Source organism: Pseudoduganella guangdongensis, from assembly GCF_009857475.1.
In the GTDB taxonomy this organism is placed as follows: domain Bacteria; phylum Pseudomonadota; class Gammaproteobacteria; order Burkholderiales; family Burkholderiaceae_D; genus Rugamonas; species Rugamonas guangdongensis.
Genome location: NZ_WWCJ01000025.1, coordinates 1 through 56221, shown reverse-complemented (window position 1 = coordinate 56221; position 56221 = coordinate 1). Strand labels below are relative to the sequence as shown.

Sequence of the window (56221 nt, the reverse complement as noted above, 5' to 3'; positions counted from 1 at the left end):
GCAGCGCAAGGAGGAGGTGCTGGATTTGCTGCAGCACGACTTGTCGCTGTTCCAGTCCGATATCCGCCTGACCCAGTCCACCGTGTTCGAACGCCAGCACCACGCCACCCTGGCACGCCTGATGCCGCGCATGCGGGTCGGCACCCGCCTGGCGCAGGGCGTGGATACTGCCGCCAATATCACCCTGATGGGCAGCGCCGTGGCCGCCGCCAGTACCGGTACGGCGGCCTACCTGTTCGGGGTGGCCGTGGTGCTGCCGGTGGTGGCGCCGGCAGCGCCCTTTGTCGGCGGCGCCGTGCTGCTGGCGGGCGCCTTCAAGTGGTTTGCCGATGCCGGCCGCCGCAAACGCTCGGAAATCCAGGACCGCCGCCGCGCCTTCGAAGAGGAATTGCGCAAGCGCCTGCAGGAAGTGCAGGCGGCCTTCAGCCGCCAGCTGGACCGGATGGCGGCCAGCTTCCACGAGTCGGCCACGCAGCTGCTGACGCCGCTGATGCTGGAGGCGGAGGCGGCCGGCCGGGTGCAGGCGGTGCGCAAGCGCATTGCCGACAAAGTGATCGCCCAGGCCAACCGCGCCATTGGCGAGCTGCGCACGGCGCTCGGCGCGCACGCCTGAAAAGTGTTGCTTTCAAATAGCTATGTTCGCTGGCGCACGTAGCGGCTGGAACTTGCCTTGATACAATGGCCAGTGCGCAACGCGCTTTTTCAACTACTTATATAATCACAATTATGAAGACCCAGCTCTTAGCCGCCGCCATGCTGGCGCTCAGCACTTCCGCCTTTGCCACCGATGTGGGGGTTTCCGTCACCATCGGCCAGCCAGGCTTCTACGGCCGCATCGACCTGGGCAATATGGCGCCGCCGCCGGTGCTGTATCCGCAGCCGGTGATCATCCAGCGTCCGGCGCGCATCATCGCCGAACCGATGTACCTGCGGGTGCCGCCAGGCCATGCCAAGAAATGGGGTAAGCATTGCCACAAGTACAACGCGTGCTCGCGCAATGTCTACTTCGTGCGCGACGAGTGGTACACCAACGAATATGCGCCGCGCTATCGCGAAGAACATCGCGGCGGCCGCGATTATGACCGCCGCGACGATGAGCGCGGCCATGGCAAGCATAAGGATAAGGACAAGGGCCATGGCCATGGCCATGGCAAGCACAAAGACTGACCGGGGCGGCCGGGATCGCCGCCGACTTTAGGAGAGCTGTTTGCGAAGCAAATATGTGATCGTGGGCGGTGGCGCCGGCGGCCTTGAGCTGGCGTGCAAACTGGGCCGGAAACTGGGCCCGCAACAGGTGATGCTGGTGGATAGCCGGCTTTACCATATCTGGAAGCCTTCGCTGCACGAGGTGGCGGCGGGCACCCTGGACATTCACCAGGAGGGCCTGTCCTACCAGATGCTGGCGCATGACAACGGTTTTACCTATGTGTACGGCGCCATGACGGCGCTCGATGCGGCCGCCCGGCAACTGACCGTGGCGGCGATTGCCAGCGAGGCCGGCGAAGCCGTCCTGCCGGAACGCAGCATCGGCTACGACGCGCTGGTGATGGCGGTCGGCAGCACTTCCAACTATTTCGGCGTGCCGGGCGCGGCCGAACATACCATTTCCCTCAATGCGACGGAAGACGCGGAACGTTTCCGCCTGACCCTGCTCAAGCTGCTGACCAAGGCCGCTTTGCAGAAGGGGCAGGAGGGCGCGGCCGGCGTGGATGTGGTCATCATCGGCGGCGGCGCCACCGGCGTCGAGCTGGCGGCCGAGCTGCGCGAGGCCAGCGGCGTGTACACCGCCTACGGCTTCGGCCACCTGGACCCGGTGCGCGACGTGCGCATCACCCTGCTGGAAGGGGCGCCGCGCATCCTGGCGCCCTTGCCGGAACGGGTGTCGTCCGCCGCGCTCAAGCTGCTGGACCAGCGCGGCATCAATGTGGTGACCGATTGCCGCGTGACGGCGATCGCGGCCGACCATGTCAGCGTGGGCGCGCACAGCTATCCTTCGGACATCGTGGTGTGGGCGGCGGGCATCAAGGCGCCGGCCTTCCTCGCCACGCTGGGCCTGCCGGTGGCCAAGGGCGGCCAGCTGGAGGTGACGGGCGCGCTGCAGGTGAAGGGCGTGCCGGGCGTGTATGCGCTGGGCGATTGCGCGCTGTGCCTGGGCGCGGATGGCAAGCCGGTGCCGCCGCGCGCCCAGGCGGCGCACCAGCAGGCCGATTACCTGCTGGAGACCTTCCTGCGCGAGGCGCGCGGCAAGGCGCCGCAGGACAAGCCCTACGCCTACCGCGACTATGGCTCGCTGGTGTCGTTCGGCCAGTCGACCTCGGTCGGCAGCCTGATGGGCTCGCTGCGCGGCTTCAGCTGGTTCGTCGAGGGCTTCTTGGCGCGCATGATGTATGTCAGCCTGCACTTGCTGCACCACCAGGCGGTGCTGGGCACGATACGCACCGGTGTGCTGGCGCTGGCGCGCTTCCTCGTGAAACGGGCCACGCCGCTGGTCAAGCTGCATTGATGCGCGGCGCTGGACTGGCTGCCGTGCTGGCGGCGGCTTGGCTGCTGGGCGGGTGCTACAACCGCGCCCAGGATGTGGCGCAGCTGGCGCGCCAGCATGCCGTGGCCGCCGGCCGGGTCGCCATGCTGGAGTGCCGCCAGAATGGCCGCTGGTGGTATGAGTTCACGCTGGACGGCAAGCTCAGGCGCGGCATGTCCAACGATCCCGCTGGCTGCCAGGCGCGCCGCGTGGGCGATGCTGTGCCGGTGTATTACAACCCGGCACATCCGGCGCTGCACCGTGCGCTGGCGCCGGCGGCAGCCTATGAGGCCGAGCATGGCTTTTATGTTCCCGAGTGGCTGTGGTTCGGCCTGGGGGCGCTGGCGCTGCCCTTGTCGGCCTTGATGGCGCTGCGGCGCGGCAGCAAAAACTAGCGGTTCAGGGCGCCGGAATCGGCGGCTTGGGCAGGGTCACGGTCAGCACGCTGCCCTGGCTGCCATTGGCGGCCAGCGTCAGGCTGCCGCCGAGGAATAGGGCGCGCTCGCGCACCAGGCGCAGGCCGTGGCAACCCTGCCATGCGGCGTCGGCGGCGCCGCTGCCGGGGCCGGCGCCATCATCCTTCACCATCAGCACGATGCTGTCGTCCATGTCATCCATAATCACATCCACTGTGCTGGCGCGGGCGTGGGCGGTAACGTTGCGCAAGCCTTCTTCCGCCGCGCGCAGCAGCACCACGCGGTGCCCGCGCGGGCAGGCCGGCTCGTCCTCGGGCAGGCTGCAGCTGGCCTTGATGTGCTGCTCCGCAGCAAACTGCGTCACCAGCTCGCCCAGGGCCACCCGCACGCCGAGGAATTCGAGCTTGTCGTTCCACAGCTTGTGCTGCATGGCGCGGTTGGTTTCGATGACGGTGTGCAGCAGGTTCTTCATCTGCGCCGCGCGCTCGAGCAGGGCCGGTTCCTGCGGCAGTTTGGAGGTCAGCAAACCCAGGTGCATGGTGAGCGCCGTCAACGAGGAGCCCAGGCTGTCGTGCATCTGGCGCGACAAGGCGCGCCGCTCGTCGTCCCAGCAATTGTTGATGTAACCCAGCAGCTCCCTGAGCTCAGCAGCGTCCGTGGTGGCAGACATATGTTTGGTAGTCCATGTTTATTGCCCCGATCATACATGAGGATGGTGTGTGGTGGCGCACATACAGTCAGCAGTGCGGCTGCCAAGCTGGCAGCTCACAACGAGGAGACGGAAATGAAAGACGCCATTGCATTGCTTAAACAGGACCACGCCAACGTCAAAGCCATGTTCAAGGAGTTCGAGGAGCTGGGCGAGCGCGCCTTCACCGGCAAGAAGAAGCTGGCCGACAAGATCTGCCTGGAGCTGAGCAAGCACGCCACGGCCGAGGAGGAAATCTTCTACCCGGCCATGCGCGCCGCCAGCAAGGAGGCGGAAGACCTGGTGGACGAGGCCACGGTCGAGCACTCCACCGCCAAGGACCTGATCGCCCAGATCAGCGAAATGGACCCGCACGACGACCTGTTCGACGCCAAGGTCAAGGTGCTGGGCGAATACATCGAGCACCACGTCAAGGAGGAAGAGGGCGAGATGTTCCCCAAAGCGCGCCAGGCCGGCCTGGACTTGCAGGGCATGGCGCGCGAGATCGAGGCGCGCAAGGATGAAATCGAATTCGTGCCGCCGCGCATGGCGGGGCTTACGTCCGGACAGCCGCCGGCGAACTGGCCAGGCACTCGGTGATGGCGCGCAGCAGCTGGTCGACGTCGACCGGTTTCACCAGGTGCATGTCGAAGCCGGCGTCCATCACGCGCCGCTGGTCGTCGGCCAGGCCGTAGCCGGTGAGCGCGATCAGCTTGATGTGGTGGGTGTCGGGGTTGGCGCGCATGCGGCGCGCCACCTCGTAGCCGTCGATGCCGGGCAGGCCGATGTCGACCAGGGCGATATCGGGCCGCGCCGCCGCCGCCGTGGCCAAGCCCTGGAAGCCGTCGGCCGCGTGCTGCACCGGGTAGCCGTAGCAGCTCAGCATCATGGCCATCATTTCGCGGCCATCGTCGTTGTCCTCGACCAGCAGCACGGCGGGTTTGGACTGTTCGCTTGTTTCCATGAGGGGCACCTTCGATTCGTTGACATGCTCAATGCACGGGAGGTGGACGGTAAAGGTACTGCCTTCGCCGGGGCCGGCGCTGTCCGCCAACACCGTGCCGCCGTGCAGTTCCACCAGGCGCCGCACCAGGGCCAGGCCGATCCCCAAGCCGCCTTGCGCACGGTCCAGCGTGCTGGTGCCCTGGACGAACACATCGAACACCTGCGGCAGCAGTTCGGCCGGAATGCCGACGCCGCTGTCGTGGATGCTGAGCGTTAGCTCGTCATCGTCGACGTCGCAGATCACTTCAATGCGCCCGCCGGGCGCCGTGTACTTGAGGGCGTTGTCCAGCAGGTTGCAGAACACCTGCTCCAGGCGCGTCGCGTCGCCGTGCACCCAGCACGGCGCGATGTCGGCCCGCAGGTCGTAATCGGCCAGGCGCCCGGTGGCGTGGAAGGTTTCCAGCGCAGTGTTGAGCAAGGCGGCCAGGTCGAGCGGCGCGCGGTTGAGCAGGATCTTGCCCGACATGGCGCGGCTCAGGTCCAGCAGGTCGTCCACGATGCGGCCCAGGTGGCGGCTCTGGCGCTGGATGATCTTCTTGGCGTGGCCCACGCTGTCGGCCGGCACGCCCGGCAGGCCGATCAGGGAGGCGGCGCTGCTGATGGCCGAGAGGGGGTTGCGCAGCTCGTGCCCCAGCATGGCCAGGAATTCGTCCTTGGCGTGGCTGGCCCGCTCGGCGGTCTTGCGTTCCTCAATCTCGCGCAGCAGGCGCTGGTTGCTGGCGATCAGGTCGGTGGTGCGCTGGCTGAGCTGGCGCGCCTGGCGCCGCAATTCCTCGTTCTTGGTGGCCAGGGCGACGAAGACGCTGATCTTGGCGTACAGCATTTGCGGGATCACCGGGGTGAACAGGAAATCGACCGCGCCGCGCTGGTAGGCTTTCAGCCGGTCCAGCTCGTCGGCCACGAAGGCGGTGATGAAAATGATCGGGATGTCGGCCGAGCGCGGGCGCTGGTGGATGGCTTCCGCCGTTTCAAAGCCGTCCATGCCGGGCATGTTCACGTCCAGCAGGATGACGGCAAAGTCGTGCATCAGCACCTCGCGCAGGGCGTCCTCGCCGGAACGCGCGGCGACCACCTCATAGCCTTCCTGCGCCGCCCACTGCCCGAGCAGGTTGGTCAGCGCAAACAGGCTGTTGGCGTCGTCGTTGACGACGAGGATCTTGGGCTTGTCCACCCGCCGATCATAGCGTTGCCCTTTTACACTGTCAAAAGAACAGCTTCAATCGGACGCGTCGTGTGTACGCCTGCGCACAGTCAGGCGCGCCGGGTGCTGCCATAGTGAAATCTCGTCCAATGAAGGAGCTACCATGAATATCGACACCATCGTTGACAAGCAGTATGTGGGCAAGAGCTTCCGCGATCTGGCCGAGGCGCCCGTCAGCGCCTTGCGCGGCGTGAGCGGCAAGGATGCCAAGGTGCTGCAGGCGGCGTTCGGGGTGCAGAGCGTGCGTGACCTGGCGCAGCTCAAGTTCGTGCGCTGGGCCTGCGCCATTGCCATCCTGGCCGACGAGGAACAGCTGGCGCCGGCGGAAAAAGCCAAGGAGGAGTTGCTGGATGACGCCGTGGAAATGACCTTCCCGGCCAGCGATCCGATTTCGGTGGATGCCGGCATCACCCGCATTGAAGTGGCGCCGGAAAAGGTCGATGCGCAGCAGGATCACCAGCACGCCGGCAAAGTGGAGCAGTCAACGGAAATCGGCCGCGAGGCGGAAACCACCTGAGGCCCGGCGCTTGGGGGCCGGGGCCCCGGCCCAGGCCGGCTCAGATGGCGGCGGCCCGTGCTGCCGCCACCGCTGCGCTGGGCACGGCGCCAGGCGCCGCCGCCGGTACCGGTGCCGCGGACGCTGCCGCCGCGCAGCCCGAGGCCACGCAGTAGCGGTTCTTGCCGGTGCGTTTGGCTTCGTACAAGGCGGCATCGGCTACATGCATCAGGTTGTCGACCGTGGTCGCGTCGTCCGGATAGAGGGCGATGCCGAGGCTGGTCGACAGCTGCAACACCAGGCCGTTCACGTGGTAGGGCTGGGCCACCACCTCGATCAGTTTGGTGGCCGGTTCCTGGGCATCGCGCAGGGCGTCCACATCCCCCATGACAATCACGAACTCATCGCCGCCGATGCGCGCCACCGTGTCTTCCTTGCGCGAGGAGTTGACCAGGCGTTGCGCCACCTGTTTCAGGATTTCATCGCCGTAAGCGTGGCCGTGGGTATCGTTGATGGCCTTGAAGCCGTCCAGGTCCAGGTACATCACGGCCGTGCGGCGCTGCTGGCGCGCGGCGTGCTGCACCGCGGTGGCGATGCGGTCTTCCAGCAGGCGGCGGTTGGGCAGGCCGGTCAGCGGGTCGTGCAGCGCCAGTTCCTGCTGCTGTTTGCTGTAGGACGCCAATTCCTTGTAGAGCAAGCGCACCTCCAGCATATTGTGGATGCGCTTGTGCACCTCCAGTAAATCGAAGGGCTTGCTGATGAAGTCGCGCGCGCCGGCTTCCAGCGCCGCGATCTTGAAGCTGGGCTGGGCGGTCAGGGCCAGCACCGGCAGATAGCCTTCCTGCTCGATTTCCTTCAGGCCCTTCATGACCTGGAAGCCGTTCAGCTCGGGCATTTGCAGGTCGAGCAGGATGAGGTCGTAGCAATGCTGGCGATGCAGGGGGCAAACCTGCTCCGGCAGCATGGTGGCCGTGACATTGGTGTAACCGGCATCGCGCAGGATCTCCAACATCAGGTCAATGTTGTCAGCGCAATCGTCAACTACCAGGATCTTGGCGTTCAGGATCTCATCAGGGTTGGGCATCGCGGTCTCGGGAACTAAGGAACTAGTGTAACTTGGAACAGTTTGCCATGGCGCACGGGTCCGCACTGGTTGTTAACTAGTCTAGCAAAGTTTTCGCAAGTTTCTTGTAGGACATTTTCCCGTGTGGCGGTAGGCCTCAGCTGCTCTGGCTGGCCACGGCCACGCGCGCAATAGTCGCTAGCAATTCGGAAGGTTCCACCGGTTTCGGCACATGGTCGAGGAAGCCGTTCTCCAGCGCGCGCAGCCGGTCTTCCGGGCGGGCGAAGGCGGTCAGGGCGATGGCCGGCATGCAGCCGCCGCGCGCCGGCCCCAGGGCGCGGATACGCGCCAGCAGTTCAAAGCCGTCCACCTCGGGCATGCCGATGTCACTTAGCAACAGTTCGTAGCGCCCGGCGCGCGCCAGGGCCAGGGCTTCGGCCGCGTTGCCGGCGGTCTGCACCGCGCAATTGCAATCGCGCAGGATGCGGCCAATCAGCTCGCGCGCGTCGGCCTCGTCGTCCACCAGCAACACCTTCAGCCCGCCCAGGTCGCGCAAGCCCATATCCGGCAGGGGAATCTGCTCGCTGCGCGGCGGCGCGTGCAGGCGCTGCGGGCGCGGGTCGCCGCTGGCCAGCGGCAGGCGCACGCTGAAGCTGGCGCCGGCGCCTTCGCCCTCGCTGGCGGCTGCCACCGTGCCGCCATGCTGCTCGACCAGGTGCTTGACGATGGACAGGCCCAGCCCCAGGCCGCCATGGCGGCGCGTGGTGGACGAGTCGCCCTGGCGGAAGCGCTCGAACACGTGCGGCAGGAATTCGGGGCGGATGCCGATGCCGCTGTCGCTCACCGTGATCACGGCATGCCCTTCCTGGGCGCGGATGGTGGTGCGCACGGTGCCGCCGCGCGGGGTGAACTTGAGCGCGTTGCTCAGCAGGTTCCACACCACTTGCTGCAAGCGGTTGGCGTCGGCCGCCACGTGGCCGGTGGCGGCAAAGTCGCGCTCCAGGCGGATGCCCTTGGCCTCCGCCGCCGGGCGCACCGCGTCCAGCGCGGCATCGACCACCACGACCGGCTGCAGCAGTTTCATGTCGAGCAATACCTTGCCCGAAGTGATGCGGCCCATGTCCAGCAAGTCTTCGATCAGCTGGGCCTGGGCGCGCGCATTGCGTTCGATGGTCTCCAGCCCGCGCAGCTGTTCCTCCGGGCTGCGGTTGCCGCGCCGCAGCACCTGCGACCAGCCCAGGATCGCCGTCAGCGGCGTGCGCAGCTCGTGCGACAGGGTGGCCAGGAATTCGTCCTTCATCTGGCTGCTGCGCTCGGCCTCGGTGCGCGCCAAGCGTTCGCGGTCGAGCAGCACCTCGCGTTCCTCGGCGGCGCGCTGGGCGGCGGCGACCATGCGCGCATTGTCGATCGCAATGCCGGCCTGGGCCGCGATGCCGCCCACGATGCGTTCGGTGCGCTCGTTGAACATGTGCGCTTCGGGGTGGCCGAAAAAGAGCGTGCCCACCACCTCGCCAGCGCGCGCCAGCACCGGCACGGCCAGGCCGCTGCGTACTTGCGGGTGCGGCAGGCGCTCGAAATCGGCGGGCGGCGTGCCGGACAGGGTGTGCATGGCCTGGCGCCGGCCGTCGGCCAGCGCGCCATGGTAGAAGAAGGCGCCGAAACGGGCGCCGGAAATGCGGGTGGCGGCGTCGGTCACTTCCTGCAGCAGGGCCGGCAGCTCGCGCTGCTGCACCAAGCTGCTGCCGGTGCTGTTCAACAGTTCCAGGATGGTGGTTTCGTCGCGCAACTGCTCCTGCACGCGCTTGACCTGGTCGACGTCGGTGGCAGTGCCGAACCAGCGCAGCAGGTTGCCGCGCGCGTCGCGCATGGGGTTGGCGCGCGTCAGGAACCAGCGGAAATGGCCGTCGCGCGCGCGGATCGGGTATTCCATTTCAAAGGGCCGGCCGCTGAGCACCGATTCCTGCCAGCGCGCCAGCACGGCCGGCAGCACATCGGGCGGGATCAGTTCGTCCCAGCGCCCGGCCAGCATGTCCTCGCTGCTCATGCCGGTGTACGCCTGCCAGCGCTCGTTGTACCACATCATGGCGCCGTCGGCGTGGGCGATCCAGGCCAGTTGCGGGATGCTGTTGGCCAGCGTGCGCAGTTCCTCCTCGCTGTTGCGCAGCGCGTCCTCGGCGCTCTTGCGCGCGCTGATGTCCTGCACCATGCCGATAATGCCGCGCAGCTGGCCGTCGCCGCTGAAATCGCCATGGCCAACGATGGACAGCCAGCAGCGGCGCCCGTCGCGCTGCACGATGCGGCATTCGGTGTGGAAGTCGCGCCGCGCGGCGCTGGCGTCGACAAAGGCCGCTTCCACCGTGGCCAGGTCGTCGGCGGCGATACGTTCGCGCAGCACCGGCCAGGTGATCGGGATTTCGGCCGGCAGCTCAAAGATTTCGGCGGCGCGCCGCCCCAGGCGCACCTGGCCGCTGCGCGCATCCCATTCCCAGTCGCCCAGGCGGCCGGCCGACAGCGCCACTTGCAGGCGGTTGGTGCTTTCACGCATGCCGCGCTCGTGCAGCTTGCGCTGGTGGATGTCGAGCAGCAGGCAGGTCATGCCGAGGGGCGAGGGCCAGGCCCGCACTTCGATCCAGCGCTGGCTGCGCAGGTAGAAAATTTCGCAGGTGGCCGGCAAGCCTTGCTCCAGCGTGCGCCGCAGCGGGGCTTCCACGGCGTCGCCGGCCAGGGCCGGGAAGGCGGACCATAAGGACAGGCCGCGCGGATCGGCGGGGGAGGGCAGCAGCAGTTCGGCGGCGCGCGGGTTGAGGTACTGGACGGTCCAATCCCTGGCGATGACGGCGAAGCCGTCACCCATACTATCCAGTACGTTATGCGTGCGGGGATCGGGACTCATAACTCATAATTGTAGCCAAGCCTCCCGTGCAGCGACGCACCGTTGCTATCCCAGGTTGTGCAGCACCTGCTGCAGCTGCTCGATATCGTAGGGCTTTTGCATCGAGACCGCCGGGAAGTCCAGGTGGCTGGTCAGCGATGCGCTGTAGCCGGAGGCAAACACGATGCGCAGGCGCGGCTGGCGCTGCAGCGCCACGCGCGCCAGTTCCACGCCGCTCATGCCGGGCAGGCTGACATCGCTGAACAGGACGTCGAAGGGCGCGCCCGCCAGCAGTTCCAGCGCCGCCTCGCCGTTGGCGACGGCGCTCACCTCATGGCCGAAGGCGCGCAGCATTTCACAGACCAGGTATTGGGCGTCCTGGTTATCCTCCACCACCAGGATACGCAGCCGCCCCGCGCTGGCGGCGGGCACGGCCGGCGCGCTGGCCGGCGCCAGCGCGCACAGGATGCCGGCCACCGCGCCGCCGGCATCGCGCACCGGCGTGTAATGCAGGTCGAAATTGGTTTCGAGTACCCGGCCGTCGCGCCACAGCTTGAGCGCCTGGCGCGGGAACACCAGGCTTTGCCCGGCCCAGCATTGTTCAATCGCCTGCGGGTTCCAGCTCCAGGGGGCGGGCGGCACCACCGGGATGGCGCCGCCCGGCGGGCTGGCGCTGGCCGAACCGGCGCTGATGGCGTAGGCCTGGTTGTAGAGCATGACTTGCTGGCGCCCCCACATCAGGAGCATGGGCAGCGGCGTGTTGAGCATGATGTCAAGCGTGAGGCGCAGGGCGGGCGGCCAGTCCTCTGGCGGACCGAGTTCGCTGCGCGACCAGTCTTGGGTTGCCATGCTTTCGCCTGCGGTATGCGCCATATCGATGCCAATGCCTGTTTGCCAATTGGGGCAATCGTACACAGAAAATTGGAAAATGGGGTACGTCCCCATTTTTTGGGCAAAAAAAAGGCCCGCGATTGGCGGGCCCGAATTCTATTTCCTTGGAGGAGAATAGAGGAGACAGGAGTAATGATGCTGCTTTGCGGCATCAAAATCCAATTTTCATTCATGATGAGAGAAATGCGTTTCATGAATGAAGTAATAATGTCGAGAAAGCAATGAATGAAAACTGTTTCGCGGGACTGGACAAGCGCAAAACACGCCCTTATAATTCTGCCTCCTTTGCACGGTGAACTGTGTGAATGGGAGCAGTAAAGAGTGGGAAACGCCGGTTTCGGCACGGAAAGTTAAGCAGTAAGTAAGCTTTCCAAAACGAAATTCATGCGATATAATCCTGCTTCGCTGTTTAAGCGGCTGTAGCTCAGCTGGATAGAGTACTTGGCTACGAACCAAGGGGTCGTGGGTTCGATTCCTGCCAGCCGCACCAGAATTTAGTAAGTGTTGTGCCCCACGCTGTCGAGCGAGGGGTTAAGCAGGAAGTTGTGGGTTTTCATAACTGACTGTTATAATGAAGTTTTTGCGGCTGTAGCTCAGCTGGATAGAGTACTTGGCTACGAACCAAGGGGTCGTGGGTTCGATTCCTGCCAGCCGCACCAGAATTTCAGTAGGTCCCCATCGCCGTCGGGCGGTGGTTGAAGTAAGTTTTGCGGCTGTAGCTCAGCTGGATAGAGTACTTGGCTACGAACCAAGGGGTCGTGGGTTCGATTCCTGCCAGCCGCACCAAATTAAAAGGGTCCATACCGGAAGGTCTGGACCCTTTTTCCTTTGGCGGCGCTATACTTTAGCCATGCTGACCTTGATCCTTGCCACCGCCGCCACCGTGACTTTTGCCGATCCCGGCAAGATGACCGATGTACCGCACAATTTCCGCGACCGCGAGAACATGGAGTACCAGTTCCGCGAGCATTTGGACCAGTTGGCCGCCAAACTGCCGGCCGGGCAGGCGCTGAAGGTCGATTTCCTCGATATCGACCTGGCGGGCGACGAATTCCCGCGCGTGGCGGTGCGCGATATCCGCGTGCTGAAAGGCCAGGCCGACTGGCCGCGCCTGCACCTGCGCTACAGCATCGAGCAGGATGGCCGCGTGCTCGGCAGCGGCGAACGCCACCTGTCCAATCCCAGCTACCTGATGACTGTGAACCGCTACGGCAGCGACATGTACAGCCACGAGAAGCAGATGCTGGACGACTGGTTCTACAAGGACATCCAGCCCCGCCGCTGACCTGTCTCAAGTTCGCCCAGCTTCGTCATGAAATGGCCAGCAAAGCCGACATCGCGCAGCGCTAGGCATCATCACCGTTCAAACCATGGTCAACGCAACCCATATCGCTGCCGTGGTGCAATTCCTGCGTTAATATGCAGGAATGACACTCATCACTTGCATCGAAGACCTGCGCCTGCTGGCCAAGCGCCGCGTACCGCGCATGTTCTATGACTACGCCGACTCCGGCTCCTGGACCGAATCCACCTACCGCGCCAACGAGGAAGACTTCGGCAAGCTGAAATTCCGCCAGCGCGTGGCGGTGGATATGAACAACCGCTCCTTGCGCAGCACCATGGCGGGGCAGGAAGTGTCGATGCCGGTGGCGATCGCGCCCACCGGCCTGACCGGCATGCAGCACGCCGACGGCGAAATCCTGGCGGCCCGCGCGGCGGAGAAATTCGGCATCCCCTTTACGCTCTCGACCATGAGTATCTGCTCGATCGAGGATGTGGCGGCGCACACCAGCAAACCCTTCTGGTTCCAGCTCTACGTGATGAAAGACCGCGATTTCATCGAGCGCCTGATCGAACGCGCCAGGGCGGCGCGCTGCTCGGCGCTGGTGCTGACGCTGGATTTGCAGGTGCTGGGCCAGCGCCACAAGGATTTGCGCAACGGCCTGTCGGCGCCGCCGCGCCTGACCCTGGCCAATCTGCTCAACATGGCTAGCAAGCCGCGCTGGTGCCTGGGCATGCTGGGCACGCGGCGCCGCAGCTTTGGCAATATCGTCGGGCATGCGAAATCGGTGTCCGACATGTCTTCGCTGTCTTCCTGGACCAGCCAGCAGTTCGATCCCGGCCTGTCGTGGAACGATGTGGAGTGGATCAAGCAGCGCTGGGGCGGCAAGTTGATTATCAAGGGCATCATGGATGCCGAGGATGCACGCCTGGCCGCGAACTCGGGCGCCGACGCGCTGATCGTGTCCAACCACGGCGGCCGGCAACTGGATGGCGCGCCATCTTCCATCGCCGCGCTGCCCGGCATTGTGGAGGCGGCCGGCAAAGACATCGAAATCCATATGGACGGCGGCGTGCGCTCCGGCCAGGATGTGCTGCGCGCCGTGGCGCTGGGCGCGCGCGGCGTGTATATCGGGCGCCCCTTCCTGTACGGACTGGGGGCGCTGGGCGAGGCGGGCGTGACGCGCTGCCTCGAGATTATCCGCAACGAACTGGATATCACGATGGCCTTTTGCGGCAAGCGCGATATCCAGCACGTCAGCCGGGAGATCCTCCTGCCCTGAATACCAGGCCGGCCAGAAGCTTGCACAGTTCTTCTACAAAGTTATCCATTTGCGTTTCCTTTCTGCCAAAGGTTGAAGTAGACGCATTGTGAGCTGATTCATTCCTGGGATAAATGCTTATAATTGGATTGAGTATCCCAAAAATGGAGCAATGAATGGATGTACTGCACCATATGCGCCTGTTCGTCGAGGTGGCCAAGCGCAAGAGCTTCCGCGCCGCCGCCGAGGCGCTGGACATGTCGAATTCGACGCTGTCGCGCAATATCGCCGAACTGGAAAAGGCCATCGGCCTGCGCCTGCTGCACCGTTCCACCCGCAAGGTCGAGCTGACCGAAGCGGGCGAAGCGTATTTCAAGCGCTGCCAGGGCATTGTGGAGGAGGCGCTGAGCGCCCACGAAGCTTTGCTCGACTGGTCGGAAAAGCCGGCCGGCATCCTGCGCGTGTCCATGACTTCGAGTTTCGGCATGGGCTACCTGGCGCCGGTACTGGGCGAATTCGCCGACATGTACCCCGACATCAAGATGGAGTTCGACATTTCCTCGCGCACCGTGGACTTGCAGTCGGAGCCGTTCGACCTGGCGATCCGCATGGGACAGGCGCCCACCGCGCCGTCCACGCTGGTGGTGCGGCGCATCGTCAATATGCCGCGCTTCCTCTATGCCTCGCCCGAGTACCTGCGACGGATGCCGCCCTTGGAGCATGCTTGCGACCTGGTGCGGCATACCTTGTGCGGGCGCTCCTTCGCCAGCCGCCTGCCCGACCTGTGGCGCACGCTATACCGTGACGGGGAGGCGGTGGAAGTCGCGGCTCACGCGCGCTACGCCACCAATAGCGCGGCGCTCAGCATGTCGTTTGCGGCCAATGGCCTGTGCGTCTCGGCACTGGACCCGCTCCTGGCTAGCCAGGAAGTGCAGGCCGGGCGTTTGCAGCGCGTCCTGCCGGACTGGCAAATGGAGCCAATCCTGGTGCACGCACTGACGGAAACACGCCATTTGCCGGCGCGTACCCGGCTGTTTATCGACTTTCTGCGCCAACGCCTGGGAGCAGGCTGAGCGCGCGCGGCCTGCATTACAATGGTTGCATCAACCAACAGGAGAATGCGCCATGGCCACCCTGATCCGGCATCGGAAGACCCGCATCGTCACCCTGGAGGCGGGCGACGACTTGCAAGAACACTGCAAACCGCGCGACATTGCCCTGGTGCCCGACCCGGCGGGATGGTGGACTTGTTTCATCGGCGAGGACGGCTCGATTGAGCGCTACGATATTCCGTTTGCGACCTATAATGAGGCGCTGTGGTCGGCCAAGGCCGCCGCTGAATTTGACGCGCAATAGACCTGAGACATATGACCGATACCTCGATCCTGATTATTGAAGACGACGAACATATTGGCCAAATCCTGACTTTTATCCTGCAACGGCAAGGCTATCAAACCACGCTTGCCGGCGACGGGCTGGCCGCGCGCCAGGCTGTCGAGGGCAGCAGCACCCCGCCGTCGCTGGTGCTGCTGGATGTAATGCTCCCATACCTTGACGGCTTCGAGGTGGTTCGCATCATCCGCGCCCGCGACGGTTGGCAGGACGTGCCGATTGTCATGCTGACCGCCAAACACACCGAAAAAGACATCGTGCGCGCGCTCGACGCGGGCGCCAACGATTACGTGGTCAAGCCATTCCAGCCCAATGAGCTGCTGGCGCGCGTGCGCCGCCACCTGAAGGAGCAGGCATGAAGTGCGCCAATCCCGGCGTTGTGGCGGGGCCTGCCGCGCTGTCCGCCTTGGCCGCATTGGCACTTTTGGCCGGCGCCGCGCCGGCGCGCGCCGCCGAGACCACGGTCGGCATCAGCCACGGCATCGACAAGCTGACCGGCCCGCGCGCCGACTGGCACGAAACCGCGCTGACCCTGCGCCACCAACTGGCGCCGCGCTCCGGCTTCGGCCTGGGCGCCACGCGCATCGAGCGCTTCGGCATCCACGAAACCCAGTTCAGCGCCAACGCCGATTTGCCGCTGTCGGAGCGGCTGACCGCCTCCATCGACGGCACGGCCAGCGGCGACCACCAGATCCTGGCACGGCACGCGCTGGGCGCCACCTTGCAATACGAATTCGCCAAGGGCTGGCTGGTGCACGGCGGCGGCCGCAGCAGCAGCTACAACGACGCCCACGTCAACCAGAGCCTGCTGATGCTGGAACGCTATGTCGGCAACTACAGTTTTGCCGGCGCCTGGCGCGCCGCACGCGCCCTTGGCGCCACCGCGCACAGCGGCGAACTGCGCGCCAACTATTATTACGGCGAGCGCAGTGCGGTCGGCCTGTCGCTGGCAGCCGGTAAGGAAGCGGCCAATATCGGCGGCGTGACGCGCCTGGGCAGCGTGCGTTCGGCCGCATTGACCGGGCGCCACTGGCTGGACCAGCGCTGGGCCGTCACTTATGCACTGGGCCATACCCGCCAGGGCGATTTCTACACGCGCAACGGGATCAACCTTGGATTACAGGCCACCTACTGACATCTACCTGCTGCTGGCTTTCTGGACCGGGGTCGGCGCCTTTGGGCTGACCCTCGTGGTCGGCCTGCAGATCATCTGGCTGCGCCTCTCCATGCGCCGGCAGCAGCGGCGCGAGCAGCTGCTGACGTTGAAATGGCGCCCCTTGCTGAATGCCTCCATTGCCGGCGAAACGATCGGCAACCTGCCGGACCTGGCGCCGCGCGACAATCTCCTGTTCATCAAACTGTGGCTGCACTTGCAGCAGGCCGTGCGCGGCGAGGCCAGTGAAGGACTGAATGCCATCGCCCGCCGCCTGGGCTGCGACCGCATGGTGCGCACGCTGCTCGTGCGCGGCAACCGCGCCGAACGCCTGCTGGCGATCCTGGCCCTGGGCCACATGCGCGACAAGGAATCGTGGGCCGCGCTGGCGCGCGCCGCGCATGCCGAAGACAGCGCCTTGTCGGTGCACGCCCTGTGGGCACTGGTGCAAACCGACGCCGCGCGCGCGGCGCAGGAGCTGGCGCCACTGTTGCTGCGGCGCGAAGACTGGCCGCTGTCGCAACTGGCCAATATCCTGCAGAACGCGCGCGCCGAATGGCAGCCGGTGCTGGCCGACGCGCTGGTGCGGCTGGCGCAGGACGAACTGCCGCAAGCACTGCGCCTGATGGCGGCGCTGCGCATGGACCTGCCGCTGCTGCAGCTGCGCGGCTACCTGGGCAGCGGCGAAGCGGAAGTGGTGCTGGCCGCGCTGCGCCTGGCGCGCGCGCCCGGCGTGCTGGAAGATGTGCGCGGCCACGCGGGCAGCGAAGACTGGCGCATCCGCGTGCAGGCCGTGCGCGCGCTGGGCGAGCTGGGCAACCGCGACGATGTGGCGCGCCTGCGCGCCATGCTGTCCGACCCGCAGTGGTGGGTGCGCTACCGCGCCGCCCAGGCCCTGCTGGCGCTGCCATTCTTGTCGGAGGATGAATTGAATGAACTACGCAATGCCGGCGACCGCTACGCCGCCGACATGATCGCCCAGGCCGAAGCGGAGGTTGCATGACGCCCGATCCACAGCTGGTGCAGGTCGTCACGATCTGCGTGCTGGTGTATTTCGTGCTGCTGAACGGCGGCTACCTGATGCTGAACTTCCTCGCCATGTTCGCCTTGCGCCGCCGCTCGCAGGAGGCGGTGCTGGACGACCTGCCGCAGGTGTATTCGGCGCTGGAACCGCCGATCAGCATCCTGGTGCCGGCCTTCAACGAAGAAGCGACCATCGCCACCTCGGTGCGCTCCATGCTGCAACTCTCGTACTCCGAGATGGAAGTCATCGTCATCAACGACGGCTCCAGCGACCGCACCCTGCAAGTGCTGATCGATGAATTCGCACTGGTGCCTTTCCCCGAGGCTTACCGCATCCAGCTTGAGACCAAGCCGGTGCGCGCCATTTACCGCTCCACGCGCTTCCCTAATCTGCGCGTGGTGGACAAGGTCAACGGCGGCAAGGCCGACTCCACCAATGCCGGCGTCAACGCCGCCCGCTATCCGCTGTTCTGCTGCGTCGATGCCGATTCGATCCTGCAGCGCGACAGCCTGCAGCGCCTGGTGCGGCCCTTCCTGCGCGACCCGCTGATGGTGGCCAGCGGCGGCACGGTGCGCATTGCCAACGGCTGCGAGGTGCGCGGCGGCTTCCTGACGCGGGTCGGCATGCCGCGCAACCCGTGGGCGCTGTTCCAGGTGGTGGAATACCTGCGCGCTTTCATGTTCGGGCGCCTTGGCTGGTCGGTCATCAACGGCATGCTGATCATCTCCGGCGCCTTCGGCCTGTTCCGCAAGGATACCGTGGTGGCGGTGGGCGGCTACAACCCGAAGGCGATCGGCGAAGACATGGAACTGGTGGTGCGCATGCACCGCAAGCTGCGCTCGCGCGGCATCCCCTACAAGATCGAATTCGTGCCCGACCCGGTGTGCTGGACCGAGGCGCCGGAAGACCGCAAGGTGCTGCGCAACCAGCGCATCCGCTGGCAGCGCGGCCTGTCCGAGACCATCGCCGCCAACTGGGGGCTGGTATTCAGTCGCCACGGCGGCGTGGTGGGCTGGGTGGCTTTGCCGTTCTTCATCCTGTTCGAGTGGCTGGGGCCGGTGGTGGAGCTGTTCGGCTACGCCTTTATGACCGTGGCCTGGTGGCAGGGCTGGGTATCGTGGGAATCGTTCGCCATCTTCCTGTTTGTGGCGATTGGCCTGGGCATCCTGCTGTCGGCCTTCGGCTTGCTGCTGGAGGAGATTTCCTTCCACCTCTACCCGCGCGCCAGCCAGTTGCTGACGCTGGCGGCGGTGGTGGTAGTCGAGAATTTCGGCTACCGCCAGTTGAACAGCTGGTGGCGCCTGATCGGCCTGTACAAATGGGCGCGCGGCGGTGAAGCCAAATGGGGCGTAATGACGCGCAAGGCGACCTGGCAGCGCGATCTTTAAGCGCACACTCTGAGATTACTTTCCAGCGGGGCGGCCGCTTCCGCCCCGTTGCTGCCCCTCACAGTAATCCTAGTTCTTTAAGGCAGAACTTATCTGACCATGTCCAAACGTTGTATCGGTTTGATCGCCCGCTCTCTTTAACCGAAAACTGTCGATTCGAGTATTTGAATTTCCCTCGAACGGCAATTCCTGAAAAACCTGTTCCGGGTGCAATTCCTTGGTATATAGATTCGAGTTCGAAACTAAAGCAGTCCTGGTCATATGCCTCCCGAATCACAATTCGAACTTCCCCCTTTGCAGTCGGTGGCAAGGGACTAACGTTCGATTGAACTTCTCTCCTTGCCACACCCTCAGCGCACATAAGCACAACGTCTGCTTGAATTCGCTGGGATGTTTCTTTGTCAAAGACACAAAGTATCGGTAGTACGAAATTTATAGCGATTGCGTCCGCCAATTCCGGAGTCAAAGTCATATGGATTTAGTTGTTATTCAAGCGACGGATCGTCAATTGTCCTCATATGGGCGTTAGCGCCACTGATCTGGGGGTACAGGCGGCGGTGCCGTCAAGCATCCGCCAATGGGCGGGCAAAGACAGATTCTGCAATCTTCCTCAGCTGAAATACCTCACGAGCAAAGAAATACGTAGCTGCGTGACCGTTTCATAAAACCTGCTGCAAGAGGAACGACGCCATTCGGGGTCACGATAAATTCAAATTTTCCTGTGCAGATTCGGGCAGCTTCCCGTTGGGCATGGATGAGTATTCGCTGCTCGATTGACCCCTCAGTTTCAGCCAAAGCCGGGGATGCTGTAACTACTAGCATATGCTTACCATTCCCGAGAGCTTCATGCTCAGCTACTACACTCCCTGTGACTCCTACTGATCCTGCATCACCTGTAAGCGTCGCATGGGAGCAACCGCCTATCAAAGATACAAGGGTAAGCGTTAGGAATGCATTTCTCATCAATTTCATATACACCTACTTAGTTTGGAAACTCAGTTCCTGCTAGAGACTGCTTATGGCCGGGACCGGTAGCTTTCCTATTCTAGAATAGAAATCGCTTCGTTCCCCTTTCCTGACGAGACAACTTCAAACGACTTGATCTGCATGCCATACCGTGTGAACACACCATGCGCCCTGATTGTTCCACCTCGACTGAGCTGCCCTGTTTCGCGGTCAGATATGTGGCAAAGCCTAGACGCCCAGATAGCATCGCCGCCCAGTTGAAGGACCGCGTGATTTCGGCAACGCCGATGACTGTATGGGCTCGCAGCGGTAACCGCAATAGTTCTTACTGCGTCTGTCTCAGCAATGCTCATGTGTGACAGATAACTCAAAGGACCGGAAAAGAACTCAAGTGCAAGGAACCAGACGAAAGCGCCAGCAACCGCAAAACTTAAAATCGTGCTTGCAATCGTCTTGCCGTTCCTCTTCTCTAAACCGTCCTTAAGTTTTTCAAGAGGTTTGCGCGCGAAGGAATGAGCAAGGCCGAACATCACTAAAAGAGAAGTGGCCACCATTGGCCATTCAAGCTCGGATGTAGGAATAAAGTCGGGACGATTCGCTGCGTAAGTAAGGACGCCTATAGCCATCCCGGCCAAGCAGAAAATTGCGGCCGCAGTTGTGATCTTCAAACCGAGCGTGTTCCTCTTCTTGTAACCAATTGCTTTACACTGATATTAATTTCGCAGATTGAGAATAAAATTTTGCGTGTCCGGTATTGGCCGGACTGGGACGAATACTATTCTTCACGTTTTTGAAATCGATCGCCGTCCGGATCCAGATCCCGATGTTCACGCACGACGGGTAATTGGAGCTTAAACCAGAGGTCTCCCATAACTTCACCAAGTCCGCGCATATGCTCAGCTCGCTCAGTCTCTGGAAGGTTGTGAACTAGATTGCATGCATCATTCAACGCGACACCGACACGTCCATAAATGGCCATCAGCTCTTCAGCACTATTACGATCCACTTCATTTCCCTATATTAGCAGGCAGCAATTGGCCGAAAGCGTCGGCGAGGCGTGAAGGATAGCATTTCGCCCGTGCCCAAGATCCGCGAATTCTCACTTCGAACGGAATCGCGCCTGCCGTCAATCAATGCTATTTGTTGAAGGTTACGCTCCAATCTGGCCCATCATTGTCAGGACTAATGGACGCGATCGTATATCCCACCGACAGCGAAATTTCCACTTCATTGCCGCCCTCTGATAACGATGCGGATTCAATCGACGCGCCAACAATTTTGGTGGTCAAGGCATCCAGCTTATCTTGCTGAGGGTGCAGGTCCTTGCGCGAGAATTCAAAGTCGGATCCTTTGATGAACCAATCGTATCCCATGAACACGGTCGCCTCACCACGCGGATTCCCGACAGTCCCGTTCTTTCGCATGCGCCCTGGAGCCAGCGCTCCGAGTTCGAGGTAACAAATCGAATGGTCTGAGAACCAGACGTGCGATACCCGCATATTAATGAGTTGCTTGAGAGGTAGCGTTGTGTTCAAAGCGGTTTCTGTAGATCAATGAAGTGTCGGGTTTTGGCCGAAGGCGTTCACACATGAGGATTAGGGCCTCGCCCTTTGGATAATGACTCCACACTTTCCGCCCGACGCATCATAGATATCAAGAATCCCGTTTTCCGGACGAGTCCATGTCCCGCCGTGATGAAAGAACGAAAGCAGCGGCTCGTATGGATTTGCGTGCCCCTGAGTGGAATCGTGGCGGCTCCATGCCAGGTAGGCTCGCGCAACCTCAAGCCTTCGCTCTAACGGTCCAGTAGCAAGAATTGCCTTGGCATCTTCCGGCATTTCGAATTCGCTCGCAATTCGTATCCAGCCCAAAACGGTCGACCAGTTGGGATGCCTGGCACCCTTATATTGCTCCCAGCGCGACAATGATTCCTCGAAAAATCCATGCAGTGCCTCAACCGGCAGTATGGCTCCGGTTGATGTCATGATCCTCAACCATTTTTCTTCGCTCGTGGTGAGCATAGCGTTGCTTTCTAGTGAAGCCACCGATCGGTGACAACCACTTGGTTTTATTGTCTGTTCGTCTGGTCTTCGCCGCTCACAGGCGGTGCCTATGTTGACTACAGCCACTAGCGGCAAGCATCAGGCGGATTTCCATACTGCCAAGGGCATAACGTGCCATCGCTAGCTAGCTTGAAAATGTCAAACTCGCCATATTTTTCTGAAACTGCGATTGCAAGTCTCCCCTTGCCATAGAAATATCCGTGGACGGTGACTACATCCTCACAGGCTCCATATTCATTCGGAATCTCAGACTTCCTACACTTATGCTCTGACACCGATTGATGGACCGTAAAGGCGCCTCCCTTCTTGACTGCGTATTGGGCGAAGTAATCTCCAATCTCAACATCTACTGCCTGCACACGCACGTTTTGGTGACGGACGAGCTTATTGCGATATGCGATCACATCAAGAGGTAACCACCCCTGAAGAGGCCGACGATCAATACCTATCCAGTATCCTCGAACGAATACCCATTTTTCTCCATTGACCGTTGCAACTGATAGCACGCACGTCCGATCTCCAAATGAGACCGACGTCGTCTTAGAACTACGGTCTGCGGCGGTCGCAAGCAATTCTGGCGAGTCCACCGCTATGAAAGCAGCGCCATCGCTCCTGGCTCGAAAGCAATCCACGTCAGCTGCCCAAGCTTGGCTAGCAAACCCAAGCGCAATCCAAAGAGTGAATACTTTCATTCGGCGATTCATTTCGTCGGTGTCTTTTTATGGCCGGCCCAGGTCAGCGGCTGCAATCTCGTATCTCAAAGCCAGCCCCTAGGCATTCCTGAAGTGACCGGAGCAAGCCGGCAGCATCAGCCAGAAAATGCTCACGTTTCACACCTGACCATAGTGAAGGCCCTGCCGGGGCACTCCAATCCAGGGACGTATCAAATCGTGCTATCAGTTCTTCCGCCCGCTGCTTCACAGACGGCGTAACTTCGAGGCTGTCCAACTCAACAGGATATCCGAACCTATCTCTGGCCAGTTCATTTTCGGACCAAAGGCAAACGCCAGAACCTGGATCGAAAGAAAATCGCAGCTTATATATTTCCATGTGGCTCACAAGTTCGTATGTCGGCTGTTGGCCGAAAGCTAGGCTAGCCTTGGCTGCGTGATAATGCAAGCAAGATGCCTTGCCCGACTTCGGCCGCCGATGCAAGCCTACTCACTTGAACCGATTCTAACTGCTTCGAACCACTCCATCCCTCAATCTCATCATGTATCGTGGGTCGAATAGAGATCAAATCGCTTTCGCATACAACTGAGCAGTGCTTCATTTTTTCGAACAACTTTATTCTGTCACCGCTTCCGACATGCTGCAAAAGTCGAGTGACCCAATTTTCATACCGTTGTTTCATACTGCTCGACTCGAAAAACTGGCGTGCCTCATCGAGGTTCAAGACACGGCTAGCAGCTAAGGCTTGAAGTAAGCCTTGTCCAAGCATTTCAGGCGACTCATTGGTATCATATATGAGCTGTAAACCAGCTGGATCGGACGCTGAGACGCGAAGGCCTGAATGGGTTTGCATGCAGATCAGCCTTTCGTTCGAGTAGACCGATGCCCATCGCTTATTCGTAACCGTGTTCATCAGTTCACTTAAAGGTCTTTGTGTCCGTGCTGTCTTTGAGAATCCAGGTCCTGCTATTTATGTGACGACCGCAATTGGCCGGCGACGGCCGTCTAGAAGCAATCATCTATGCACTTGATACCTTTAGCTTTTTCGCGACAAGCACAGATTGATTTGCGAGTGAAAATTTCTGAGCGTATTGCGGATTCGTGAACGCGAGCTCAAGGCCTGTGACATCAGCGGGCCACCTATGTCCAGTCTTCTTGAGTTTGACCGGCTGGTAAAAACTGGTTTGCCCTTTCGATCGTTTCCGAAGCGCGTAGGAACCCAGCACCAACGAAAAACTCAACGCAATCAGGATAGGCACCACCATGTAGATGATCTGCTCTTCGGGTAATTGTGGGCCAAAGAAAATCCAGAACATCCCAAATATAAGTGACAACAGCGACGACACCGCGATCACTCCCAGAACAGATGGCCTCCGACGGTTTGCTGTGATGGCGCAGATCTCACAATATGGAAATGGCAGAACAACCTTAATCTCCACGCCAGCTAATCCCATAAGGGGCATACGACGGAGGTCGGTATCTTTGGACTGTATGCTAGAAGTGGAGCCACAATTACAGCAAGAGTCAGCTGGCGCAACTATTGGGACCTCACTTTTGATGGGAAGATTGAAGAACATCATATTTCTGTGAATTTTAACGTATCAGTATTTGCAAATTGGCAATGTATCATGCAGGTTCGCGAATTGGCATATGGTAGCCGTCTGGTTTGAACGGCCGCATTTGGCCGGCTATGGTCCTTTAGAGTAGTTTATGCCTAAACTCGCTCATCCCAACAGAGAGTATCATCTTGCCTGCCAGAAAGGCTCGCACATTGTCACGCCATGCGCGAAGCTGCAAGGCAAGAACTCGGGCGTGGTAGCAGTCTTTCCGGTGTTACGGAGTTCAAACGAGATCGATTAAGCTCCGCCATTACCACGTATCTTATTTGGACCTCCGGGTTTTCCTTGTTATGATGCCCCGGCTGATGCAAAATGACATCATTTCCGATTCGCAGAAGGCTGTCATGAGAACCACCGTAACCATAGATGACGAGCTGTATAACAAGGCGCTTGAAGTTGCCGACCCGGCTATGGATAAGGCGGATCTGTTCCGCGAGGCCATTAAGACCTTCGTACGCGTGCGTGCCGCACAGCGACTGGCAGCCTTGGGCGGCGCGTCGCCGGGAATGCCTGATATTCCACGCGGCGTGCCAGAGGCAACTTAGTGAGTGCAGTGCTTGTCGATACGTCCGTGTGGGTTGGCCACTTCCGGAACAGCAATCCTGAACTGATTTCCTTGCTCACCCAGGATCGAGTAATTACGCACCCGATGATTGTGGGCGAAATTGCCTGTGGCACGCCTCCGTCGCCACGAGACCGTACACTTAGCGACTTGAGTTTATTGGCCACGTCGCAACTCGCGGGGCTGCGTGAGACAAGGGAGCTTATTGAACGTGAGTCTCTTTACGGGAAGGGATGTGGACTAATTGATATGGTCCTGCTGGCTTCAACGCTTATGACGACAGGTGCGAAGCTTTGGACCATGGATAGACGTCTTGTTAATCTGGCGTCACGTTTCAATATAGCCTACTTGCCGGCCGCGCATTGAAGGAATACCGCCTGGCGCCATCAAGAATCGACAAGTGGCAGGCTCATGAACCCTATCCATCAGCCAGCGCCGGCAGCGTGACGTGGAAGGTGGTGCCGACGCCTTCCTCAGTTTCGAAGCCGATTTTGCCGCCATGCTGTTCAACGATGGCGCGGCAGATGGCGAGGCCCAAGCCGGTGCCGCCCTTCAGGCGTGTGTCCGAGCTGTCGGCCTGGGCGAATTTCGCGAACACGCGGGAGTGGAAAGCTTCCGGGATGCCGCTGCCGTTGTCGCTGACCGACAGGCGCACGCCTTCCGGGGTGCCTTCGCAGGCCAGCGTCACGCAGTTGTACTGCGGCGAGTATTTGATGGCGTTGGACAGCAGGTTGACCAGCACCTGCACCAGGCGGTCGTGGTCGCCGCGCACTTTCAAACCAGCCGCTTCGCCTTCGCGCGCCAGCTCCACCGGGCGCTGGGCGGCGCTGCCGCGCACGGCGTCCAGCGCGTCGTCCAGCAGCGGCCCGACCGGCAGTTCGTCGTTGCGGAATTCCATTTTGCCGGCTTCGATCTTTTCGATATCGAGCACGTCGTTCACCAGCCGCACCAGGCGCTCGCTGCTCTGGTAGGCGATGTTCACCAATAGCTGCACGTCCTGCGGGAGCTCGCCGGCGCCGCCGTCGGCCAGCATGGAGAGCGAGGCCCGGATCGAGGTCATCGGCGTGCGCAGCTCGTGCGAGACGGTGGCGATGAACTCGTTCTTCATTTCCTCCACCTGGCGGCGCTCGGAAATATCGTGCAGGAAGGCACTGAACATGGCGTTGGCGGGGCGGCTGATGGTCGCTTCGACGACCAGTTCTTCGCCGTCGCGCCGGATCAGGGTGCGCTGAAGGCGGTGGCCGAAGGCGGCGCTGTCGCTGCCGCGCGCGGCGGCCAGCGCGTCGAGCTGCTGCGACTGGAAGCGCTGCGGCACCAGCAGTTCGATATAGCTCTTGCCAATGGCTTCCTCGCGGCTCCAGCCGAACATGCGTGCGGCGGCGGGGTTCCAGTCGGTGATTTGGCCGTCGGGGTCGATGGCGATGAAGGCGTCCTGTGCGCTGTCGATGATGGCGGCAATGCGCTGCATGGCGTCGCGCAGCTGCGTGGTGCGGGCGGAGACGCGGCCTTCCAGGTTGGCGACCAGGGCGTTCAGGGTGCGGCTCAGGGCCTGGATCTCACCGTAAGGCGCCAGGTGGGGCAGGGTGGCTGCCTCGCCGTGGCGGATGCGGTCTGCGGCGGCGGCCAGTTCGCGCAGGGGGCGGGCGATGCGGCGCGCCAGCGGGTAGGCGCAGAGGGAGAACAGCACGGCCATCAGCAGGCCCAGGCCCCAGGCGCGGTGCTGCATGGCGCGCACGGGCGCCCAGGCGGTGTCCACGCTCTGGCGCACCAGCACGGTCCAGCCCAGGCCCGGATAGGCGCCGTGGCCGCGTGTGCTGGCGTAACCGGTCAGGTAGTCGCCGCCATCCGGCCAGCGTTCGACCACGTAGCCCGCGAGCCCAGTGCCGCCGGCTGCGTCGCCAGCGACGCTCGCCGGCGTGGAGGCCGGCTTGGCGGCGGCAGGCGGCAGGTTTTTGCCGAGCAGGCCGGCTGGTCCGAGCAGGACTTTGCCCTGGCGGTCGATGATGATCGCTTCTACCTGCCGGCGCGCGCTGGCAGGCGCCAGGACGGAACGCTCAAGCTCGCGCGCCCATTGCCACGACAGGTGCGCGCCCAGCACGCCGCTGCCGTCGGCCAGCGGGAAGGCGAGGTCGACGAAACGTAGCGGCTCTGGCCCCTGCGCCGGCAGCAGCTTGGCCAGCAGCACGGCCTCGTGGACGTCGCCCACATTCACGCCGGTCAGCGCATTGCGGTGCCAGGGCCGCGCGCCGACGTTGGCGCCTTCCAGCATGCCCTGGGTGGCGGCGACCACTTTGCCATCGCGCTCGGTCAGACCGATCCAGGCGTAGTGCGGATAGCTGCGCTGGTGCTGTTCCAGCGTGGCGCGGCGCGCGGCCGCACTGGCGGCGGAGCCCATATCGGGCCGCTGCGCCAGTAGCTGCACCTCGCGGTAGCGCTCAAACATATCGCGGTCCAGCTTATCGGACGTTTGCTGCGCCAGCTCCGCCAGCGCGCTGCCGATATCCTCTTTGACCTGACTGCTGGCGGTGCGCGCGATCACTTCCGCCAGCGCGGCGGCCATGATGATCGCCAGCGCGCAGAAGGCGATGGCGAGATGGGCGCCCAGGCCCGCCTTGTAGCGCAGTCGCTTCATGCGACGCGATGCGCTGGATGGCCAGCGGCAAAGGCTTCGATATTGTCGATCAACTGGTCGGCCAGGCCCTGCATGGCCTGGCCGCTGGCCCAGGCCGAATGTGGCGTCAGCAGGAAATTGGGCAAGCGCAGGCGTAATAAGGGATTGTCCGGCGTCGGCGGTTCCTTCGACAGCACGTCGAAGCCCGCGCCGGCGATGACGCCGCGCTGCAAAGCATTGGCCAGCGCCGCCTCGTCCACCAGCCCGCCGCGCGCCGTGTTGATCAGGATGCTGCTCGGCTTCATGCGCGCCAGCTCCGCCGCGCCGACGATGTTGCGCGTGGCGTCGGTCAGCGGGGCATGCAGGCTAAGTACGTCCGATGTCTCCAGCAGCTCGTCCCAGCCCACATTGCGCACGCCCGCATCGTCGGTCGGTGTGCGTGTGTGCACCGCGACTTCCATGCCGAAGGCGCGGCCCAGGTGCGCCACCTGGCGCCCCAGTTCACCATAGCCCAGCAAGCCAAGGCGGCTGCCGTGCAGGTCGCGGATCGGGTGGTGGAACAGGCAGAAGCGCGGCGACTGTTCCCACAGCCCCGCCTCGATATCGGCGCGGTAGGCCAGCAACTGGCGGCGCAGGGCCAGGATCAGGGCGAAGGTATGCTCCGGCACGGCGGCGTGCGCGTAGCCGCGGATATTGGCGACCACAATGCCGCGCTCGCGCGCCGCCGCCAGGTCCACATTGTCGGTGCCGGTGGCGGCCACCGCGATCATTTTCAAGTCCGGCAGCGCGGCCAGCGCTTCGGCGCGCAGCGGCACCTTGTTGCTGATGGCGATGGTAGCGCCCTGCAGCCGCTCGATGGCCTGCGCCGCCGTGGAAGCAGGGTACTCGGCCCACTCGTGCGCAAAGCGCGGGCGCCGGATATCGGCGATGATGCTGTCGCGGTCCAGGAAAACAATACGCTCGCTCATACAGTCAGCTCCTGTGGGGCGGGCGCGGCCATGGGCCGCAGCCGCAAGTGGGGATGGGCCGCCATCAGGTCTGCCACCCATTCAACAAAAACGCGCACCTTGGCCGACAGGTGGCGGTTCTGCGGGTACACCACATGGATCGGCGCCGGCTCGGTCGTCCAATCCTGTAGCACCCGCACCAGTTTGCCCTCGCCGCCACGGTTGGCCAATTGCACATCGGTCAGCATGATAATGCCCAGGCCCGCCAGGCCGGCCTGGAAATAGGCGTTCGAATCGTTCAGGGCGATGCGGCCCGGCAGCGTCAATTCGATCCGTTCGCCGTCGCGCGTGTAGTCCCAAGGGTAGACCCGGCCCGATTTGGACGAAAAATAGTTGATGACCCGGTGCCGCTCCAGGTCGTGCGGGTGGCTCGGCGTGCCGTAGCGTTCAAGATAGGAGGGCGCCGCGCAGGTGACGAAATTCAGCATGCCGACGCGCCGCGCGATCAGGCTGGAATCGCCCAATTGGCCACCCCGCACTGCACAATCGACGCCTTCTTCGATCAAATCGATGATGCGGTCGCTGCAACCGAGTTCCAGCTGGATATCCGGGTACCGTTCAAAGAAGGAGGGCAGGGCCGGCACCAGCAATTCCGCCGAGAGCCCGGTCGGCGCATCCACCCGCAGGCGGCCGCTCGGGTTCAGGCGGCTGCGCGACAGCGACTCCTCGGCGTCCTTGACGTCGGACAGGATGCGCAGGCAGCGCTCATAGTAGGCCGCGCCGTCCGCCGTGACGGAAACCTGGCGCGTGGTCCGGTGCAGCAGCTTGACCGAGAGCGTCGCTTCCAGGCCGGCCACCAGGGTCGAGACGGTGGCTTTGGGCAGCTGCAGGTTTTCCGCCGCGCGCGTAAAGCCGCCGGCGTCGACCACCTGCACAAAGACTTCCATTGCTTGGAGCTTATTCATGAGTTATGCCTCATTGTTCGGGATTCTGAACAATCAATTCAACATTAGTGTATTTTTCTTATTCTAGAGGAAGTTTATTATTACCGTATTGCAGCATAAAAAAGACACTTGACCCTCCCGCGATGGGAATGTTTACAGTGGCTTTAGTTTTTAAGGAAAGGAAGCAATCATGAGTAACCGAGATGGATTCTTTGCAATGGTTTCGTTGGCGCTGGGCGCCATCGCCCTGGCAGGCGTCCTGCATACCGACGAATTCGCACACGGCGCCAAGGTCGGCTTCGGCGCCGCCACCGCACCGGCAACTGCTATGTTGGCATCTGCCAGCGCGGAGGCGGGCGAATGACCGCACAGGCACCGGCGGAACTGAAAATCCGCGAACTGGAAGTGCGTGGCGCCCAAGGCCCGCTCGCTGCGCGCCTCTACCTGGCCGGGAATTCGTCCGCTAAGCGCGACGCCCTGATCGTTTTCTTCCATGGCGGCGGCTTTGTGGCCGGCGACCTGGAGGAGGCGGACGAATTCCTGCGCCACCTGGTAGCGTGCAACCCCGGCCACGTCATCCTGGCCACCAATTACACCCTGGCGCCGGTCAGCCCGTTCCCGGCGGCAGTGGAAGACGCGCACGCCGTGCTGGCCTGGGCCAAGAAGAACAAGGCCAAGCTGGCCTGGAGCGGCAAGCAGCTGCTGACCGCCGGCATTGAAGCGGGCGCCAACCTGGCGGCTGTCTCCGCGCTGATGGCGCGCGACCGCGGCGGCCCGGCCCTGGCCGGCCAGATTCTGATCATGCCGATGCTCGACCCGGGCTTGACCACTTGTTCCATGCGCGATGTGCCGAACTGTCCAGACCAGATGAAACTGGCCGACACCTGCGCCCAGGCTTATCGCGGCTACCTGCCGAATGCCGCTGACCGCGCCCACCCATATGCCTCGCCGCTGCAGTCAAGCCGCCTGAAGAATTTGCCGCCGGCCCTGATCTTGTCGGCCGAGGATGATCCCTTACGGGATGAAGCAGAACAATACGGGGCGAAACTGATCGCCTGCGGAGTCAAAACTACAGTCAGACGCATGCCACCGGCCCCACTGCAGGAGCCGGGAGCCAGGAATGAATGCGCGTGCAGGGGTTTTGCGCTAAAAGAGATGGCTAGTTTTATCAGTGCTATTGACGGGTCGGAAACCCCCGCAGCGTAACGCCGTTTCCATATAACAGAAGCATCAGAAAAAAAGTGCCTGCGAGGCACAGGGGCTCCTTTTTGCCAAAATTTTCCAACGAATTATCACCCCCAAGAGGTTAAGAAATGAAAAAGATGAATCGAATGACCACTCTTGTGCGACCGCTGGTTGCCGCGTTGGCTGTGGGCGGGCTGGCGGCTGCCATCCTGTCCGGCTGCGATGCCAACAGCAAGGCGACTGAAAGCCAGGCGCCTGCAGCCGGCGGCCCGCCGGTATCGGCAGCGGTCGTGGTGCAGAAATCCGTCGCTGAAACCCAGGAGTTCTCCGGCCGTATCGAAGCCATTGAACACGTCGAAATCCGCCCGCGCGTCAGCGGTTTTATCACCGCGGTGAATTTCAAGCCTGGCAGCGAAGTGAAAAAAGGCGATGTGCTGTTCGTGATCGACGCCCGTCCATTCCAGGCTGAAGCCAGCCGTGCCGAGGCCGCCGCCAATTCGGCGCGCGCCAAGGCCGACCTGGCCAAGCTGGAACTGGCCCGTGCCGAACGCCTGCTGGCCGATAAAGCGATCGCGCAGCGCGAGTTCGACGAACGCGCCTCGGCCTTGAAGGAGCTGGACGCCAGCGCCCGCGCCGCCGCCGCCGCCGCGGAAGCCGCGCGCCTGAACCTGTCCTACACCCAGGTGGTATCGCCGATCAACGGCCGCGTGTCCAAAGCCGAAATCACCCTTGGCAACCTGGTCGACCCGGCCGCGGTGCTGACCAGCGTGGTCTCGCTCGACAAGATTTACGCCAGCTTCGACGGCGACGAAAGCACCTTCCTGCGCGTTGGCGGCCAGGCCCACAAAGGCCAGCCGGTCACCGTGAAGGTCGGTTTGGCCAACGAAACCGGCTTCCCGCATGAGGGCAAGCTGGAATTCGTCGACAACCAGCTCGACGTGCGCACCGGCTCGGTCCGCATGCGCGCCACCTTCGACAATAAGGACCGCGCCCTGGTGCCCGGCCTGTTCGCCCGCGTCCAGCTGGACGGCGGCACCGCCACCCAGCAAACCCTGCTGATCAACGACCGCGCCGTGGGCACCGACCAGGACCGCAAATTCGTGTTCGTGGTGGGCGCCGGCAACAAGGCCGAATACCGCCCGGTGGTGCTGGGCCCCAACGTGGATGGCCTGCGCGTGGTGCGCAACGGCCTGAAAGCAGGCGAGAAGATCGTCGTCAACGGCCTGCAACGCGTGCGCCCTGGCGCGCCGATCACGCCGGAAATGGTTGATATGACGTTTGACCCGATGGCAGCCGCGCAGAAAGTCGCCGCCACCGAAGCCAAAACCTCCAAGGAATAATGTATGAATTTCTCTCGCTTCTTTGTCGATAAACCGATCTTCGCGGCGGTTCTATCGATCATTGTCTTCGTAGCGGGCTTGATCTCGATCTTCAAGCTGCCCGTCTCCGAATACCCGGAAGTGGTGCCGCCATCCGTTGTGGTGCGTGCCGTGTATCCGGGTGCGAACCCGAAAGTAATTGCGGAAACTGTCGCCGCGCCGCTCGAAGAGCAGATCAACGGTGTTGAGAACATGCTGTATATGTCCTCGCAAAACACCTCCGATGGCGCGCTGATGCTGACCGTGACCTTCAAGATCGGCACCGACGTCGACAAGGCTGAAACCGCGGTGCAGAACCGCGTGCAGCGCGCCTTGCCACGCCTGCCGGAAGAGGTGCGCCAGATCGGTGTGACCACCGTGAAGTCGTCGCCAAACCTGACGATGGTGGTGCACTTGCTGTCGCCGAACGGCCGTTACGACGACCTGTACCTGCGCAACTACGGCGTGCTGAACGTGAAAGACCAGCTGGCGCGTATTCCAGGCATGGGCGACGTGCAGATCTTCGGCGCCGGCGATTACGCCATGCGTATCTGGCTCGACCCGCAGAAGGTCGCCGGCCGCAATATGACCGCGTCCGACGTGGTCGATGCGATCCGCGAGCAGAACGTGCAGGTGGCGGCTGGTGTGATCGGCGCTGCGCCGTCCAAGGCGGCTGACTTCCAGCTGACCGTAAACACCCAGGGCCGTTTGAGCAGCGCCGAGGAATTTGGCGATATCATCGTCAAGACCAATGAAGACGGCGCGCTGACCCGCCTGAAGGATGTGGCCCGTATCGAAATGGGCTCCAACAGCTACTCGTTGCGCTCCCTGCTGAATAATAAATCGGCAGTCGGCCTGGGTATCTTCGAAGCGCCTAACAGCAATGCGCTGGAGCTGTCGGCCAATGTGCGCGCCAAGATGGAAGAACTGAAGAAGGACTTCCCGGAAGGCGTAGCCTACGACATCGTGTATGACCCGACCCAGTTCGTGCGCGAGTCGATCAAATCCGTGATCCACACCCTGCTGGAAGCGGTGGCCCTGGTGGTGCTGGTGGTGATTATCTTCCTGCAAACCTGGCGCGCATCGATCATCCCGCTGTTGGCGGTGCCGGTATCGATCGTTGGTACTTTTGCGGTGATGATCGCCTTTGGCTTCTCGATCAATACGCTGTCGCTGTTCGGCCTGGTGCTGGCCATCGGTATCGTGGTGGACGATGCGATTGTGGTGGTGGAGAACGTGGAACGGAATATCGCCAACGGCCTGTCGGCCCGCGACGCCACCATCCAGGCCATGAAAGAGGTGTCCGGCCCGATTATCGCGATTGCGCTGGTGCTGTGCGCCGTGTTCGTACCGATCGCCTTCGTGTCCGGCCTGACCGGCCAGTTCTACCGCCAGTTCGCGCTGACCATCGCTATTTCGACCGTCATTTCGGCACTGTGCTCGCTGACCCTGGCCCCGGCCCTGTCGGCATCGCTGCTGCGCCCGCATGATGCACCGAAAGATGCGCTGACTCGCGTGATGGACAAGATCTTCGGCCGCTTCTTCGCTTGGTTCAACCGTTTCTTTAACCGCGCTTCGCACAGCTATGAAACCGGCGTGCAAGCGGTACTGAAGCGCAAGACCGCATCGGTCGCTGTCTACCTGGTGCTGGCTGCTGCGGCAGGCGTGATGTTCAAAGTGGTGCCGAACGGCTTCGTGCCGGCGCAGGATAAACAATACCTGGTGGGCTTCGCCCAGCTGCCGGATGCCGCCTCGCTGGAACGCACTGACCAGGTGATCCGCAAGATGTCCGACATCGCCAAGGAAATCCCTGGCGTGGATGCGTCGGTTGCCTTCCCAGGCCTGTCGATCAACGGCTTCACCAATGCGCCGAACGCCGGTATCGTGTTCACCACGCTGAAGCCATTCCACGAGCGTACCGACCCGTCCCAATCGGGCGAGGCGATTGCCGCGGAAATCAACAAGCGCATGGGCGCCGTGCAGGACGCGTTCGTGATGGTCTTCCCACCACCGCCAGTCAATGGCCTGGGCACCACCGGCGGCTTCAAGATGATGATCGAAGACCGCAACAACGCTGGCTACGATGAGTTGTACAAAACCATCCAGGCGATCCAGATGAAAGCCTGGCAGGACAAGCGCCTGGCCGGTGTCTTCTCCAGCTTCCAGATCAACGTGCCGCAGCTGTTCGCGGACGTGGACCGCGCCAAAGCCAAGCAACTGGGCGTGCCGCTGCAAAGCATCTACCAGACCTTGCAGATCAACCTTGGTTCGCTGTACGTGAATGACTTCAACCAGTTCGGCCGTACCTACCAGGTGCGCGTGCAGGCTGATGCCCCGTTCCGTTCGCAGGCCGAGCAGATCGCCCAGCTGAAAGTACGTAACGCCAAAGGCGAGATGATCCCGCTGTCGTCGCTGATGCGCGTCAAAGACAGCTATGGCCCGGACCGCGTGGAGCGCTACAACGCCTACGTATCGGCCGAGATCAACGGTGCCCCGGCGCCAGGCTTCTCGTCCGGCCAGGCCCAGGCAGCGCTGGAAGAAATCGTCAAAGAAAACCTGCCGAAGGGCATGGGCTACGAATGGACCGAGCTGACCTACCAGGAAATCCTGGCCGGTAACACCATGATCTACGTGTTCCCGCTGTGCGTGCTGCTGGTGTTCCTGGTGCTGGCCGCCCAGTACGAAAGCTGGACCCTGCCGCTGGCGGTGATCCTGATCGTGCCGATGTCGATCCTGTGCGCGCTGATTGGCGTCAAGCTGACCGGTGGCGACAACAACGTCTTTACGCAGATTGCGCTCTTTGTGCTAGTCGGGTTGGCGTCCAAAAACGCGATCCTGATCGTGGAATTTGCGCGCGAATTGGAAGACCATGGCCGCACCATCCTGGAAGCAGCACTGGAAGCTTGCCGCTTGCGTCTGCGCCCGATCCTGATGACGTCGATCGCCTTCATCATGGGTGTGGTGCCGCTGGTGTTCTCGGTTGGTGCGGGTGCGGAGATGCGCCATGCCATGGGTGTGGCGGTGTTTGCCGGCATGCTGGGCGTGACCTTCTTCGGCCTGTTCCTGACGCCGGTGTTCTACGTCCTGCTGCGCACGTTGGCCAAGCGCCTTGAGAAGAAATCCCCGGCGGCGGACAACGCCCCGCAACTGGAAGGGACCCACTAATGAAAAAGATGATTGCACGCGGCGTGGCGCCGCTGCTGGCAGCCTTGCTGCTGTCCGCCTGCGCCGCCCCTGAATTCAAACAGCCGCAGATCGAGACCCCGGTCGCCTTCAAGGAAGGGCAGGTGGTGACCGCCCCCGACGGCACCCGCTGGAAGCAAGCCCAGAACGCCGAGCGCCAGCCGCGCGGCGAATGGTGGCTGGCCTTTGGCGACTCGGCCCTGAATGAGCTGGTCAACGAAGCCACCCGCAACAATGCCAACCTGGCTGTGGCGGCCGCCCGCGTCAAGCAGGCGCGCGCCATCGCCGGCGTGGCCGAAGCCGACCGCATCCCGCAGATCGGCGTCGGCGTCGGCGGCCAGCGTTCGCGCGCCGGCATCGACCAGCCGATCCAGACCGCCTACAACGCCACGCTGAGCGCGAGCTACGAGGTGGACCTGTTCGGCCGCGTATCGAGCAATGTCTCGGCGGCGCGCGGTGACGCGGCGCAGGTGGAAGCGAACTACCGCTCCATCCTGCTGTCGCTGCAAGCCGACGTCGCCCAGACCTATTTCCGCCTGCGCGCCACGGACGCCGAATTGGCGACTGTGGAGCAGACGGTCCGTTTGCGCGAGGAGAGTGTCAAGGTTACCCAGCGTCGCTTCGACCTGGGCGACATTGGCGAATTCGACCTCTCGCGCGCCAAGACCGAGCTGGCAACCACCCGCGCCGAGGCCATCGGCCTGCAGCGCCGCCGCGCCACCACCGAGCACGCGCTGGCCGTCCTGCTGGGCAAGCCGGCCGCCGCCTACACGGCGGGCAACAGCCCGCTGCTGGACTCGGCCCTGCTGCCGGCGATCCCGGCCGGCCTGCCGTCCTCGCTGCTGGAGCGCCGTCCCGACATCGCCGCCGCCCAGAAAGCGATGGAAGCATCCAACGCCCGCATCGGCGTGGCCCGTTCCGCCATGTTCCCGGCGCTGAACATCACCGCCAGCGGCGGCGGCGCCGCCGGCCACTTCAGCGACGTGTTCAAGTGGAGCAGCCGCTCCTGGGTGCTGGGCGCTTTGATGTCCATGCCCCTGATCGACGGCGGCCGCAATAGCGCCAACATCACCCGCAGCGAAGCCGCACTGGAAGAATCGGTGGCCGGCTACCGCCAGACGGTGCTGAGCGCCTTCGCCGAGGTGGAAGACAACCTGGCCGGCCTGCGCATCCTGGGCGGCCAGACCGCCCAGATCGACGACGCGCTGGTGTCCGCCCGCCGCTCGGCCGACCTGGCGCAAAAGCTGTACGATGCCGGCCGCTCCAGCTATCTCGACCTGCTGGACGCCCAGCGCAACCTGGCAGCGGTCGAGCGCAATGCCGTGCAACTGCGCGGCGATCGCGCCGTGACCACGGTAGCGCTGATCCGCTCCCTCGGCGGCGACTGGAACTAACCGCTTCCCGGTAAGCCCTTAACGGCGCGCTGCACTTGCAGCCGCCGTTTTTTTTCGCTATGCTTGCGACAAATGTCACAAAGAAGATAACATGGTCACATCGCAACTACTGAACAGCATTCCCGGCCTGCGCCATGCGTTCGGCAACGCCGCCGAGCTGATCCCGGCGGCATTGGCCCCGGTCTGGGCGCAGCGCCCCGCCAAGCGCCAGGTGCACGGCACCCGAGTCGAGCATGTCACCTGCGCCCGGCAAGAAATCGGCGACGCCGACGGCTTTTTCACCAGCGCGCCCGGCATCCCCGTCAGCATCATCACTGCCGACTGCGTGCCATTGCTGCTGGCGCGCCGCGACGGCAGCCAGGTCGGCGCCATCCACGCCGGCTGGCGCGGCCTGCAGGACAACATCATCCCCGCCGCCATCGCCGCCATGGCCGCCGCTGCTTCCGCCCCGGCCCTGGTGGCGGCGGTGGGGCCGACGATTTGCGTGGATTGCTATGAGGTGAGCGAGGAGTTGGCGGATGCCTTCGCCAGCCGCTTCGGGGCGGCGGCAGTGCCGCGCTTCCGGCACCTGGACCTGCGCGCCGTCGCTGAACTGCAATTGCAGGCGGCGGGCGTGCGCGAGATTGAACATGTCGGCGGCTGCACCTGTTGCAGGCGCGATGCTGCCGGCGCTCCGTTTTACCGCAGCTACCGGCGCGGCGACCGTGGGTCGCAAATGCATTCCGGCCTGTACATCACCCCCAAAGGAGAAAAATGAAGCTGATCGCATCCCTTATCCTGGCCGCTTTTGCGTCCGTCGCCTCCGTCGCACATGCGCAGGACCGCGATTGGAGCTCGCCGCAGCAGCCCTTCACCATCTACGGCAACACGCACTACGTCGGCACCGGCGGCATCAGCGCGGTGCTGGTGACTTCGCCGAAGGGCCATATTCTGGTGGACGGCACCACTAGCAAGGGCGCGGAGGTGGTGGCGGCGAATATCCGTTCCATGGGCTTCAAACTGAAGGACGTGAAGTACATCCTCAGCACCCATTCCCATGAGGACCACGCGGGCGGCATTTCGGCCTTGCAGAAGCTGACCGGCGCGACGGTGCTGGGCGGCGCGGCGAATGTGGAGACCCTGCGCAGCGGCGTTTCACCCAAGAGCGATCCGCAATTCGGCTCGCTATCCAACTTCCCCGGCGCGGCCAAGGTGCGCGCGGTGGCTGATGGCGAGGTGGTGAAGCTTGGCCCGCTGGCCGTGAAGGCGCACAGCACGCCCGGCCATACCGAGGGCGGCGTCACCTGGTCGTGGCAGTCGTGCGAGGCGGGCAAGTGCAGGGATGTGGTCTTCGTGGATAGCCTGACCGCCGTATCGGCCGACAGCTACCGGTTCAGCGAGCATCCGGAAGTGGTGGCGTCGCTGCAAAGCAGCTTCGAAGCGGTTGAAAAGCTGACCTGCGATATCGCCATCGCCGCGCATCCGGAAGTGAACGACATGTGGGGCCGCCAGCAGCGCGCGGCGAAAGAGGGTAACGCGGCCTACGTCGATAACGGTGCTTGCCGCGCCATCGCTGCGGCCGGCCGCAAACGGTTGGAAACCCGCCTGGCCAGCGAGAAACGCTGATCCAGTACGGGTTGGGGAAGGGTGCCGGCAACGCTCGCCGCTTGCCGTTTTGGAGGCGGGACGGCGGCGCTGCGCTGCCGGCTGGGAAGCTTATTTGGTGGCTTTCTTCACGTCGTAGCCGGCATCCTTGGCCGGCGCGGCTGTCGCGGCGGCTGGAGTGGCCGGCGCTGGGGTTGCCGCCGATGCCGCAGCCGATGCGGCGCTGGAGGCGCTGGAAGCTGCCGCGGCGGCCGTCGGTTTGGCCACTGCGGCAGTGGCCGGGGCGGCGGCTGGTGCCGGAGTTTGTGCGAAGGCAGCGCTGGCGAACAGGCCGGCGATCAGGGTGGCGATGGTCTTCTTCATGGTCAGGCTCCTTGGCGTAAATGGTATAAATCGTTTCGCGTATCGTGCGCTATTGCCGTGTCACTGAGCAGAAAACGGCGCCGCTGCCGGGCTAGTTGACCGGCATTACAACTCCTTACATCTGCACAAACTGCTTACAAGGTGCGGCGTTTAACCGTCGCCGCCCCGTGCGCCCCGTACAGTGGGGCCATGAAGGATGCACTCAAGACTTACAAGGCGAAGCGCAACTTCAGCGCGACGCCGGAGCCCGCGGAGGGCGGCCAGCCGGGCCAGGACCGGTTGGGCTTCGTCATCCAGAAGCACTGGGCGACGCGGCTGCACTACGACTTCCGCCTGGAGCTCGACGGCACCATGAAGAGCTGGGCCGTCCCCAAGGGCCCCAGCTACGACACGCGCGACAAGCGCATGGCGGTGCAGGTCGAGGACCATCCCATCGCCTATAACGAGTTCGAAGGCACGATCCCGGAAAAGCAGTACGGCGCGGGCAAGGTGATCATCTGGGATCGCGGCACATGGGAGCCGCTGGAGGACCCGCGCAAGGGCTACCGCGCCGGCAAGCTGGTGTTCCTGCTGCACGGCCACAAAATGCACGGTCGCTGGGCGCTGGTGCGAATGCGCGGCAAGGGAGAGGACAAGGAGCCCTGGCTGCTGATCAAGGAAAAGGACCAGTACGTGCGGCCCGCGGACGAGTTCAGCGTGGTCGATGAAATGCCCGACAGCGTGAAGCACCTCGGTCCCGCCGCCGTCGCCGCGACCGCGCCGGCCGCCGCAGCCGCGCCGCTCCCGGAGTCGCTTGCGCCGGAGCTGGCCACCCTGGCCGATTCCCCGCCCGCAGCGCCCGAGGACTGGCTGTTCGAAGTCAAATACGACGGCTACCGCCTGCTGGCCCGTATCGAGGGCGGTGACATCCGCCTGCTCACCCGCAACGGCAACGACTGGACGCATAAGCTGGAACCGCTGCAGGCCGCACTGGCCGGCGCCGGTCTGCCGGACGGCTGGTACGACGGCGAGATCGTCGTTCACAACGCGCAGGGACGCCCCGACTTCGGCCTGCTGCAGCAAGCTTTCGACGGCAGGCGCACAAAGGAGATCGTCTACTTCATGTTCGACGCGCCGTATCTCGCCGGCGAAGACCTGCGCGCGCTGCCGCTGGAGCAGCGCCGCGCCAGGCTGCAAGCGGCGCTGGAGCACGTCGATGGCGACACAATCCGCCTCAGCACCGTGCTGCAGGCGCCGCCGGAGCAGTTGCTTGCCGCTGCCTGCGAGATGGGCCTGGAGGGCGTCATCGGCAAACGCCGCGATTCGGCCTATACTGAACGCCGTTCGCGCGACTGGATCAAGCTGAAATGCGCCCAGCGCCAGGAGTTTGTCATTGGCGGCTACACTGACCCGCAAGGCAGCCGCACTGGCATTGGCTCTCTGCTGCTCGGCGTGTATGGCGCGGACGGTGCCTTGCACTATGCCGGCAATGTCGGCACGGGTTTCAACGACAAGACCTTGCGCGACCTGGCGCTGAAACTCAAGCGCCTGGCGGCCGACGCCAGCCCGTTCGCCCCCGGCAAAGCCATTGCCCGCAGGGCGCATTGGGTGAAACCACAGCTGGTGGCGGAAGTCAGTTTCGGCGAGTGGACGCATGGCGGCTCGGTGCGGCATGCCGTATTCCAGGGGCTGCGCAAGGACAAGCGTGCCGCCGAAATACGCCGCGAGGAGCCCGCACCGATAGAGGAGAATACTGTGCACAGCAAGCTGCCCGCCTCACTGAAGGTGACCAATCCCGACCGGCTGGTCGACCAGGCCAGCGGCCTGAAAAAAATCGACCTGCTGCGCTATTACGCCCTGATGGCGGACCTGCTGCTGGAGCACACGCGCGGCCGCCCGGTCTCGCTGGTGCGTGCGCCGGACGGCGTGGGCGGGGAGCTGTTCTTCCAGAAGCATGCGGATGTCAGCAAGCTGAAAGGCTTGAAAGAGTTCCCGCGCGAGCTGGACCCGGAGCATCCGCCGATGCTGGAGGTGGGCACGACGGAGGCGCTGCTCTCTGCCGCGCAGTTCAACGTGATCGAGCTGCATACGCAGAACGCCCTGGGCCGCACCTACGAGAAGCCGAACCGCATCGTGTTCGACCTGGACCCCGGTAGCGGCGTCGAATGGACGCAGGTGCAGGAGGCGGCCCAGCTGATGCACGGCTTCCTGGATGAACTGGGGCTGCCATGCTTTCTCAAGACCAGCGGCGGTAAAGGCTTGCATGTGGTGGTCCCGATCAAGCCTTACTATGACTGGGATACCGTGAAGGCGTTCAGCAAGCAGGTGGTGGAGCATATGGCGGCCATCCTGCCCGAGCGCTTTGCCGCGAAGAGTGGTCCGCGCAACAGGGTCGGCAAGATCTTTATCGACTACCTGCGCAATGGCCGCGGCGCCACCACGGTCTCGGCTTGGTCGGCGCGCGCCCGGCCAGGACTGGGGATTTCGGTGCCGGTCGGCTGGGACGAGCTGGCCAGTCTGCGCGGCGGCGACCATTGGACGGTGGCCACCGCGCATACGCGGCTGGACGCGGGCAACACCCCGTGGGCGGACTACGCGAAAGCCGCCGTCGGCCTGGCGCCTGCCATGAAGGCGGTCGGCCAGGCCACGGCCGCCGCCTGAGGCGCAATCAGGCGGCTTTGCGGCGGCTGGTGCTGGTTTTGGCGCCGCTGGCGGCAGGTTTTGCGGCGGGCTTGGCAGCGGGTTTGGCAGCCTTGGCAGAGCTGGCGCGCTTGGTGGTGCTGGTCTCCGTGGCCGTGCTGCGCGTTGCCGGACTGCGCGATTTGCTTGCGCCTGCGGCGGCGCGGCGTGGACGCGGCGCGCGCGGCGCCGCTTCCTCCTCTTCCGCCTCCCGCGCTTCTTCGTCGCCCGCGGCGCCGGCGCGCCCGCGCGAACCCAGGCTTTGCTTGAGCAGGGCCACCAGGTCCACCACATTGCTGGCTTTTGGCGCCGGCGCTTCATCCGAGGGCTCGGTAATCGTGTGCGTCTGGCCGGCCTTCACTTTCTTCTCCACCAGCTTGAGCACATCCTCGCGGTACGTGTCGTGGTAGGCCAGCGGATTCCACTCCTCGCTCATGTCCTCCACCAGCGACAGGGCCATCTTCAGCTCCTTGTCGGTGATGCCCGCATCACCCGGCAGCTTGAGTTCTTCCGGGTTGCGGATCTCGCTGGCATAGCGCAGCGTGTTCATCACGATGCCGTCGCCCACCGCCACCAGCGCGCACAGGTGCTGGCGCGTGCGGATCACCACCGTGGCGACGGCGATGCGGCCAGCCTTGCGCAGGGTCTCGCGCAGCAGGGCGTAGACTTTGTCGCCGCCGCGCCCGGGCGCCAGGTAGTAGGGCGTTTCGTAGAAGGTCAGCGGGACCGACTCGGCGTCCACAAATGCCAGGATGTCGATGGTTTGCGTCGCCTTGGGATTGGCCAGGCGCAGGTCTTCGTCGCTCAGCACCACGTACTCGCCGTCCGTATGCTCGTAGCCTTTGACGATATGGTCCCAGGTGACTTCCTTGCCGCTCGCCTTGTTGTAACGCTTGAAACCGATGGGCGAGAAGTCGCGTTTATCCAGCATGGTCAAATCCAGGTCATGCGATTCGACGGCCTTGTGCAGCTCCACCGGAATATGCACGAGGCCGAAGCTGATAGCGCCTTTCCATAATGCGCGTGCCATCTCAATCTCCCACACTGCCGGTTACCGGCAGGACGATACCGCTGATATAGCTGGAGCAGCAGGGCGCCGCCAGGAAGACGAAGGCGGGGGATATTTCCTCCGGTTGCGCCGGCCGGTGCATATCCGCCTGGGAGCCGAAATCCTTGATCTGGTCCGGCGTCTGGTCAGCCGGGTTGAGCGGGGTCCACACCGGCCCCGGCGCCACCGCGTTGACGCGGATGCCGCGCTCCAGCAGGTTGGCGGCGAGCGACATGGTGAACGCGTGGATGGCGCCCTTGGTGGTCGAATAGTCCAGCAGCTCTTTCGAGCCGCGCAGGCCCACCACGGAGCCGGTATTGATGATCGCGTTGCCGCGCTTCAGGTGCGGCAGCACGGCTTTGGCCATGTGGAAGTAGCCGTAGATATTGGTTTTCATGGTCAGGTCGAAGCGCTCCTCCGACAGCTCCTCCAGCGCCCCGGCATGCTCCTGGAAGGCCGCGTTGTTGACCAGGATGTCGAGCCGGCCGAACGCCCGCAGCACTTGCTCCACGGCCTGGCGGCAAAACGCCGGGTCGCGCACGTCGCCCGGCAGCAGCAGGCAGCGCTGCCCCTCGGCCTCGACGTACTCGCGCGTTGCGTCGGCATCCTGCTGCTCTTCCGGCAGGTAGACCAGGGCCACGTCGGCGCCTTCGCGCGCATACAGCACGGCCACGGCGCGGCCGATGCCGGAATCGCCGCCGGTAATAATCGCTGCCATGCCGGCAAGCTTGCCGCTTCCGCAATAGTCGGGCGCCATGAATTGCGGCTTCAGGGCCATCTGGTGTTCCAGCCCGGGTTTTTCCAGGTGCTGCTGCGGCAGCGGCGGCGCGGGGTAGGGCTGGTGCCCCGCTTGCACCGGCGCCTGTTCCGCCGCGTGCTGTGGCCGGTGCCTATCGCGCTGGTCCTGTTCCTGCTGGATTGCGCGCTGCGCGTTGCCGGCGCTGCTTTTCTGCTGTGAATCGCGGGTGCTGGACATGGCGGCCTCCTGTGCTCGGAAGGCCAGTATTTGCCGCGCCACCGTTGCGAACCGTGCGCTCCCACACACAAAAGAGATGTTGTCTGGATTGAACTTGTGGCACACTAAGCCGCATGGCTAATGCTGCTGGCCGTCGTCAACGTACCGGCCTTTTCCTCCATCCCGATGCCGCCAGGCGCCAGGAATTTTTGGCTGCCTGCGCCGAGTCCTTCGACCGTTTGCTGACTGCGGACAGTATCGCCAGCGCGCGCCATGCGCTGGCGCAGAACAAGATTTCCTTGCTGGTGATTGACCTGAACGGCGCCGCCATGCCGGCCGGTACCGAGCTGGCCGCGCTGGTGCGCAGCCGCGCCGGTGCGCCGGTGCTGGTGCTCTGCCCGTATACCCGTTCCGCCACCATGGCCGAGCTGATGGCGCAAGGCCCGCTGGCCTACCGCATTACCCCGCTCGACTTGCCGCAGCTGCGCGACGCCGTGGCGGGGCTGATGGCGCCCGTGGCGGACACCCTGGCTTCCGCCCAGCAGCACTTGCTGGACCGCGAAGCGGAGCTGAACGATTTGCTGGCGATCCAGCGCAGCCTGCAGCGCGCCCTGTACGGATCGGAAGAACTGGAGCGCATGGGCGCGCGCGTCTGCAACGCCCTGTGCGGCTATCCCGGCATCTGCCATGCGGCGCTGTTGCGCACGGATGCCGATGGCAACTTGCAACTGGTGGCGCAGGACGCCCGCATCGACCTCGACATGCACGATGTGCTGGCCGGCCGCCGCGAGCTGCTCGATGCCCCGGCGCTGCGCGGGGAATTGCTGCTGCTCGACGCGCCGGACAAGGCGGGCGACGCGCAACTGGCGGCGCTGCTGGAAGGGCAGGGCGTGCATATGCTGCTGGCCATGCCGCTGCGCGGCGAGCCGGGCGGGCCCTTGCTGGGTGCCGTCAGCATGCTGTTCGACCGTCCGCTGGTCCTCAGCCGTGAGCACTTTGCCTGTTTCGGCTCGGCCGCGCAGTTGATCAGCTTTGGCATGGTGATGAGCGACCTGCGCCTGCAGAACGACGCCCTGGGCCTGCAATTGACCGAGGTCACGCCGTTCGACGGCCTGACCGGCGTGGCCAATCGGCGCCAGGGCGAGCAGGTGCTGGATGGCGAAATCCGCCGCGCGCGCCGCTACGGTTTGCCGCTGGCGGTGCTGGCCTTCGATATCGACAGCTTCCGCACCGTCAATGAGCTGTACGGCTACACCACGGGCGACCGCGCGCTGGCGCAGATCGCCGGCATGGTGCAGAGCCGCCTGCGCAATTCCGACACGCTGGCGCGCATGCGCGGCGAGCAGTTCCTGGTGGTGGCCACGCACACCGTGGCGATCGATGCCTTTAAACTGGCGGAGGAACTGCGCCAGGCCATCGCCGCCACCGAACTGGCCGGCGCCGATGCCGTCACCGCCAGTTTCAGCGTGGCCCAGCTGGCGCCGGACGAGGGCGCGACGGAACTGGTGGCGCGGCTGGAAGCGGCCTTGCACCGCGCCAAACGGGCCGGCCGCAATTGCGTCGAACTGGCCATGGCGCGCTGACCGGACTTTGCATGACGACGGTCATTCACGTATGATATATTACATCCATAATAAAAATAACCGGGGAGAAGATCATGCGTGTAAGCAGGGAGCAAGCGGCGCAGAACCGCGAGCGCATTGTTGAAACAGCATCCCGCCTGTTCCGCGAAAAAGGCTACGACGGCATCGGCGTGGCCGACCTGATGAAATGCGCCGGCCTGACGCACGGCGGCTTCTACGGCCATTTCGCCTCCAAGGAAGACCTGCTGGCCGAAGCCTTCGGCAAGGCCATGCAAGGCTCGGCGGAAAAGTGGCGCACGCTGCTGGCCGCAGCGCCCGCCAATCCGCGCGCGGCGCTGGCCCATATGTACCTGACCGCCAAACACCGCGACAACCCGGGCGGCGGCTGCGCCCTGGCCGCGCTCGGCCCGGACGTGTCGCGCGTCGGGCCCGAGGTGCGGCAAGCCATGGCCGACAGTTTCCAGTCGCAGATCGCGGCGCTGGCGCAGGCGCTGCCCGGCGCGCCGGCGCAGCAGCGGCGCGCCGCCATCACCACCTATGCCGCCATGGTGGGCGCCCTGGTGCTGGCGCGCGCGGTGGCCGACCGCAAACAGTCGGACGAAATCCTGGCCGCCGTGCTGGCCACGTTGGAGCAGGGCAGCTGATGCTGGCCTGGCTGCGAAGTTACCGGCGCGCCTTGCTGCCGGGCGATGTCAGCGCGGGCATCGTGGTGGCCATGATGATGATCCCGCAAGGCATGGCCTATGCGCTGGTGGCCGGCCTGCCGCCGGTGACCGGCATTTACGCCAGCATCCTGCCGCCTCTTGTGTACGCCCTGTTCGGCACCAGCATGACGCAATCGGTGGGGCCGATGGCCATCGTCTCGCTCATGACCGCCGCCATCGTGGGCCAGATGGCGCCGGCCGGTTCCGCCCTGTACTCGGTGCTGGCGGCGCAACTGGCGCTGGTGGCGGGCGCCATGCTGCTGTTGTGCGGCGTGCTGCGCCTGGGCTTCCTGGCCAACTTCTTTTCGCGCCCGGTGATGAGCGGCTTCACGGTCGGTTCGGCGCTGGTGATCGCCTTCGGCCAGCTCAAGCCCTTGCTGGGCGCCGACCTGCCGCACTGGCACGGCCCGAGCGCCGCGCTGGGGCTGGGCGCCTTGCTCCTGCTGGTGCTGTCGCGCAGCCATTTGGCGCCGCTGCTGCGCGCCTGCGGCATGCGCCAGGGCGCGGCCGATATTGCGGCGCGCCTGGCGCCCATGCTGGTGGTGTTGCTTGGCCTGCTGCTGGTGCAGGTGCTGGGGCTGGAGGCGCTGGGGGTGAAGACCACCGGCCAGGTGCCGACCGGCCTGCCGCAACTGAACCTGGCCACCTCGCCCGGTCATTGGCAGCAACTGCTGCAGCCGGGCATGCTGGTCGGCTTCGTGGTCTTCCTGATCAGCATGTCGGCGGCGCAGTCGCTGGCCTTGAAACGCAATGAAAAACTGGCCAGCAACCGCGAGCTGGTCGGGCTGGGCGCGGCCAATGTCGCCAGCATGGTGTCGGGCGCCTTCCCGGTCACGGGCAGCATGTCGCGTTCCGCCGTCAATTTCGCGGCTGGCGCGCAAACGCCGCTGGCCAGCGTCATCACCGCCGGTTTGCTGGCGGTGGCGCTGGTGGCGCCGACCGGCTGGCTGGCTTTGCTGCCCATGCCGGTGCTGGCCGCCACCATCATCGTCGCCGTGCTGGGCATGCTGGAGCTGGACACCTTGCGCACCGCCTGGCGCTACGACCGGGGCGACGCGCTGGCCTGGCTGGTGACCGGCGCCGGGGTGGTGGTGCTGGGCGTGGAGGCGGGCGTGCTGGTGGGCGTGGCGCTGTCGATGGGCACCCTGATCTGGCGCGCCAGCCGGCCGCATATCGCGGTGCTGGGCCGCATTGCCGGCAGCGAGCATTTCCGCAACATCGAGCGCTACCCGGCCGAAACCCGGCCCGAGCTGCTGGTGCTGCGCATCGACGCCAACCTGTTCTTCGGCAATGTGGAGGCGGTGCAGCAGCGCATCGAAGACGAATTGCGCACGCACCCGACGGCGCGCAACCTGGTGCTGGCCATGTCCTCCGTCAGTTCCATCGATACCACGGCGCTGTTCGGCCTGGGCGAGCTGAATGCCAGCCTGGCGCGGCGCAACATCGGCTTGCACCTGGCCGAAGTCAAGGGCCCGGTCATGGACCGCCTGCGCGATTCCGATTTGCCGCAACGCCTGAACGGCCAGATTTTCCTCAGCACCGCCATCGCCTGCGACACCCTGGCCGGCTGACAAAAAGTTGCAGGGCGCTACGGATTGGGTATGATCGTTCCAGGCTCTCTACGCGTGGAACATGGTCGGCACATTTATCAGGCAGCTCTGGGCAAGCATGGTACTGGCGGCATGGGCGGCGTCGGTGCTGGCTGCCGCCAGTCCTGCCAGCGTTCCCGCTGCGGCCACGCCGGCGGCGCCGGCACGGCTGGCGCAAGCCCATGTGCTGTTGCTTAATTCATACGGCCCGGGCCGGCCCGGTTTCGACAGCATCACCGACGCCTTTATCCGCCGTCTGCGCGATGGCGGCATACCGCTCGAGCATATCCACGTCGAGTACCTGCACCTGAACCAGCCCAATGCCGAACGGGCCACGCCGGCGCGGCGCGACATGGTGCTGGCCCAGTACGGCGGCCAGCGCATGGACCTGGTGATCGCGCTGCAGCAGCCGGCCCTGAATTTCGCCCTGCATGAACTGGCGGCGCTGGCGCCCAAAGCGCCGCTGCTGGCCGATGCCATGCCCTCCACGGTGCAGCTGGCGGCCAGCCCGCGCCCCATTTTCCAGTATGCGATCGTGCCCGATGTCGGCGCCACCATGCGCCAGGCCATGCAGCTGCTGCCGCGCACGCGGCGCGTGGTGCTGACCGGCGGCATGGCGGAGGCCGACCGTGCCTTCCAACGCCAGGCGGAGGTTGAGCTGGCGCCCTGGCTGCGCAAGGTGCAGGTCGAGTTCCTGCAGAATATGAGCTGGCCCGAGCAGCTACGCTATATCAACAACCTGACGCCGGACACGGTGGTGCTGGCCGGCATGTTCAACCGCGACCGCGACGGCTTTGCCCTGCCCACCATCGACGCCCACCGCGACGTGATGCGCGAGGCGAATGTGCCGGTCTTCGTGCTGTTCGACCTGGCGGTGGGCGAGGGCGCGGTGGGCGGCGCGGTGCGCGGCTTGCGGCAATCGGGCACGGAACTGGGCCAGCATGCGCTGGATATCCTGCAGGGCCGGCCGGGCAAGGCCGGCGAACTGACGCGCATCGCGGCCGGGCCGGTCATTTCCCTGTACGACTGGCGCGCCTTGCAGCGCTGGCGGATCGATCCGGCGCCGCTGGCCGGCGCCACCATCCTGAACCAGCCGCCCACCTTGTGGCAGGCCTACCGCACGCCGGTGCTGGCCGCCGCCGTCACCATTGTGCTGCTGGCGGCCATGCTGGGGGTGATGCTGCTGCAGCGGCGCCGCCTGGCGCAGGCCGAACTGGCCAGCCGCGAAAGCGAGGAGCGCTTCCGCGCGCTGGTGGAGTACGCGCCGGAGGCGATCCTGGTGCTCGATATCGACCAGGGCTGCTTTGTCGACGCCAATGGCAAGGCCGAGCAGCTGTTCGGCTTCTCGCGCGCGCTGTTGCTGGGCATGCACCCGAGCGCGCTGTACTCGCCCGGCCAGTTCGGCGACGACGACCCGGCGCAGGCGGTGCGCGCCAATTGCGAGCGGGCCTGGGCGGGCGAGGCGATGACGTTCGAGCGCACCGTGCGGCGGCCGGACGGCAGCACCTTCCCGGCCGAGGTCAAGCTGCGCCGCCTGCCGGCCAGCGGCAAACGCTGGCTGCGCTGCAGCTACGAGGACATCAGCGGCCGCAAGCTGGCCGAGGCCGAACTGCTGGCGCACCGCAGCCGGCTGGAGGAGCTGGTGCAGCAGCGCACCGCCGCGCTGTCCGAGGCCGTGGCCGAGGCCAAGGCCGCCAATCAGGCCAAGAGCGTGTTCCTGGCCAATATGAGCCACGAGCTGCGCACGCCGCTAAATGCGGTGATCGGGTTTTCCGGCATGCTGGCCGAATCGGCCAGCATGTTCGAGAGCGAACGGCGCCACCTGGCCATCATCAAGCGCTCCGGCCAGCACCTGCTTGGCCTGATCAACGACATCCTCGAGTTGTCGCGCATAGAAGCCGGGCGCGCCCAGGTGGCCCTGGAGCCGCTGGCCCTGGAACCGCTGCTGCAGGAAGTGATCGAGATGGTGCGCCTGCGCATGGAGCGCAAGGGCGTGCAGCTGTCCCTGGCCTGCGGCCGTTTGCCGCCGCCGGTGCTGGCGGACGGGCCGCGCCTGCGCCAGGTGCTGCTGAATCTTTTATCCAACGCCGCCAAGTTCGTGCAGCAGGGCGGCGTGGGCCTGCACGTGGATGCCCAGCCGCTCGCGGCGCGCCGCTGGCGCCTGGCGTTTGCGGTGCGCGATACCGGCATCGGCATCGCGCCGGCCGACCAGGTGCGCATATTCGAACCCTTCGAGCAGGCGGCCCAGGGCGGCACGCGCGGCGGCACCGGGCTGGGGCTGGGCATCAGCCGCGAATTTGTGCGCCTGATGGGCGGCGAGCTGCGCCTGCGTTCGGAGCTGGGCGCGGGGGCGGAGTTCAGTTTCGCCATCGAGGTGGCGGAGAGCGAGCAGGCGCCGGCGGTGCCGTTTGTCGCCCAGGTGGCGGGCTTGCCGCCGGACGAACGCGGGCGCCGCATCCTGGTGGTGGACGACGACGCCGACAGCCGCGAGCTGCTGCGCAGCATGCTGGCGCCGCTCGGCTTCCACGTGCTGGAGGCGCAGGACGGCAATAGCGCCATGGCTTTGCTGGCCGGCGGTGCGGTGGAGCTGGTGCTGATGGACTGGCATATGCCCGGCCAGGACGGGCTGGCTGTCACGCGCTGGCTGCGCGCGCAAACGGCGCTGGTGCAGCCGCGCGTGCTGGTGCTGACCGCCTCCGCCTTCGAGGAGGAAAAGCAGGAGGCGCTGGCCGCGGGCGCCGACGCCTTCCTGCGCAAGCCGGTGCAGAGCGAGCAGCTGTTGGCGGTGCTGGCGCAGCTGCTGCAGCTGCATTTCCTGCGGCGCGACGAGGCGGCGCCCGCCGCGCCCGAGGCGCCGACCGTGCCCAGCGCGGCCGGCCTGGCAGGCCTGCCGCCCGCCTTGCTGCAGGAGCTGGCCGGTGCCGTGCGCGGGCTGGACATGCAGCAGGTGGAGGGGCTGCTGCGGCGCATTGAAGCGCTCGACGCGGCGCAAGGGGGCTGCCTGCGCGCCATGCTGGACCGCCACCAGTACCAGCAAGTGTGGGAGTTGCTGCGAGGCGCGGCAAGCCTGAAAGGCGCCGCGGCATGAGCGGCCTGGGCGAGATCCTGGTGGTGGAGGACACGCCGGCCTCGCTCAAGCTGCTGAGCGACCTGCTGGGCAATGCCGGCTACCTGGTGCGCCAGGCGCCGGACGGCGAGTTGGCATTGTGGAGCGCCAGCGCGCGCCCGCCGGAGCTGGTGCTGCTGGACGTGAACATGCCCGGCATCGACGGCTTCGAGGTGTGCCGCCGCCTGAAAGCCGACCCGGCACTGTGCGATATTCCCGTGATCTTCCTTTCGGCCCAGTACGAAATGGACGACAAGGTGCGCGGCTTCCAGTGCGGCGCGGTGGACTTTATCGCCAAGCCTTACCAGGCGGAGGAAGTGCTGGCGCGGGCCCAGGCGCATATCCGCCTGGCGCGCACCCAGAAAGCGTTGAAGGAGACGCTGGAGGAGCTGCGCAGCGCCCGCGCCGAGGTGGCGCGCAATGAGCGCATGGCGGCGCTGGGCGCCCTGGTGGCCGGGGTGGCGCACGAACTCAATACGCCGCTCGGCAACAGCGTGCTGATTGCCAGTACGCTGGAGGACCGCGCGCGCGCCTTCAGCGACCAGATCGGGGCGGGCGTGCGGCGTTCCGACCTCGAGCACTTTGCCGCCGATACCGCCAAAGCCGCCGGCCTGCTGCTGCGCAGCCTGCACAAATCCTCGGCCCTGGTGGAGAGCTTCAAGCAGGTGGCGGTGGACCAGTCGAGCGAACGGCGTTCGCAGTTCGATCTGGCCGACCTGGTGGCGCAGGCCCTGCAGCCGCTGAAGGCCGGCCTGGCCGCCGATGGCCTGCTGCTCGACATCGCGGTGCCGCGCGGCCTGCGGATGGACAGCTACAGCCGCCCGGTGGCGCACATCCTGCAGCAGCTGGTGCGCAACGCGCAGCTGCACGCCTTCGGCGCCATGGGCAGCGCGGACGGCTGCATCCGGGTGCAGGCCGCGGCGCAGGAAGAGGGCGAGCCATGTGGCCTGCTGCGCCTGGAAGTGCTGGACAACGGCTGCGGCATCACGCCCGGCACGCTGGAGCGCATCTTCGACCCCTTTTTCACCACGCGCATGGGCACCGGCACCGGCGGCCTGGGCCTGCACGTGGTGCATAACCTGCTGTGCCACGTGCTGGGCGGCCAGGTTTCGGTTGAATCCGCGCCGGGCGCTACATGTTTCCGCATAACGCTGCCATTGACGGCGCCGGCGCTTTCGCCTTAAGGTACACTCCCGCAACCGTTACCAACCAGAGCTCCGGGAGCCCCATGAAACAGTTAGTCGCAGCACTCGCCATTGCAGCCGCCTTCAGTTCTCCATCGTTCGCGGCGGCCAAACCCGGGAGCGCCGATGCCCGCTTTGCCGCGATCCACCAGTCGGAATGGAAATGGCGCCTGGAACAGCGCCTGGAGGCTGACGAGGACGATGTGCGTGGCGTGGAGCACCAGCTGCCGCGCGTCGACGCGGCGCTGCAGATGGAGCGCCAGAAGCGCTGGGAGCACACGCTGCGCCAACTCGAAAGCATCAAGCCCGCGCAGCTTTCGCCGAAAGAGCGCATCAACTTCCAGGTGTACCGCGCGCAGATCGTGTCGCTGCTGGATAACCAGCGTTTCCGCGAATACGAAAAGCCGCTCAACGCCGACTCTTCGTTCTGGTCCAACCTGGCGGGCGAGTCGCGCAAGACCTTCCGCACGGCGGCCGACTACCGCAACTATGTCGCGCAGCTGAACGATGTGCCGCGCTACTTCAGCGAGGAGATCGCCAATATGCGCGCCGGCCTGGCGCGCGGCTTCACCCCGCCCAAAGTCACGCTGGAAGGGCGCGAGCAATCGATCACCGCCGTCAGCGACGCCAAGCCGGAAGACGTGGTCTTCTTCAAGCCCTTCAAGCAGATGCCGGCCACCATTCCGGCGGCGGAGCAGGAAGCCCTGCGCGCCGGGGCGCTGGCGGCGATCCGCGACAAGGTGATTCCGGCGCACGCCGCGCTGCTCAAGTTCATGCGCGAGGAGTACGTGCCCAAGGCCAAGGTGGACCTGGCGGCGGAAAGCTACCCGGACGGCAAAGCCTATTACCAGTCCAAGATCCTGGAGTTCACCACCACCAGTTTGAGCGCCGAGCAGATCCACCAGATCGGCCTGCAGGAAATGGCCAAGATCCGCGCCGAGATGCACGAGGTGATGCGGCAGGTGAAGTTCCAGGGCGACCTGCCGGCCTTCCTGCAATTCCTGCGCACCGACCCGCAGTTCTACGCCAAGACCCCGGAAGAGCTGCTGATGCGCGCGGCCTGGATTTCCAAGAAGTTCGACGGCAAGGTGGCGGAGTACTTCGGCCGCCTGCCGCGCAGCCGCTTTGCCATCATCCCGGTGGCGCCCGAGATCGCGCCGTACTACACGTCCGGACGCGGCGGCCCCGGCGGCTACTGGGTCAACACCTACAACCTGCCGGCCCGTCCGCTGTATTCGCTGCCGGCGCTGACCCTGCACGAATCGGCGCCGGGCCACGCGTTCCAGATGCCGATCGCGCTGGAACAGAAGGGCCGTCCGCCGTTCCGCAACGCCTACATCTCGGCCTACGGCGAGGGCTGGGCCCTGTACGCGGAACGCCTGGGCACGGAAATGGGCATCTACGAAACCCCGTATGAAATTTTCGGCATGCTCAGCTACCAGGCCTGGCGCGCCTCGCGCCTGGTGGTCGATACCGGCATCCACGCCAAGGGCTGGACGCGCGAACAGGCGCAGCGCTACCTGATGGAGAACACCGCCCTGTCCGCGCACGAGGTGATGACCGAAGTGGACCGCTACATCTCCTGGCCAGGCCAGGCGCTGTCCTACTACCTGGGCGAAATGGCGATCTTCGAGGCGCGCGGCAAGGCGGAGCGGGCGCTGGGCAGCAAGTTCGACATCCGCGCCTTCCACGACACGGTGCTGGAACTGGGCTCGGTGCCGCTGCCGGTGCTGCACGCGCGCATCGATGAATTCATCGCCAGCGGCGGCAAGAGTCCCTATCCGAAAGAATAAGCTGCACCGCGCTGGTGCAATGCCTTATGCTGGTGCAGGAAAAGTGAGAGAATCACTTGAAAACTCTGGCATGAGTCTTGCAGATAGCGTCATATGACCGATCGCACCACGCTTACCGTAACAAACCAGGGGAACCGTCCTATCCAGGTCGGCTCCCATTACCATTTCTTCGAAGTCGATTCGGCGCTGCAGTTCGAGCGCTGGAAGGCGTACGGCATGCGCCTCGATATCGCGCCGGGGACGGCGCTGCGCTTCGAGCCGGGCAAGGCGCACACCATCACGCTGGTGCGCCTGGAGGGCGATGCGGAGGTCGCTGGCTTCAGCGTTGGCGCAGGACGATAGGCGCCATCAGTTCCGGATGCTTGCCGAGGTGGCCTTCGAACACGGCGCGGATGGCCGCCATGTCCTGCTCCTCGTCGCCGCTCAGCCACAGGTGGTCGACCAGGCTCAGCAACTTGCGCGGGTAATCCATGTAGACCAGCACCAGCGGCACCTTGGCCGTCATGGCCAGCTGGTAGAAGCCGCTTTTCCAGTACGGCTTGTAGCTGCGCGTGCCTTCCGGCGTGATGCCGACCCAGTACCAGTCTTCCTTCAGCATGGCATCGGCCTGGGCCTGGATCAGGCCTTGCGGCGCGCTGCGGTCGACCGGGGCGCCGCCCAGGTAATAGAACCAGCGGCCCAGCAGGGGGATCTTGAACAGGCTGTCCTTGGCCAGCCAGCGGAACTTCAGGTCGAGCGCCCATTTGCCCAGGACGCCGATCGGGAAATCCCAGTTCGAGGTGTGCGGATAAACCACACAGATGCCGCGTGGGCCGGGCAGGGGGCGGAACTGGATTTTCCAGCCGAAGGCCTGCAGGACGCGCAAAGCGAGGCGCTGCTTGAGTGTTGGCAGATTCCTCGCCTGTAGCTTATATTGATCCATGCTTCCCCCATTGTGTTATTGGCACCATTAACAATTGCTTATCGTAGGCAATGAAAGTTGGTGCTGAAAAATTGTGCGGCAGTATTCTATCGCGCCGCTCCACGCCGTCGCAAGGTGAAATTATGTCAAGGCAAGTCTTGTGTATCACAGGGCCACCCCATGCATTGCCCGGCCCCCTGCACGACGCCATCGCCGGTTTTGACGTCTGCCACGTGGCGGGCCTGGCGGCGGCCGACACCGCATTGCAGGGCCAGCACTTCCCGGTGGGCTTGCTGGTGCTTGACGACTGGCAGGAGCCCCTGGTTGAACTCGACCATTTCCTGCGGCGCCATAGCCGGCCGCGCTGGGTGGCGGTATTCCGGCCGCAGGCGCTGCAGGAAGCGCCGTTTCGCCAGCTGGTACATGACCATTGCGTGGATTTCCATACCTGGCCGCTGGACCCCGGGCGGCTCAGCCACACCCTGGGCCATGCGCTGGGGCTGGCCGCCCTGGGCCAGCGCGCCGAGGCGGCTGACGCCTGCGCCATGCGCCTGACCGGCAACAGCCCGGCCATTACCCTGCTGCGCCAGCAGATCATGAAAGTGGCGGGGGCCGACGCGCCCGTGCTGATCTGGGGCGAGAGCGGCACCGGCAAGGAACTTGTTGCGCGCGCGATACACGAACACTCGGGGCGCGCGGACGGCCCCTTCGTACCGATCAATTGCGGCGCCATCCCGGCCTCCCTGGTGCAGTCGGTGCTGTTTGGTTATGAAAAAGGCGCTTTCACCGGCGCCGGCGCCGGCAAGACCGGGCTGGTGGAGTCCGCCAGTGGCGGCTCGATCTTCCTGGACGAGATCGGCGACCTGCCGCTGGAGCTGCAGGCCAACCTGCTGCGCTTCCTGCAGGAAAAGACGATATACCGGGTGGGCGGCACGCGCAGCGTGCCGGTCGATGCGCGCGTGATCGCCGCTTCGCACGTCAAGCTGGCGGATGCCGTGGCGCGCGGTGATTTCCGGGAAGACTTGTATTACCGGCTCAATGTGTTGACGCTGCAAGTGCCGGCCTTGCGCGAGCGGCGCGAGGACGTGGTGGTGCTGGCCGAGGAAGTCTTCCACGGCTACGCCACCGAACGCGCGCGCGGCGTGCGCGGCTTTAGCAGCAGCGCGCTGCGCGCCATGCGCAGCCATGACTGGCCGGGCAATGTGCGCGAATTGCTGAACCGCGTGCGGCGCGCCGCCGTCATGGCGGACGGCGCCCTGATCCAGCCGCACGACCTGGAGCTGGAGGCGCCGGGGCGCGCCGCCGTCAGCGGCGAGGCGCTTGACAGTGCGCGCGAACGCGCCGAACGGCTGGCATTGCAAAGCCAGCTTGACGCCGGCCACAGCATCACGGCGGTGGCGCGCGAGCTCGGCATTTCGCGCATGACGCTGTACCGCCTGATGGCCAAGCACGGGCTGCAGCGCCCCGTGCGCCGCGCCGCCGATTGAGCCGCTCCGCAGCGCGCTGTCACACGCCTGTGACACCCTTCCTGTCCGCATTTCCCCTGTAGATCAAGGCTGTGCGCGCCGCGCCGGCCTACTGCCGCGTCACAGCGGCGTGACACTTTTCCCGTCCTGGCAGCGCATTCCTGCTGCAGCGCCGCATCAAAAACGAATGATATCAAGAGCTTACCTGCGCTGGCATCAAGCTTGCGATATAGGTTCAAGCCGCTGCATTGAGGGCACTTGGGAACCACCACAAACAGTGAGGACGAGATGAAAAAAACTTTGCTTGCAACAGCCATTGCCCTGGCAATGGGATCAGCCTTTGCTCAGGAGACACCACTGCCAACCACCGCCACCACACAGACCGGGCCGGGGGCACAAGCGAACGACAATTCGAGCGCCAACCAGGAAAGCAATGCCAATCGCAACAACGACAATAGCCAGGCCAACGCCAACAACAACAGCACCGGTGCGGCCATGGCCAGCGCGGTCGGTGCGGCCGCTGCCAACAATGGCGGTACGGCCAATTCCTCCATGACGAATGCCTTTAACACGTCCACCGCCACGGCGACCAGCACCCTGACCGGCACCGTGACCAACAACGTGATCAACAATATCGGTAACGTCGCCAGCAATGGCGGCAACGCCAATGGCGGCGCGGGTGCCACCGGCAACGCGGGCGGCGCCACGGGCGGCAATGCCAGTGGCAGCGGCGGCATGGCCGGCGCAGCCAATGGCGGGGCGGGTGCGGCTGGCGGTGCCGGCGGCATTGCCACCAACGGCAGCGCCAGCGGTGGCGCGGGCAGCGGCGGCGCCGGTAACGGCGGCATGGCGACCGCGGGTGCCGGCAGCGGCGGCGCCAGCGGCGCCGGTGGCCTGGCATCGGGTGCTTCGACCGGCCGTGGCGGCGATGGCGCGCGCGGGGGCGAGGGCGGCGCCGGTGGCGCTGGTGGTGCAGTGACAGCAGGTGCAGGTGGAGGCGGTGGTGCGGGAGGAGCAGCTACGGGCGGTGCCGGCGGCCTGGTCGGCACCGCAGGTAGCGGTGCGGGCGGTGCCAGCGGCAATGCCGATGGCGCCAATGGCGGCGCTGGCGGAGCCACCGGCAATGCCGG

General features: G+C 64.4%; 52 protein-coding genes, 3 tRNA genes and 1 pseudogene (1 of these 56 cut by a window edge). 36 read left to right on the top strand and 20 right to left on the bottom strand.

The genetic code is table 11. The features are described from left to right. From GTP41_RS23955 to GTP41_RS23940, 4 genes are all read left to right on the top strand, one after another. Window positions 1–613, top strand: partial view of a hypothetical protein gene (locus GTP41_RS23955; RefSeq protein ID WP_371867392.1) — the 3' portion only. It extends 962 nt beyond the left edge of the window; the window shows 613 of its 1575 coding nt (coding positions 963–1575); its start codon lies off the left edge, out of view; its stop codon occupies window positions 611–613. 113 nt (window positions 614–726) lie between these two features. Then, window positions 727–1167, top strand: coding sequence for a hypothetical protein (locus GTP41_RS23950; protein WP_161028107.1), 441 nt, complete (start codon window positions 727–729; stop codon window positions 1165–1167). Between the two features lie 40 nt (window positions 1168–1207). Beyond that, complete coding sequence (locus tag GTP41_RS23945) at window positions 1208–2503, top strand: NAD(P)/FAD-dependent oxidoreductase (protein ID WP_161028106.1); 1296 nt, start codon at window positions 1208–1210, stop codon at window positions 2501–2503. After that, window positions 2503–2916 carry a DUF3592 domain-containing protein gene (locus tag GTP41_RS23940; RefSeq protein WP_161028105.1) on the top strand — a complete coding sequence of 138 codons (414 nt, stop codon included), beginning with the start codon at window positions 2503–2505 and terminating at the stop codon, window positions 2914–2916. Before GTP41_RS23945 ends, GTP41_RS23940 begins: the two co-directional genes overlap by 1 nt. 4 nt (window positions 2917–2920) lie before the next feature. Here GTP41_RS23940 and GTP41_RS23935 read toward each other — a convergent pair whose 3' ends face one another. Continuing rightward, on the bottom strand, window positions 2921–3607 hold the full coding sequence (locus GTP41_RS23935; RefSeq protein WP_161028104.1) for a sensor histidine kinase: 687 nt from the start codon (window positions 3605–3607) through the stop codon (window positions 2921–2923). 114 nt (window positions 3608–3721) lie between these two features. On the opposite strand from GTP41_RS23935, the gene GTP41_RS23930 reads away from it, so the two are divergent. Continuing rightward, window positions 3722–4225: a hemerythrin domain-containing protein gene (locus tag GTP41_RS23930; RefSeq protein ID WP_161028103.1), complete on the top strand. Its 504-nt coding sequence runs from the start codon at window positions 3722–3724 to the stop codon at window positions 4223–4225. Here the strand turns inward: GTP41_RS23930 and GTP41_RS23925 are convergent. Further along, a complete protein-coding gene (locus tag GTP41_RS23925) occupies window positions 4182–5801 on the bottom strand; it encodes a response regulator (RefSeq protein ID WP_161028102.1) in 1620 nt (539 codons plus the stop codon). The genes GTP41_RS23930 and GTP41_RS23925 overlap by 44 nt on opposite strands. Before the next feature lie 133 nt (window positions 5802–5934). Between GTP41_RS23925 and GTP41_RS23920 the strand changes: the two genes are divergently transcribed. Then, window positions 5935–6348: a hypothetical protein gene (locus GTP41_RS23920; protein ID WP_161028101.1), complete on the top strand. Its 414-nt coding sequence runs from the start codon at window positions 5935–5937 to the stop codon at window positions 6346–6348. A gap of 40 nt (window positions 6349–6388) precedes the next feature. Here the strand turns inward: GTP41_RS23920 and GTP41_RS23915 are convergent, their stop codons facing one another. The 3 genes from GTP41_RS23915 to GTP41_RS23905 all read right to left on the bottom strand — a co-directional run bounded on the left by GTP41_RS23915 (window position 6389) and on the right by GTP41_RS23905 (window position 11111). Next, window positions 6389–7411 carry a diguanylate cyclase domain-containing protein gene (locus tag GTP41_RS23915; protein ID WP_161028100.1) on the bottom strand — a complete coding sequence of 341 codons (1023 nt, stop codon included), beginning with the start codon at window positions 7409–7411 and terminating at the stop codon, window positions 6389–6391. Between the two features lie 136 nt (window positions 7412–7547). After that, window positions 7548–10283 (bottom strand): ATP-binding protein, encoded by a 2736-nt coding sequence (locus GTP41_RS23910; RefSeq protein ID WP_161028099.1) that lies wholly within the window; start codon window positions 10281–10283, stop codon window positions 7548–7550. A gap of 45 nt (window positions 10284–10328) precedes the next feature. Beyond that, a complete protein-coding gene (locus GTP41_RS23905; RefSeq protein ID WP_229503041.1) occupies window positions 10329–11111 on the bottom strand; it encodes a response regulator in 783 nt (260 codons plus the stop codon). Between the two features lie 455 nt (window positions 11112–11566). On the opposite strand from GTP41_RS23905, the gene GTP41_RS23900 reads away from it, so the two are divergent. The 11 genes from GTP41_RS23900 (at window position 11567) to GTP41_RS23850 (ending at window position 18653) form a co-directional block, all read left to right on the top strand. Then, window positions 11567–11643: transfer RNA gene (locus GTP41_RS23900), tRNA-Arg, on the top strand. 92 nt (window positions 11644–11735) lie between these two features. Then, window positions 11736–11812: transfer RNA gene (locus GTP41_RS23895), tRNA-Arg, on the top strand. Between the two features lie 50 nt (window positions 11813–11862). Further along, window positions 11863–11939 (top strand) — tRNA-Arg (locus tag GTP41_RS23890). Between the two features lie 64 nt (window positions 11940–12003). After that, the gene (locus GTP41_RS23885; protein ID WP_161028097.1) at window positions 12004–12438 is read left to right on the top strand and encodes a DUF3016 domain-containing protein; all 435 of its coding nucleotides are present in this window, start codon (window positions 12004–12006) and stop codon (window positions 12436–12438) included. A gap of 142 nt (window positions 12439–12580) precedes the next feature. Then, window positions 12581–13717 (top strand): alpha-hydroxy acid oxidase, encoded by a 1137-nt coding sequence (locus tag GTP41_RS23880; RefSeq protein ID WP_161028096.1) that lies wholly within the window; start codon window positions 12581–12583, stop codon window positions 13715–13717. Between the two features lie 155 nt (window positions 13718–13872). Continuing rightward, window positions 13873–14769 carry a LysR family transcriptional regulator gene (locus tag GTP41_RS23875; protein ID WP_161028095.1) on the top strand — a complete coding sequence of 299 codons (897 nt, stop codon included), beginning with the start codon at window positions 13873–13875 and terminating at the stop codon, window positions 14767–14769. Window positions 14770–14821: 52 nt separating this feature from the next. Then, window positions 14822–15052: a hypothetical protein gene (locus tag GTP41_RS23870; RefSeq protein ID WP_161028094.1), complete on the top strand. Its 231-nt coding sequence runs from the start codon at window positions 14822–14824 to the stop codon at window positions 15050–15052. 11 nt (window positions 15053–15063) lie between these two features. Further along, window positions 15064–15447, top strand: coding sequence for a response regulator transcription factor (locus GTP41_RS23865; RefSeq protein WP_161028093.1), 384 nt, complete (start codon window positions 15064–15066; stop codon window positions 15445–15447). Continuing rightward, window positions 15444–16223, top strand: a complete 780-nt coding sequence (locus tag GTP41_RS23860) for a YaiO family outer membrane beta-barrel protein (RefSeq protein ID WP_161028092.1) — start codon at window positions 15444–15446, stop codon at window positions 16221–16223. The genes GTP41_RS23865 and GTP41_RS23860 overlap by 4 nt, the downstream gene beginning before the upstream one ends. Then, window positions 16201–17244 carry a HEAT repeat domain-containing protein gene (locus tag GTP41_RS23855; protein WP_161028091.1) on the top strand — a complete coding sequence of 348 codons (1044 nt, stop codon included), beginning with the start codon at window positions 16201–16203 and terminating at the stop codon, window positions 17242–17244. Before GTP41_RS23860 ends, GTP41_RS23855 begins: the two co-directional genes overlap by 23 nt. Continuing rightward, window positions 17241–18653 carry a glycosyltransferase family 2 protein gene (locus tag GTP41_RS23850; protein WP_161028090.1) on the top strand — a complete coding sequence of 471 codons (1413 nt, stop codon included), beginning with the start codon at window positions 17241–17243 and terminating at the stop codon, window positions 18651–18653. Before GTP41_RS23855 ends, GTP41_RS23850 begins: the two co-directional genes overlap by 4 nt. A 1040-nt stretch (window positions 18654–19693) precedes the next feature. Here GTP41_RS23850 and GTP41_RS23845 read toward each other — a convergent pair. The 8 genes from GTP41_RS23845 to GTP41_RS23815 form a co-directional block, all read right to left on the bottom strand. Further along, window positions 19694–20287: a hypothetical protein gene (locus GTP41_RS23845; RefSeq protein WP_161028089.1), complete on the bottom strand. Its 594-nt coding sequence runs from the start codon at window positions 20285–20287 to the stop codon at window positions 19694–19696. Window positions 20288–20394: 107 nt separating this feature from the next. After that, window positions 20395–20625 carry a hypothetical protein gene (locus GTP41_RS23840; RefSeq protein WP_161028088.1) on the bottom strand — a complete coding sequence of 77 codons (231 nt, stop codon included), beginning with the start codon at window positions 20623–20625 and terminating at the stop codon, window positions 20395–20397. A 130-nt stretch (window positions 20626–20755) separates the two neighbouring features. Continuing rightward, the gene (locus GTP41_RS23835) at window positions 20756–21154 is read right to left on the bottom strand and encodes a hypothetical protein (protein ID WP_161028087.1); all 399 of its coding nucleotides are present in this window, start codon (window positions 21152–21154) and stop codon (window positions 20756–20758) included. A 60-nt stretch (window positions 21155–21214) separates the two neighbouring features. Continuing rightward, window positions 21215–21640, bottom strand: coding sequence for a hypothetical protein (locus tag GTP41_RS23830; protein ID WP_161028086.1), 426 nt, complete (start codon window positions 21638–21640; stop codon window positions 21215–21217). A 107-nt stretch (window positions 21641–21747) separates the two neighbouring features. Further along, on the bottom strand, window positions 21748–22374 hold the full coding sequence (locus tag GTP41_RS23825) for a hypothetical protein (protein ID WP_161028085.1): 627 nt from the start codon (window positions 22372–22374) through the stop codon (window positions 21748–21750). Window positions 22375–22417: 43 nt separating this feature from the next. After that, window positions 22418–22732: an immunity protein CdiI family protein gene (locus GTP41_RS28170; protein WP_503826760.1), complete on the bottom strand. Its 315-nt coding sequence runs from the start codon at window positions 22730–22732 to the stop codon at window positions 22418–22420. Between the two features lie 43 nt (window positions 22733–22775). Continuing rightward, window positions 22776–23267, bottom strand: a complete 492-nt coding sequence (locus GTP41_RS28025) for a contact-dependent growth inhibition system immunity protein (RefSeq protein ID WP_371867391.1) — start codon at window positions 23265–23267, stop codon at window positions 22776–22778. A gap of 106 nt (window positions 23268–23373) precedes the next feature. Continuing rightward, a complete protein-coding gene (locus tag GTP41_RS23815) occupies window positions 23374–23793 on the bottom strand; it encodes a hypothetical protein (RefSeq protein ID WP_161028083.1) in 420 nt (139 codons plus the stop codon). Window positions 23794–24317: 524 nt separating this feature from the next. Here GTP41_RS23815 and GTP41_RS23810 point away from each other — a divergent pair. Next, the gene (locus GTP41_RS23810; RefSeq protein ID WP_161028138.1) at window positions 24318–24518 is read left to right on the top strand and encodes a type II toxin-antitoxin system VapB family antitoxin; all 201 of its coding nucleotides are present in this window, start codon (window positions 24318–24320) and stop codon (window positions 24516–24518) included. Continuing rightward, window positions 24518–24901 (top strand): type II toxin-antitoxin system VapC family toxin, encoded by a 384-nt coding sequence (locus tag GTP41_RS27515; protein ID WP_371867390.1) that lies wholly within the window; start codon window positions 24518–24520, stop codon window positions 24899–24901. Before GTP41_RS23810 ends, GTP41_RS27515 begins: the two co-directional genes overlap by 1 nt. Window positions 24902–24953: 52 nt before the next feature. On the opposite strand, the gene GTP41_RS23805 is transcribed toward GTP41_RS27515, so the two are convergent. Genes GTP41_RS23805 through GTP41_RS23795 form a run of 3 tightly spaced genes read right to left on the bottom strand, consistent with a single transcriptional unit; the run spans window position 24954 to window position 29058 of the window. After that, a complete protein-coding gene (locus tag GTP41_RS23805) occupies window positions 24954–27167 on the bottom strand; it encodes a sensor histidine kinase (protein ID WP_161028082.1) in 2214 nt (737 codons plus the stop codon). After that, a complete protein-coding gene (locus GTP41_RS23800) occupies window positions 27164–28114 on the bottom strand; it encodes a D-2-hydroxyacid dehydrogenase (RefSeq protein WP_161028081.1) in 951 nt (316 codons plus the stop codon). The genes GTP41_RS23805 and GTP41_RS23800 overlap by 4 nt, the downstream gene beginning before the upstream one ends. Continuing rightward, the gene (locus tag GTP41_RS23795) at window positions 28111–29058 is read right to left on the bottom strand and encodes a LysR family transcriptional regulator (protein WP_161028080.1); all 948 of its coding nucleotides are present in this window, start codon (window positions 29056–29058) and stop codon (window positions 28111–28113) included. Before GTP41_RS23795 ends, GTP41_RS23800 begins: the two co-directional genes overlap by 4 nt. Before the next feature lie 169 nt (window positions 29059–29227). On the opposite strand from GTP41_RS23795, the gene GTP41_RS23790 reads away from it, so the two are divergent. The 7 genes from GTP41_RS23790 to blaSMB all read left to right on the top strand — a co-directional run bounded on the left by GTP41_RS23790 (window position 29228) and on the right by blaSMB (window position 37762). Beyond that, window positions 29228–29401: a hypothetical protein gene (locus GTP41_RS23790; RefSeq protein ID WP_161028079.1), complete on the top strand. Its 174-nt coding sequence runs from the start codon at window positions 29228–29230 to the stop codon at window positions 29399–29401. Continuing rightward, entirely contained in the window at window positions 29398–30243 is an 846-nt protein-coding gene (locus GTP41_RS23785; protein ID WP_161028078.1) for an alpha/beta hydrolase, read from the top strand. The genes GTP41_RS23790 and GTP41_RS23785 overlap by 4 nt, the downstream gene beginning before the upstream one ends. Before the next feature lie 107 nt (window positions 30244–30350). Next, window positions 30351–31562: an efflux RND transporter periplasmic adaptor subunit gene (locus tag GTP41_RS23780; RefSeq protein ID WP_161028077.1), complete on the top strand. Its 1212-nt coding sequence runs from the start codon at window positions 30351–30353 to the stop codon at window positions 31560–31562. A 3-nt stretch (window positions 31563–31565) separates the two neighbouring features. Beyond that, the gene (locus tag GTP41_RS23775) at window positions 31566–34745 is read left to right on the top strand and encodes an efflux RND transporter permease subunit (RefSeq protein ID WP_161028076.1); all 3180 of its coding nucleotides are present in this window, start codon (window positions 31566–31568) and stop codon (window positions 34743–34745) included. Beyond that, entirely contained in the window at window positions 34745–36157 is a 1413-nt protein-coding gene (locus tag GTP41_RS23770; RefSeq protein WP_161028075.1) for an efflux transporter outer membrane subunit, read from the top strand. Before GTP41_RS23775 ends, GTP41_RS23770 begins: the two co-directional genes overlap by 1 nt. Window positions 36158–36248: 91 nt before the next feature. After that, window positions 36249–36914: a purine nucleoside phosphorylase YfiH/LACC1 family protein gene (locus GTP41_RS23765; RefSeq protein WP_161028074.1), complete on the top strand. Its 666-nt coding sequence runs from the start codon at window positions 36249–36251 to the stop codon at window positions 36912–36914. Continuing rightward, window positions 36911–37762 (top strand): SMB-1 family subclass B3 metallo-beta-lactamase, encoded by an 852-nt coding sequence (gene blaSMB / locus GTP41_RS23760; protein WP_161028073.1) that lies wholly within the window; start codon window positions 36911–36913, stop codon window positions 37760–37762. The genes GTP41_RS23765 and blaSMB overlap by 4 nt, the downstream gene beginning before the upstream one ends. Before the next feature lie 90 nt (window positions 37763–37852). Here blaSMB and GTP41_RS27220 read toward each other — a convergent pair whose 3' ends face one another. Further along, window positions 37853–38104 carry a hypothetical protein gene (locus tag GTP41_RS27220; RefSeq protein ID WP_202419862.1) on the bottom strand — a complete coding sequence of 84 codons (252 nt, stop codon included), beginning with the start codon at window positions 38102–38104 and terminating at the stop codon, window positions 37853–37855. A gap of 189 nt (window positions 38105–38293) precedes the next feature. Between GTP41_RS27220 and ligD the strand changes: the two genes are divergently transcribed. Then, window positions 38294–40744, top strand: a complete 2451-nt coding sequence (gene ligD, locus GTP41_RS23755; protein ID WP_161028072.1) for a DNA ligase D — start codon at window positions 38294–38296, stop codon at window positions 40742–40744. 7 nt (window positions 40745–40751) lie between these two features. Here the strand turns inward: ligD and ku are convergent, their stop codons facing one another. Next, window positions 40752–41792, bottom strand: coding sequence for a non-homologous end joining protein Ku (ku, locus tag GTP41_RS23750; RefSeq protein WP_161028071.1), 1041 nt, complete (start codon window positions 41790–41792; stop codon window positions 40752–40754). Between the two features lies 1 nt (window position 41793). Further along, window positions 41794–42786, bottom strand: coding sequence for an SDR family oxidoreductase (locus tag GTP41_RS23745; RefSeq protein ID WP_161028070.1), 993 nt, complete (start codon window positions 42784–42786; stop codon window positions 41794–41796). A gap of 113 nt (window positions 42787–42899) precedes the next feature. On the opposite strand from GTP41_RS23745, the gene GTP41_RS23740 reads away from it, so the two are divergent. The 7 genes from GTP41_RS23740 to ureB all read left to right on the top strand — a co-directional run bounded on the left by GTP41_RS23740 (window position 42900) and on the right by ureB (window position 53066). Further along, window positions 42900–44348, top strand: a complete 1449-nt coding sequence (locus GTP41_RS23740; protein ID WP_161028069.1) for a GGDEF domain-containing protein — start codon at window positions 42900–42902, stop codon at window positions 44346–44348. Window positions 44349–44422: 74 nt separating this feature from the next. After that, on the top strand, window positions 44423–44992 hold the full coding sequence (locus GTP41_RS23735) for a TetR/AcrR family transcriptional regulator (protein ID WP_161028068.1): 570 nt from the start codon (window positions 44423–44425) through the stop codon (window positions 44990–44992). Next, entirely contained in the window at window positions 44992–46623 is a 1632-nt protein-coding gene (locus tag GTP41_RS23730) for a SulP family inorganic anion transporter (RefSeq protein WP_161028067.1), read from the top strand. Before GTP41_RS23735 ends, GTP41_RS23730 begins: the two co-directional genes overlap by 1 nt. A 61-nt stretch (window positions 46624–46684) precedes the next feature. Beyond that, complete coding sequence (locus GTP41_RS23725; protein ID WP_161028066.1) at window positions 46685–49729, top strand: sensor histidine kinase; 3045 nt, start codon at window positions 46685–46687, stop codon at window positions 49727–49729. Next, window positions 49726–50931, top strand: a complete 1206-nt coding sequence (locus GTP41_RS23720) for a hybrid sensor histidine kinase/response regulator (protein ID WP_161028065.1) — start codon at window positions 49726–49728, stop codon at window positions 50929–50931. Before GTP41_RS23725 ends, GTP41_RS23720 begins: the two co-directional genes overlap by 4 nt. Window positions 50932–50975: 44 nt before the next feature. Beyond that, the gene (locus GTP41_RS23715) at window positions 50976–52724 is read left to right on the top strand and encodes a DUF885 domain-containing protein (RefSeq protein ID WP_161028064.1); all 1749 of its coding nucleotides are present in this window, start codon (window positions 50976–50978) and stop codon (window positions 52722–52724) included. Between the two features lie 93 nt (window positions 52725–52817). Next, window positions 52818–53066 (top strand): urease subunit beta, encoded by a 249-nt coding sequence (gene ureB / locus GTP41_RS23710; protein ID WP_161028063.1) that lies wholly within the window; start codon window positions 52818–52820, stop codon window positions 53064–53066. Here the strand turns inward: ureB and GTP41_RS23705 are convergent. Further along, complete coding sequence (locus GTP41_RS23705; protein WP_161028062.1) at window positions 53044–53646, bottom strand: 1-acyl-sn-glycerol-3-phosphate acyltransferase; 603 nt, start codon at window positions 53644–53646, stop codon at window positions 53044–53046. The two genes, ureB and GTP41_RS23705, sit on opposite strands and share 23 nt — an antisense overlap. 164 nt (window positions 53647–53810) lie before the next feature. On the opposite strand from GTP41_RS23705, the gene GTP41_RS23700 reads away from it, so the two are divergent. Then, on the top strand, window positions 53811–55112 hold the full coding sequence (locus tag GTP41_RS23700) for a sigma-54 dependent transcriptional regulator (protein ID WP_229503040.1): 1302 nt from the start codon (window positions 53811–53813) through the stop codon (window positions 55110–55112). Between the two features lie 267 nt (window positions 55113–55379). Then, a pseudogene (locus GTP41_RS23695) lies at window positions 55380–56221 on the top strand (hypothetical protein); the annotation flags it as partial.

What these genes read in the sequence shown, in the direction of transcription:
- GTP41_RS23775 (WP_161028076.1), top strand. Translation starts at nt 31,566, where the DNA reads ATGAATTTCTCTCGCTTCTTTGTCGATAAACCGATCTTCGCGGCGGTT.
- GTP41_RS23935 (WP_161028104.1), bottom strand. Translation starts at nt 3,607, where the DNA reads ATGTCTGCCACCACGGACGCTGCTGAGCTCAGGGAGCTGCTGGGTTAC.
- GTP41_RS23805 (WP_161028082.1), bottom strand. Translation starts at nt 27,167, where the DNA reads ATGAAGCGACTGCGCTACAAGGCGGGCCTGGGCGCCCATCTCGCCATC.
- ureB (WP_161028063.1), top strand. Translation starts at nt 52,818, where the DNA reads ATGACCGATCGCACCACGCTTACCGTAACAAACCAGGGGAACCGTCCT.
- GTP41_RS23910 (WP_161028099.1), bottom strand. Translation starts at nt 10,283, where the DNA reads ATGAGTCCCGATCCCCGCACGCATAACGTACTGGATAGTATGGGTGAC.
- GTP41_RS23730 (WP_161028067.1), top strand. Translation starts at nt 44,992, where the DNA reads ATGCTGGCCTGGCTGCGAAGTTACCGGCGCGCCTTGCTGCCGGGCGAT.
- GTP41_RS23780 (WP_161028077.1), top strand. Translation starts at nt 30,351, where the DNA reads ATGAAAAAGATGAATCGAATGACCACTCTTGTGCGACCGCTGGTTGCC.
- GTP41_RS23800 (WP_161028081.1), bottom strand. Translation starts at nt 28,114, where the DNA reads ATGAGCGAGCGTATTGTTTTCCTGGACCGCGACAGCATCATCGCCGAT.
- ku (WP_161028071.1), bottom strand. Translation starts at nt 41,792, where the DNA reads ATGGCACGCGCATTATGGAAAGGCGCTATCAGCTTCGGCCTCGTGCAT.
- GTP41_RS23920 (WP_161028101.1), top strand. Translation starts at nt 5,935, where the DNA reads ATGAATATCGACACCATCGTTGACAAGCAGTATGTGGGCAAGAGCTTC.
- GTP41_RS23790 (WP_161028079.1), top strand. Translation starts at nt 29,228, where the DNA reads ATGAGTAACCGAGATGGATTCTTTGCAATGGTTTCGTTGGCGCTGGGC.
- GTP41_RS23720 (WP_161028065.1), top strand. Translation starts at nt 49,726, where the DNA reads ATGAGCGGCCTGGGCGAGATCCTGGTGGTGGAGGACACGCCGGCCTCG.
- GTP41_RS23875 (WP_161028095.1), top strand. Translation starts at nt 13,873, where the DNA reads ATGGATGTACTGCACCATATGCGCCTGTTCGTCGAGGTGGCCAAGCGC.
- GTP41_RS23885 (WP_161028097.1), top strand. Translation starts at nt 12,004, where the DNA reads ATGCTGACCTTGATCCTTGCCACCGCCGCCACCGTGACTTTTGCCGAT.
- GTP41_RS23825 (WP_161028085.1), bottom strand. Translation starts at nt 22,374, where the DNA reads ATGAAAGTATTCACTCTTTGGATTGCGCTTGGGTTTGCTAGCCAAGCT.
- ligD (WP_161028072.1), top strand. Translation starts at nt 38,294, where the DNA reads ATGAAGGATGCACTCAAGACTTACAAGGCGAAGCGCAACTTCAGCGCG.
- GTP41_RS23795 (WP_161028080.1), bottom strand. Translation starts at nt 29,058, where the DNA reads ATGAATAAGCTCCAAGCAATGGAAGTCTTTGTGCAGGTGGTCGACGCC.
- GTP41_RS23785 (WP_161028078.1), top strand. Translation starts at nt 29,398, where the DNA reads ATGACCGCACAGGCACCGGCGGAACTGAAAATCCGCGAACTGGAAGTG.
- GTP41_RS28025 (WP_371867391.1), bottom strand. Translation starts at nt 23,267, where the DNA reads ATGAACACGGTTACGAATAAGCGATGGGCATCGGTCTACTCGAACGAA.
- GTP41_RS23745 (WP_161028070.1), bottom strand. Translation starts at nt 42,786, where the DNA reads ATGTCCAGCACCCGCGATTCACAGCAGAAAAGCAGCGCCGGCAACGCG.
- GTP41_RS27220 (WP_202419862.1), bottom strand. Translation starts at nt 38,104, where the DNA reads ATGAAGAAGACCATCGCCACCCTGATCGCCGGCCTGTTCGCCAGCGCT.
- GTP41_RS23915 (WP_161028100.1), bottom strand. Translation starts at nt 7,411, where the DNA reads ATGCCCAACCCTGATGAGATCCTGAACGCCAAGATCCTGGTAGTTGAC.
- GTP41_RS23810 (WP_161028138.1), top strand. Translation starts at nt 24,318, where the DNA reads ATGAGAACCACCGTAACCATAGATGACGAGCTGTATAACAAGGCGCTT.
- GTP41_RS23950 (WP_161028107.1), top strand. Translation starts at nt 727, where the DNA reads ATGAAGACCCAGCTCTTAGCCGCCGCCATGCTGGCGCTCAGCACTTCC.
- GTP41_RS23870 (WP_161028094.1), top strand. Translation starts at nt 14,822, where the DNA reads ATGGCCACCCTGATCCGGCATCGGAAGACCCGCATCGTCACCCTGGAG.
- GTP41_RS23940 (WP_161028105.1), top strand. Translation starts at nt 2,503, where the DNA reads ATGCGCGGCGCTGGACTGGCTGCCGTGCTGGCGGCGGCTTGGCTGCTG.
- GTP41_RS23905 (WP_229503041.1), bottom strand. Translation starts at nt 11,111, where the DNA reads ATGGCAACCCAAGACTGGTCGCGCAGCGAACTCGGTCCGCCAGAGGAC.
- GTP41_RS23830 (WP_161028086.1), bottom strand. Translation starts at nt 21,640, where the DNA reads ATGCTCACCACGAGCGAAGAAAAATGGTTGAGGATCATGACATCAACC.
- GTP41_RS23880 (WP_161028096.1), top strand. Translation starts at nt 12,581, where the DNA reads ATGACACTCATCACTTGCATCGAAGACCTGCGCCTGCTGGCCAAGCGC.
- GTP41_RS23740 (WP_161028069.1), top strand. Translation starts at nt 42,900, where the DNA reads ATGGCTAATGCTGCTGGCCGTCGTCAACGTACCGGCCTTTTCCTCCAT.
- GTP41_RS23850 (WP_161028090.1), top strand. Translation starts at nt 17,241, where the DNA reads ATGACGCCCGATCCACAGCTGGTGCAGGTCGTCACGATCTGCGTGCTG.
- GTP41_RS23930 (WP_161028103.1), top strand. Translation starts at nt 3,722, where the DNA reads ATGAAAGACGCCATTGCATTGCTTAAACAGGACCACGCCAACGTCAAA.
- GTP41_RS23735 (WP_161028068.1), top strand. Translation starts at nt 44,423, where the DNA reads ATGCGTGTAAGCAGGGAGCAAGCGGCGCAGAACCGCGAGCGCATTGTT.
- GTP41_RS23770 (WP_161028075.1), top strand. Translation starts at nt 34,745, where the DNA reads ATGAAAAAGATGATTGCACGCGGCGTGGCGCCGCTGCTGGCAGCCTTG.
- GTP41_RS28170 (WP_503826760.1), bottom strand. Translation starts at nt 22,732, where the DNA reads ATGGAAATATATAAGCTGCGATTTTCTTTCGATCCAGGTTCTGGCGTT.
- GTP41_RS23765 (WP_161028074.1), top strand. Translation starts at nt 36,249, where the DNA reads ATGGTCACATCGCAACTACTGAACAGCATTCCCGGCCTGCGCCATGCG.
- GTP41_RS23860 (WP_161028092.1), top strand. Translation starts at nt 15,444, where the DNA reads ATGAAGTGCGCCAATCCCGGCGTTGTGGCGGGGCCTGCCGCGCTGTCC.
- blaSMB (WP_161028073.1), top strand. Translation starts at nt 36,911, where the DNA reads ATGAAGCTGATCGCATCCCTTATCCTGGCCGCTTTTGCGTCCGTCGCC.
- GTP41_RS23865 (WP_161028093.1), top strand. Translation starts at nt 15,064, where the DNA reads ATGACCGATACCTCGATCCTGATTATTGAAGACGACGAACATATTGGC.
- GTP41_RS23725 (WP_161028066.1), top strand. Translation starts at nt 46,685, where the DNA reads ATGGTCGGCACATTTATCAGGCAGCTCTGGGCAAGCATGGTACTGGCG.
- GTP41_RS23715 (WP_161028064.1), top strand. Translation starts at nt 50,976, where the DNA reads ATGAAACAGTTAGTCGCAGCACTCGCCATTGCAGCCGCCTTCAGTTCT.
- GTP41_RS23705 (WP_161028062.1), bottom strand. Translation starts at nt 53,646, where the DNA reads ATGGATCAATATAAGCTACAGGCGAGGAATCTGCCAACACTCAAGCAG.